General features: G+C 41.5%; 38 protein-coding genes and 1 pseudogene (1 of these 39 running past the window's edge). 23 read left to right on the forward strand and 16 right to left on the reverse strand.

Annotation, left to right across the window (positions count from 1 at the left end):
* Positions 1 to 21: 21 nt before the first annotated feature.
* Positions 22 to 282, reverse strand: a pseudogene (locus tag G458_RS0116255) (transposase); the annotation flags it as partial.
* Positions 283 to 396: 114 nt separating this feature from the next.
* Between G458_RS0116255 and G458_RS0116260 the strand changes: the two are divergent.
* A complete protein-coding gene (locus tag G458_RS0116260; RefSeq protein WP_051287384.1) occupies positions 397 to 594 on the forward strand; it encodes a hypothetical protein in 198 nt (65 codons plus the stop codon).
* Positions 595 to 681: 87 nt separating this feature from the next.
* Positions 682 to 936: a hypothetical protein gene (locus G458_RS21040; protein ID WP_035468390.1), complete on the forward strand. Its 255-nt coding sequence runs from the start codon at positions 682 to 684 to the stop codon at positions 934 to 936.
* A 647-nt stretch (positions 937 to 1,583) separates the two neighbouring features.
* Here G458_RS21040 and G458_RS0116270 read toward each other — a convergent pair.
* Entirely contained in the window at positions 1,584 to 1,997 is a 414-nt protein-coding gene (locus G458_RS0116270) for a response regulator (protein ID WP_026952832.1), read from the reverse strand.
* Positions 1,987 to 4,341, reverse strand: a complete 2,355-nt coding sequence (locus G458_RS21550; protein WP_026952833.1) for a GAF domain-containing sensor histidine kinase — start codon at positions 4,339 to 4,341, stop codon at positions 1,987 to 1,989. The genes G458_RS0116270 and G458_RS21550 overlap by 11 nt, the downstream gene beginning before the upstream one ends.
* A gap of 1,012 nt (positions 4,342 to 5,353) precedes the next feature.
* Between G458_RS21550 and G458_RS0116285 the strand changes: the two genes are divergently transcribed.
* The 12 genes from G458_RS0116285 to G458_RS21055 all read left to right on the forward strand — a co-directional run bounded on the left by G458_RS0116285 (position 5,354) and on the right by G458_RS21055 (position 25,795).
* Positions 5,354 to 5,968, forward strand: coding sequence for an RNA polymerase sigma factor (locus tag G458_RS0116285; protein ID WP_026952835.1), 615 nt, complete (start codon positions 5,354 to 5,356; stop codon positions 5,966 to 5,968).
* A gap of 107 nt (positions 5,969 to 6,075) precedes the next feature.
* Positions 6,076 to 7,098, forward strand: a complete 1,023-nt coding sequence (locus G458_RS0116290; RefSeq protein WP_026952836.1) for a FecR family protein — start codon at positions 6,076 to 6,078, stop codon at positions 7,096 to 7,098.
* 181 nt (positions 7,099 to 7,279) lie between these two features.
* Positions 7,280 to 10,741 carry a SusC/RagA family TonB-linked outer membrane protein gene (locus G458_RS0116295; RefSeq protein ID WP_245579283.1) on the forward strand — a complete coding sequence of 1,154 codons (3,462 nt, stop codon included), beginning with the start codon at positions 7,280 to 7,282 and terminating at the stop codon, positions 10,739 to 10,741.
* A 13-nt stretch (positions 10,742 to 10,754) separates the two neighbouring features.
* The gene (locus G458_RS0116300) at positions 10,755 to 12,218 is read left to right on the forward strand and encodes a RagB/SusD family nutrient uptake outer membrane protein (RefSeq protein WP_026952838.1); all 1,464 of its coding nucleotides are present in this window, start codon (positions 10,755 to 10,757) and stop codon (positions 12,216 to 12,218) included.
* Positions 12,219 to 12,624: 406 nt separating this feature from the next.
* The gene (locus tag G458_RS0116305) at positions 12,625 to 14,085 is read left to right on the forward strand and encodes a BNR-4 repeat-containing protein (RefSeq protein WP_026952839.1); all 1,461 of its coding nucleotides are present in this window, start codon (positions 12,625 to 12,627) and stop codon (positions 14,083 to 14,085) included.
* Positions 14,082 to 15,575: a PQQ-dependent sugar dehydrogenase gene (locus tag G458_RS21050; RefSeq protein WP_035468391.1), complete on the forward strand. Its 1,494-nt coding sequence runs from the start codon at positions 14,082 to 14,084 to the stop codon at positions 15,573 to 15,575. Before G458_RS0116305 ends, G458_RS21050 begins: the two co-directional genes overlap by 4 nt.
* Complete coding sequence (locus G458_RS0116315) at positions 15,572 to 16,780, forward strand: Nramp family divalent metal transporter (RefSeq protein WP_035468392.1); 1,209 nt, start codon at positions 15,572 to 15,574, stop codon at positions 16,778 to 16,780. Before G458_RS21050 ends, G458_RS0116315 begins: the two co-directional genes overlap by 4 nt.
* A gap of 177 nt (positions 16,781 to 16,957) precedes the next feature.
* The gene (locus G458_RS0116320; RefSeq protein WP_026952841.1) at positions 16,958 to 17,974 is read left to right on the forward strand and encodes an NAD-dependent epimerase/dehydratase family protein; all 1,017 of its coding nucleotides are present in this window, start codon (positions 16,958 to 16,960) and stop codon (positions 17,972 to 17,974) included.
* Positions 17,974 to 19,038: a dihydrodipicolinate synthase family protein gene (locus tag G458_RS0116325; RefSeq protein WP_026952842.1), complete on the forward strand. Its 1,065-nt coding sequence runs from the start codon at positions 17,974 to 17,976 to the stop codon at positions 19,036 to 19,038. The genes G458_RS0116320 and G458_RS0116325 overlap by 1 nt, the downstream gene beginning before the upstream one ends.
* A gap of 2 nt (positions 19,039 to 19,040) precedes the next feature.
* Entirely contained in the window at positions 19,041 to 21,011 is a 1,971-nt protein-coding gene (locus G458_RS0116330; protein WP_026952843.1) for an NHL repeat-containing protein, read from the forward strand.
* A gap of 75 nt (positions 21,012 to 21,086) precedes the next feature.
* Positions 21,087 to 21,260, forward strand: coding sequence for a hypothetical protein (locus G458_RS21820; protein ID WP_157359839.1), 174 nt, complete (start codon positions 21,087 to 21,089; stop codon positions 21,258 to 21,260).
* A 581-nt stretch (positions 21,261 to 21,841) separates the two neighbouring features.
* On the forward strand, positions 21,842 to 25,795 hold the full coding sequence (locus tag G458_RS21055) for a PAS domain-containing hybrid sensor histidine kinase/response regulator (protein ID WP_051287388.1): 3,954 nt from the start codon (positions 21,842 to 21,844) through the stop codon (positions 25,793 to 25,795).
* Here the strand turns inward: G458_RS21055 and G458_RS0116340 are convergent.
* From G458_RS0116340 to G458_RS0116350, 3 genes are read right to left on the reverse strand one after another with little or no spacing between them, the layout of a single operon-like run.
* A complete protein-coding gene (locus G458_RS0116340; protein WP_026952844.1) occupies positions 25,792 to 26,499 on the reverse strand; it encodes a LytR/AlgR family response regulator transcription factor in 708 nt (235 codons plus the stop codon). The two genes, G458_RS21055 and G458_RS0116340, sit on opposite strands and share 4 nt — an antisense overlap.
* A gap of 3 nt (positions 26,500 to 26,502) precedes the next feature.
* A complete protein-coding gene (locus G458_RS0116345) occupies positions 26,503 to 26,823 on the reverse strand; it encodes a hypothetical protein (protein WP_051287390.1) in 321 nt (106 codons plus the stop codon).
* A gap of 15 nt (positions 26,824 to 26,838) precedes the next feature.
* Positions 26,839 to 27,282, reverse strand: a complete 444-nt coding sequence (locus G458_RS0116350) for a hypothetical protein (protein WP_026952846.1) — start codon at positions 27,280 to 27,282, stop codon at positions 26,839 to 26,841.
* A gap of 870 nt (positions 27,283 to 28,152) precedes the next feature.
* Between G458_RS0116350 and G458_RS0116365 the strand changes: the two genes are divergently transcribed.
* A complete protein-coding gene (locus G458_RS0116365; RefSeq protein WP_051287392.1) occupies positions 28,153 to 29,298 on the forward strand; it encodes a glycosyltransferase in 1,146 nt (381 codons plus the stop codon).
* Positions 29,299 to 29,353: 55 nt separating this feature from the next.
* Here G458_RS0116365 and G458_RS0116370 read toward each other — a convergent pair whose 3' ends face one another.
* Positions 29,354 to 30,466 (reverse strand): polysaccharide deacetylase family protein, encoded by a 1,113-nt coding sequence (locus G458_RS0116370; protein ID WP_245579284.1) that lies wholly within the window; start codon positions 30,464 to 30,466, stop codon positions 29,354 to 29,356.
* A 101-nt stretch (positions 30,467 to 30,567) separates the two neighbouring features.
* Here G458_RS0116370 and G458_RS0116375 point away from each other — a divergent pair, with 101 nt between their 5' ends.
* Positions 30,568 to 30,819 carry a hypothetical protein gene (locus G458_RS0116375; RefSeq protein ID WP_026952849.1) on the forward strand — a complete coding sequence of 84 codons (252 nt, stop codon included), beginning with the start codon at positions 30,568 to 30,570 and terminating at the stop codon, positions 30,817 to 30,819.
* 75 nt (positions 30,820 to 30,894) lie between these two features.
* Here G458_RS0116375 and G458_RS21065 read toward each other — a convergent pair whose 3' ends face one another.
* The 8 genes from G458_RS21065 to G458_RS0116415 all read right to left on the reverse strand — a co-directional run bounded on the left by G458_RS21065 (position 30,895) and on the right by G458_RS0116415 (position 45,309).
* Positions 30,895 to 33,030, reverse strand: coding sequence for a family 20 glycosylhydrolase (locus G458_RS21065; RefSeq protein ID WP_169719279.1), 2,136 nt, complete (start codon positions 33,028 to 33,030; stop codon positions 30,895 to 30,897).
* Complete coding sequence (locus G458_RS0116385) at positions 32,993 to 34,096, reverse strand: SGNH/GDSL hydrolase family protein (RefSeq protein ID WP_026952850.1); 1,104 nt, start codon at positions 34,094 to 34,096, stop codon at positions 32,993 to 32,995. Before G458_RS0116385 ends, G458_RS21065 begins: the two co-directional genes overlap by 38 nt.
* On the reverse strand, positions 34,093 to 35,289 hold the full coding sequence (locus G458_RS21070) for an AGE family epimerase/isomerase (RefSeq protein ID WP_035468394.1): 1,197 nt from the start codon (positions 35,287 to 35,289) through the stop codon (positions 34,093 to 34,095). The genes G458_RS0116385 and G458_RS21070 overlap by 4 nt, the downstream gene beginning before the upstream one ends.
* The gene (locus tag G458_RS0116395) at positions 35,286 to 36,842 is read right to left on the reverse strand and encodes a sialidase family protein (protein ID WP_245579285.1); all 1,557 of its coding nucleotides are present in this window, start codon (positions 36,840 to 36,842) and stop codon (positions 35,286 to 35,288) included. The genes G458_RS21070 and G458_RS0116395 overlap by 4 nt, the downstream gene beginning before the upstream one ends.
* 1 nt (position 36,843) lies before the next feature.
* Positions 36,844 to 39,558, reverse strand: coding sequence for a sodium:solute symporter family transporter (locus G458_RS21075; protein WP_051287394.1), 2,715 nt, complete (start codon positions 39,556 to 39,558; stop codon positions 36,844 to 36,846).
* A 27-nt stretch (positions 39,559 to 39,585) separates the two neighbouring features.
* Entirely contained in the window at positions 39,586 to 40,515 is a 930-nt protein-coding gene (locus tag G458_RS0116405; protein ID WP_026952852.1) for a dihydrodipicolinate synthase family protein, read from the reverse strand.
* A gap of 105 nt (positions 40,516 to 40,620) precedes the next feature.
* Entirely contained in the window at positions 40,621 to 42,117 is a 1,497-nt protein-coding gene (locus G458_RS0116410) for a RagB/SusD family nutrient uptake outer membrane protein (RefSeq protein WP_026952853.1), read from the reverse strand.
* Positions 42,118 to 42,132: 15 nt separating this feature from the next.
* Positions 42,133 to 45,309, reverse strand: a complete 3,177-nt coding sequence (locus G458_RS0116415) for a SusC/RagA family TonB-linked outer membrane protein (RefSeq protein WP_026952854.1) — start codon at positions 45,307 to 45,309, stop codon at positions 42,133 to 42,135.
* A gap of 243 nt (positions 45,310 to 45,552) precedes the next feature.
* On the opposite strand from G458_RS0116415, the gene G458_RS21080 reads away from it, so the two are divergent.
* The gene (locus tag G458_RS21080; protein WP_051287396.1) at positions 45,553 to 49,863 is read left to right on the forward strand and encodes a hybrid sensor histidine kinase/response regulator transcription factor; all 4,311 of its coding nucleotides are present in this window, start codon (positions 45,553 to 45,555) and stop codon (positions 49,861 to 49,863) included.
* Positions 49,864 to 49,924: 61 nt separating this feature from the next.
* On the opposite strand, the gene G458_RS21555 is transcribed toward G458_RS21080, so the two are convergent.
* Positions 49,925 to 50,854 carry a GNAT family N-acetyltransferase gene (locus G458_RS21555; RefSeq protein WP_026952855.1) on the reverse strand — a complete coding sequence of 310 codons (930 nt, stop codon included), beginning with the start codon at positions 50,852 to 50,854 and terminating at the stop codon, positions 49,925 to 49,927.
* Positions 50,855 to 51,073: 219 nt separating this feature from the next.
* On the opposite strand from G458_RS21555, the gene G458_RS0116430 reads away from it, so the two are divergent.
* The 6 genes from G458_RS0116430 to G458_RS0116465 all read left to right on the forward strand — a co-directional run.
* Entirely contained in the window at positions 51,074 to 51,892 is an 819-nt protein-coding gene (locus G458_RS0116430) for a polysaccharide biosynthesis/export family protein (RefSeq protein WP_035468395.1), read from the forward strand.
* A 3-nt stretch (positions 51,893 to 51,895) separates the two neighbouring features.
* Positions 51,896 to 54,358 carry a GumC family protein gene (locus G458_RS0116435; protein WP_026952857.1) on the forward strand — a complete coding sequence of 821 codons (2,463 nt, stop codon included), beginning with the start codon at positions 51,896 to 51,898 and terminating at the stop codon, positions 54,356 to 54,358.
* Positions 54,359 to 54,440: 82 nt separating this feature from the next.
* Entirely contained in the window at positions 54,441 to 55,166 is a 726-nt protein-coding gene (kdsB, locus tag G458_RS0116440; protein WP_026952858.1) for a 3-deoxy-manno-octulosonate cytidylyltransferase, read from the forward strand.
* A 325-nt stretch (positions 55,167 to 55,491) separates the two neighbouring features.
* Positions 55,492 to 55,911: a VOC family protein gene (locus tag G458_RS0116450; protein WP_026952859.1), complete on the forward strand. Its 420-nt coding sequence runs from the start codon at positions 55,492 to 55,494 to the stop codon at positions 55,909 to 55,911.
* Positions 55,912 to 56,376: 465 nt separating this feature from the next.
* On the forward strand, positions 56,377 to 56,775 hold the full coding sequence (locus tag G458_RS0116460) for a GNAT family N-acetyltransferase (protein WP_026952861.1): 399 nt from the start codon (positions 56,377 to 56,379) through the stop codon (positions 56,773 to 56,775).
* Positions 56,776 to 56,934: 159 nt separating this feature from the next.
* Positions 56,935 to 57,671 carry the beginning of a S10 family peptidase gene (locus G458_RS0116465; protein WP_026952862.1) on the forward strand. It continues 763 nt past the right edge of the window, so 737 of the gene's 1,500 nt are visible here — the first part of the coding sequence; it begins with the start codon at positions 56,935 to 56,937; its stop codon lies off the right edge, out of view.

Here is a 57,671-nt window from a genome sequence, read left to right on the forward strand (position 1 = left end):
TCCTGTCAGCAGGGCTCAGAACTTTTTTCCCAGAACATCCTTGAGAATCTTGTTATCTAGGGCCAGCTCCGCGTACATCTGCTTGAGCTTCCGGTTTTCTTCCTCCAGCTCCTTGAGCCGCTTGAGCTCCTGAACTTCAATGCCTCCATACTTCTTTTTCCAGAGATAAAATGTGCCTCGATGGATACCCAATTCCCGGCAGAGTTCATTTACATCCCTGCCCGATTCATGATCCTTGACTGCCTTGATGATCTGGCTTTCGGTAAATCTTGACTTCTTCATACAGTTTAAAGTTAGTGACTTTGTCGTCTTTTAAACTGTCCAGTTTTTGGGGAAGCTTACAGAGATCGTAGAGCTTCAGGTGATCGGAAAGGGAGTTCATTACCGGAGGGAATCATGTTGGATGCAGCAATGGTCCTGAGTCTGTTAGGGGGAGTGATTTCGATCCTCCTGGGGATCATTGCCTTTTTCCTGAAGCTCTTGATTCAGGATTTGAGGCAAATGAGAGAGCAGTTTCAGGTATTGAAAGAATCGGTGATCCGGCTAGAGTCCGAACAGGTCAGATTGAAGGTTCTTTTTGAAAAGAGAAGATAGAGAATTGGGTCACCTAAGGAACTCACAAATTATGTTTCAAGATGGTTTCTAAATTCTCTAATAACCAGTAACTTAATAACTAATCAAATGAACACGATTGAGGAAATCAAGATCAGGGCATCCCTGCCCACCCCTCCATTCTTCCAGAAGTTGAAGAAGATTGGACTGATCCTGGCCGCCATCGGCCTGGCTGTTCTCTCGGCACCGGGTTTTGTACCCGAATTGCTGACCGAAATTGCCGGCTATGCGATTACCGCCGGAACCATCCTGGTCAGCATCTGTCAGCTGACCGTGGATGAGCTTAGGCTGGAGGATAAATTGATGTCCCAAGTGGACCTTTAGTAGTCGATTGGTTACCCAAACTAAACCCGGTCAGGTCTCTTGGCCGGGTTTTTTCATACCTGTCTTATATTCTCTTCGCTCAAGTGAGTGTCCTCACTCACTTTCAATTCCTTAGCGAAAGTCTTCAGACTTGTGCTTACCCTCCTGCAGTCTTCAGACTGCTCATTTCTTTGAATTGCTATTGTCTGTTGACTGTGGCTTGACTTCTGTGGATAAATGTGGGTCCAAGTCTGAAGACTTGAACCATACCTGAGGTCAGGTAGAAAATATCCTGCCTTTTACGTTCTGTCGTCTGTCGTCCGTGGACCGTGGACCGTTGACAACCCACAACCGTACAACTCACATCCCCAACTTTAAACTTTTCACTTTAAACTTATAACTCCACCCTGTCGTCCGTGGTCCGTTTACAACCCACAACCGACACTTGTAGTGAGCCTGTCGAACTAACCGACAACTCACAACCTCTCCTGATTTCGGATTTGGGATTTCGGATTTCGAGACAACTGTCGTCTGTCGACCGTGGTCCGTTGACCAACCTACAACCTACATTGGACATCCGACAACTCACAAACGACACCTGTACTGAGCTTATTGAAGTAACTCACAACTCATGTCGAACCTTTAAGAATTCAATTAAATAATGGGATTCAAGATTTTAATTCATTTATATATCCTTTTATTTCCTTGATATTTTCATAAGTTAATGGCTTCACAAAGAAATTCTTTACCAAAGAATAAGAATTAGCCTTCTTTCTATGTTCTGGGCTAATTGAGGACGTTAACATAAAAACATGTAATCTGATCTCCTTAAATCTTTCATTGCATATTTCCAGAAACTGAAATCCATCTACTTTTGGCATGTTTATGTCCAACAGCATGATTAGGTCAATACTTTTGTAAGTCTCTGAATATTTTTCAAGGTGTTCAATGGCTTTTTCTGGAAAATTATAGGTGTGTATTATTAATTCATTGTTATTAAAAACTCCAGAGCTAAGAACTATTTTTCTTGAAATTAATGTCGATACCAGATCGTCATCAACCAGCATTATTTCAAATTTCATGATTTGGGAATTTTAAAGTCACAGTAGTCCCCTCATCTATTTTACTTTCAATCTCAATAGTTCCTTCTAGTATATCGACTAATTTTTTTACGAAAAATAACCCAAAACCCTTTTTCCCTGATATTTTGTGAATGGTATGGTTGATGTGGAATAGCTTTTCGTACCCAGTTGTTAAATCCATTCCAATTCCATTGTCTATTATAGTGATTTCTAAAAATTCAGAATTAATTTGATTTGACTTGATCTCCACTCTTAAGGGTCTTTTGTCGGATCTAAAATGAATACAATTTGATATCAAGGAAGTAAATATTCTTTCTAAGTATTCATTTGAACTAAGCAAAATATGATTTTCTGAAATATCCAGGGTGTACTTCACATTGTATTCAAAATAAGCTCCAAACGTTTTTTCGCAAATCATTGAAAGAAGTTCTGCAAGTGGGACAGGTTCTATCAGAATTGGCTCACTTAAACTTAAAGAGGTGAATTTGTTAAGTTGGAACAATATTGAATCCAAGTTTTGAGTGCATTGTTTCATTAAATTGAAGTACAATTTCTTCTCCTCCTCCTCATTTACTAGGTCTATCAGGGTCAGAAGTCCGTGAAGATTTGAAACTTCCCCTCTAAGATTATGGGAGATGATATTATTGAACTCTAATAGAGCCTTGCTCTGATGAGAGGCTAAGTCTACCAGTTGGTTTATTTGATTCTTACTTTCTTCTGATTCGGTTATGTCAAAGCCGACAAATACGATTAACTCTTCAGATTTTAAAAGTTTGTCGATAGTTGATGCGTTCCATAATATGGAATAAGTTTTATAGTTAACTCCTTTTTCAAAGGATTTAAATTCGTAATTTTTAGAATTGTTAAAACCGGAGGAGTTTAGCAAAACTGAGGAAAATTTTTTTTCAATAATTGTATTTAAGTTGTATTCTTCAATTCCTATTATATCAATTAGGAATTTTTTGAAGTAAGAGTTACAATACTCTAATTTTAATTTACTGTTTAATATAAAAACAAATATTTGATTGTTCTCTACGATTGATTTGAAAAAAAATGCCGCTTGTTCTGCTTTTAATTTGCTTTTTCTAAGTTCTTCTTCTAAGAAATATTCTTCACTAATGTCTCTGATACTTCCGATAAAAGATGTTACTTTATTATTGTATATGATAGGGTTCGACGAAATTTTAATAATCTTTTCAATCCCAGACTCTAACCTAATTTTTCTAATATTATTGTAGGGTACTTTATTGTGAATTGCGTATTGTAGATCCCTATTGGCTTCTAGTTTACTTTGCTCATCAAAAAGTTTAAGTAATTCTTTAAATTTAATTTTTTGATCGCTGTTTAGTTCGAAAATTTTATAAGAATTTGTGGTGAATTTAACGCGGTCACTGTTTACATCATATTCAAAACCTCCGATTTTTGCAATCTTTTCCACTTGATTCATCATGATTTTGTATGAATGAAGTTTGTGTTTTAAATGCTGATTCTTTGTGATGTCAATTATGGCTGCTGTTAAAGTTTCAGTATCATATTCTACTTTTAAAGTAATTGATTTTCGAGAATTGTTAAGATAGATATCTTTATTGTACTTTATTGATTTATTCTCAATATATATTTTCCGTATAGTCCCTAATATTTGTTTTAATTCCTCATTGATTTCTGTGAAATTACCATTAATAAAATCATTGAAGGTGAGTTCAAAGTCTTCGTTTTGACCAAACATTACATTATTGCTTGGTCCCCATATCAGAAATTTTTCATACTTGTTTAGATACAAACCTCCAATTTCTGAGTTTTTAGCGACTTTAATGGCTGCATCCATTCTCCTGGATAGATTTTTTTGTTCTTCGTTTAGCCAATGGCTTTTCTTATGAAGGTAGATTAGTTTTTTTGCTTGATTGGCAAATATTTTTAATAGTTCCAACTGGAAAGAACTTAAATTTTTGGGTTCGTTATCGAATACGCACAAACTGCCTATAATAAAACCTGACTCCGTTTTTATTGGATAACCGGCATAAAATTTTGTGCCTGAATTTAATAGTGCAGGATGATTTTTAAATTTTTCGTTTTTTGTTAAATCAGGTATATATAATCCATTTTTATAATTATGGATTAAATTTTCGCAAATAGAATGATTTAAAGGAGTTTCTTTCAGTTCAAATCCATAAGTTGATTTGAACCACTGTCTATTATCATCAATAATAGTAATGGCAGAAAAATTTGTTTCACAAATAGAGGCGGCAATTTTTGTCAGATCGTCAAATACATCCTCTCTTTCTGTATCTAAAATGTGAAAATTTTCTAAAACCTTTTTTCTTGATGTATTAGAAGTGTATTTCATTTCTAAAAATATGTTTTTTGTTTTTTTTTTGAACTGTAGTAATTTTTGCCTAAGCAAATTAATGTTTGAAATTTAAGAATTTTTCCCCTCTATTTTTCTGTGATTTTATTCTTTCTCGTCTTGAAATATTTTTTTTCTGGTTTCCATTGCTCGAAATCTTGAAAACCAATAAGTTTTGACTTTGTAATTCTAGATTGATAGTCCTTGGATAGGTAATATTTGTCCTTTTCATATGTACGATTTCAGCGGCGATTGACATGGTTACTGATTGTCGGTTAGGCAGAACTTGTGGGAATCCGGGCACCCAGATACTACTTTTCATTTTCTTTATTTTCTCTGCCCCCGTGAGTATCCTCATTCATGCGATATTGATTTTCTCTATGCCCCGGAGTGTTCCCACTCACTAAATGAATTATTACTGAATGGGATTTTTATCAAAAAAACCGTTTCCATTGCGCTGGTAATCGAATTACTTTTCTAATCCATGCTCCCGGATCAGCGCTGAAGATTCCGATGACCTTTGATCCCCGGGTTTCGTCCCAGATAAGTATCGGGGCAGGCAGTTCCTCCTCACCTGGGCCTGCCTGACGACTAAGACAGGGTTACCAAAAGTTAGACCCCTACGGGGCCAAGTAGAAAATAACTCACCTCATCCGTTCTGTGGTCTGCCGACCAAGTTCCGTTGCTAACTAACATCCGACATCCGACATCCGACAACCGACAACCCACAACCTCTCCTGATTTCGGATTTGGGATTTGGGATTTCGAGACAACTGTGGTCTGTCGTCAGTGGACCGTTGACAACCCACAACCGACAACTCACATCCGACTCCGTACAACTCACATCCGACACCGTACAACTCACATCCCCAACTTTAAACTTTTCACTTTAAACTTATAACTCCACCCTGTCGTCCGTGGACCGTTGACAACCCACAACCCACACCCCACAAAATTTAATTCAAAAGTTATTTTTTTTGGTTTACTTAACGGCACAATATGGGTGTCGAAGATGCTATCCGAAAATGATCCTTTAAAAGAACTGGTCGTACAATTGTCAAATGGCGATGAAAAGGCATTTGAACGATTGTATTTCTTGTTTTCGGAAAAAATCTATCACATTTCCAGAAAAATGAACCTTTGCCATGAGGATGCAGAGGGAGTGGTTCAGGAAGTATTTTTGAAAATCTGGAAAAACCGATCCAAACTCGACCCTGAACTTTCCATCAATGCCTATCTGATTGCAATTGTGCGTTCCTTGATAATCAAAAAGGCCAAGAAAGACGCCCGTTTCTACGCTTTTCAGCAATATAAAATCCCCTTGCTGCAGCAAATCACTTCAGCCAGCGCTGATGATGAAATCATTTTTTCAGAGTTTAGCATGCTTACCCAAGAAATTATCGAGCAGCTGCCGCCTGCCCAGAAGAAAATTTTTCAACTCCGGTATCTTGAAAACCTATCAGTAGCAGAAATCGCCGAACAGCTCAATATCTCCAAAAGGACTGTTGAAAACCAGATTTTCAGAGCTACTTCCCTGGTCAAGGAGAAATTATCCAAACTCAAGATTATCTCTTCAGGGCTTTTGTTTTTTATTGTTGATTCAGTGCTTTTGGCATTGATGGACTGATAAATCCATAGATTTTTTGGGTTTAAATAAAAAAAACCACATTTCTTTCATTTGGCAGTGAGTAGTTTGCCGGACTTGAGGGTATAGGTATCAATATCAGACCTCTCATGGATCACAAAAAGCGAATCGATGATTTTTATTCCGGAAAACTGAGCCCCCAACAGGCCCAGGAGTTTTTGGATTGGCTCGAAAGCCCGGAGGCAGAAGAGTTCCTTTCTGCCGAAATCATCCAACTTTGGAGCGAAAAACTAAAATCCCAAAGCATTTCTTGGGACAATAATCCCCTGTGGCTAAAAATAAAAGCTGAAAAATCAGGGTTTGCTAAGCCATTTATTCACAAAAGTCTTTCCCAACAGCCTGTAAGATCAATCTGGTCTTGGGCAAAATATGCTGCTGCGGTCATTCTGATCGGGGTTTCGGCCTATGCCTATTTCTCCTCTCAGCAGCCTCAGGGCGTAGAGCCTCAAACCGAGCTTGCCGAAGCATCCAAGTGGATTACACGCACCAATCCTTCCGGACAGAAAACAAGGATTCTTCTTTCTGACGGTTCTACGATCTACCTCAACTCCGCCAGTTCGGTTTCTTATCCGGAAGATTTTCAGACCAACAGACGGGTTTCTCTGGAAGGTGAAGCCTTTTTTGAAGTGGCAAAAGATCCGGAACATCCTTTTTCTGTAGAAGCAAAAGGAATAACCACCACTGCCTTAGGAACCTCCTTCAATATTTCCACTTTCAATCGCCAGGATAAAGTAGCGGTTACCCTGGTGACCGGAAAAGTAAAGCTTCAGCAATTGGGAGCAAGTCAAGAACTACTGCTCAACCCCGGGGAAGAGTCCCTTTTGGCAGTGGATGAAAGTAATCCTCAGAAATACAAAGTAGATACCCGTGACCGGATCCTCTGGAAAGACGGAGTGCTGAAGTTTCAAAATACCAACTTCCCGGATATGATCGATATCCTGCAGCGCTGGTATGGAGTGAATGTAAAAGTAACCGGAAAACCCTCTCAGGATTCTGCTACAGGTACTTTCGGAAATAATGAGTCCCTGCGCAATGTCCTCCATGTCCTGAGCGAATCTATGGGTTTCAGCTACCAGCTTAATGAAAAAGAAGTCATCATCCACTTTAACTGATCAGATCCTATGAAAAATTGAAAGCAGATGAAAAAAGAACAGGAGCGTACGGCAATACACTCCTGTGAAAATCAAAACACGGCACCCAAGGATTGAAGATTAGCGGTCTGGCATCCAAAGGGTATTTCTATGTTCCAACTTATCATTCCAAATTATGAAAAAAATCCTACCGTTAATAGTCATGTCTATTAAGATACTAGTTCGGGGAGTCGCCATCCTCCTCCTGACCTTGAGTCCTCTCATGGCTAGCACCTCTGAGGCTCAGGTAAAGAGCATCGACGAAGTTCACCTGAAATTGGAGAAGACCTCTTATTCTCTTCTTCAACTTTTTCAGGAAATCGAGCGAAAAACTGATTTCAGATTTTTTTACACCCAGCAAGCTGTAAAAAATACTCCAACCCTCACGCAAATCAATCCTTCGGGAAGTGTGGAAGAACACCTGGTTCAGGTAGCCAAACAAACCAACCTTCGGTTTAAACAGGTCAACAACACGATTTCTGTAATCCCGAATAGCAATGAAACCCAAGAATTAATAACCAAAGAAATTCAGTTGGCTACCATTTCCGGAACAGTCTATGACGATTCTGGATCTCCTATGCCGGGCGTGACCGTTTTGGTGCAGGGAACTACTGTGGGAACAGTTACTGATATAGATGGAAAATACTCCATTGAAGCCTCTGAAGGGCAGGTATTGCTATTTTCCTTTATCGGCTACCAAACCCTGCTAAGAGTGGTGGGTACTGCCTCGACTCTGGATGTACGCATGTCTGTAGAAGAAAACAACCTTCAGGAATTCGTGGTGATTGGCTATGGTACCATCCAAAAAAAGGATATCACTGGCTCCGTCAGTGCGATCAATTCTGATAAAATAAAAGACCAACAAGTACCTAGCCTTGACTTGGCGCTGGCTGGACAAATGGCTGGGGTAGTAGTCACTCAAGCTACCGGTGCTCCGGGTGGGGGGGCAAGCGTACGTATCCGTGGCGCAGGTTCTCTAAGTGCCGGCAACGAACCCCTGTATGTGGTGGACGGGTTTCCGGTAACCAATGACTTTGACCAAAGAAACAATCCTCTTAATACCATCAACCCAGCGGATATCGATAATATTCAGGTATTGAAAGATGCTTCTGCCACGGCTATTTATGGTTCAAGAGGCTCTAATGGGGTGATTTTGATCACGACCAAATCCGGTAAAACCGGTACTTCACGCGTTGATTTTAACGTCAGCACGGGTGTACAGCAAGTAGAAAAACTCGTGGACGTCCTGAATGCAAGGGAGTTTGCGACCTATATCAATGAGTCAAGAAACAACGCTTGGGTCAACTCTGGACCCAATAGATCTGCCTCAGATCCGAATTCGGCGAGAGGAAACAACGTGATGTATGTCCTTCCGGAAATTTTGCAAAATCCAGATGCCCTCGGCGAGGGGACTAACTGGCAAAAGGAAATCTTCCGTACCGCCAGCATGAGCAACTATCAGTTGAACTTTTCAGGTGGAAATGACAAGACTAAGTATTTTGTATCTGCCGGCTACTTAGATCAGCAGGGTGTGATTATCAATTCTGACCTGAAACGCTATTCTTTCCGCGTAAATGTGGAATCCCAAATGAACAAGCGGGTGAAAGTTGGCGCCAATGTCACGCCGACCTATACCTTTTCCAATCAGTCTTTAGCTGAAGGAAACTGGCAGGGGGGAGGGATTATCCAGTCTGCCATCACTGCAGCCCCTCACTTGACTCCTTATGATGCGGACGGCAATTATACCAAAGTGACTGGCCAGGGTATCGGACTTTCTGAGGTGGATAATCCAGTGAAAATCGCAAAGGAATATTTTCATCAGCAGGGGACTCTTCGGCTTTTGGGAACTGCCTTCGCAGAATTTTCCCTGGTTGACAATCTGAAGTTCAAGACTTTGGTGGGTGGAGATGTACGGAATTTCAGGGAGGATATTTTCTCCAATTCTCTGATTAACCCGAATAGTGTCAACCTGACCAAACCTGCCGTAGGCACCAATACTACCAGCCAAACCAGAAACTGGCTTGCTGAATTTACTCTGAGCTATGCCAAATCCTTCGGGAAACATAATCTGGATGCGGTCTTGGGATACACTGCACAAAATGAGCTTTTGGATTTCAACCGTATCACGGGCACCAACTTTCCAAATGACAATATCAAAACGCTCAATGCTGCAGGTCTAATTACCAGTGCTTTCAATACCAAAGAAGAGTGGTCACTGCTTTCTTATTTGGCTCGTGTCAACTACAACTTTGACGATCGTTATCTTCTGACTGCAACCTTCCGTCAGGACGGTTCCTCTCGCTTTGGTGCAGAAAACCGTTGGGGCTTTTTCCCATCCATTTCCTTGGGTTGGAGACTTTCTGAGGAAAACTTCATGAGTGAAATTGACTGGATTTCTGAGTTAAGACTTCGGGCGAGTACAGGTCTTACCGGGAATAATTTCATCGCCAACTATGGCGCTATCGGTTTGACAAGCCCTGAAAACTATATTTTCGGAACCAATGGAGGTGTCGTGAATAACGGGATAAGACTTTCTAATATTCCAAACAGCAGGCTAGGTTGGGAAACCAACCGTCAGACGGATATCGGGATCGAGTTGGGGATTATGCAAAACAGATTCTACCTCTCTGCGGATTATTACCAAAAACGCACTTCAGACTTATTGTTGAATGTGCCAGTGCCAACTTTGACCGGTTATAACACAGCCCTTCAGAATATCGGAGAGATCTTGAATAAAGGTTTGGAGTTTACGGTTACCAGCCGAAACACGGTAGGAGCCTTCAAGTGGACCACGGATTTCAATATTTCTACCAACAAAATCCAAGTAGAAGCCTTAGGTCCTGATGGATCACCAATTATCTCCAGACAAGCTACATCAGCTTCTGCACCTACTCATATTACTCAGATTGGTTCCCAGCCGGGAAGCTTTTATGGATACCAAGTTGTGGGAGTATATCAAAATCAGCAGGATATTGATAGCAGCCCTGTGATCCGAAATGGAAATGGAACGGTACAATCTAAGCCGGGTCAGTTGAAATTCGCAGACATCAATGGTGATGGAGTTATTACCACTGCCGACCGGACAATTCTTGGAAGTCCATTCCCGGATTACACTTACGGGATGACCAATACCTTTGCTTATAAGGGGTTTGACTTTTCCTTTACCCTTCAGGGTGTAGAGGGTTTTGAGGTACTTAACCTTGCCAGAAGATATTATGGCAATTACTCCGGTACCTATAATGTCTTGAGAAGTACCGCCAATGGATGGAAATCTGAATCCGATCCCGGAGACGGTGTTTCCCCAATGATTGACCGAAACTTCAATGCCTTGGCAGGAAGTAACGTGGTAAATAATGTGACCTCTCTTTTTGTAGAAGATGGATCTTTCCTGAGAATTCGGAATATCACTTTGGGGTACAATTTACCTCAAGCCTCCCTTCAAAAGCTGAAGCTTTCCAGTGCTCGATTGAGCTTTACGGTACAAAATGCCTACACTTTTACCAAGTACGAAGGATACAATCCTGAAGTAAGTGCCCAAGGTGGAAGCACTTTGGTGCCTGGGGTGGATGCCGGCGGATACCCATTGGCCCGCTCCTTTATGTTTGGTTTAAATGTTGGCTTCTAACTTGATCTTCACGATGAAAAATATCAAAATTCTTTTCGCAGCAGGAGCTTTGGCCCTTATGACCGCAACCGGATGCAGTAGTGATTTTCTGGATTTGGCTCCTATTTCCCAGCAAAACAGCAATAATTTCTATAAGACTCCGGAGGACATGAAAAATGCCCTTACAGCAGTCTATGGGTCTTTGCAATACGGAGGTCAATATTATTCCTCCATGCACATCATCGGTGAACTCAGATCCGATAACACTGAAATCACCAACCCCGCGGCTGGTGCAGATCAGCAGGCAGTGGATGATTTCACCAATGTGCCGGTCACTTCTATCAGTTCCAATACCTGGAATGCCCATTATCAGGGAATTCAGGCAGCCAATATCCTGATTGAAAAAATCAACGGAGTCAACATGGACGCCAGCCTTAAAGCCAGATACATCGGAGAGGCGAAGTTTCTCAGAGCTTTGATGTATTTCAATCTAGTAAGGATCTATGGGGATGTTCCTTTGGTACTGACTGTGATCAATAATCCTCAGGAAGGATATGCATATGGCAGAGAGACCACTCAAAAGGTTTACCAGCAGATCATCGCTGACTTGACAGAAGCAGAAGGAGCGCTTCCATTCACCTACACCGGTGCTGACCTAGGCCGTGCCACCAAAGGTGCTGCTATGGCTTTGTTGGGAAAAGTTTACCTTACCCAGCGTCAGTGGACACTTGCGGCTGATAAACTCAAGCAATTGATTGATGCCTCAGCTCAGACAAAATATCAGTTGCGACCAACTTATGCGGGGATTTTTGGCCCGACAAATGAAAACAATTCTGAGTCAATTTTCGAGGTTCAGTTTAAAGGAGGAGTAAGTGGAGAAGGAAGTCCTTTTTCAAATCAATTTGCCCCGATTGGATCCGGTACTGCAGTGGTATCAATAGGAAACCCTCTAGGCCAGAACATTCCTACGGATGAGTTTTTCAAGGCTTATGAGCAGGGAGATTTGAGAAGGGATGTTTCTATGGCCACTAGCTATGTGCTCAATGGTAAGGAAACCAAGCACAACTACATCAAGAAATACCTGAGTACTCCTGCTTCCAATTTGGATTCGGATGTGAACTGGATCGTTTTGCGTTATGCAGATGTACTGCTGATGTATGCCGAGGCGCTTAATGAGCAAGGTTTTGTGGCAGATGGTCCGGCGTTTACTTATCTGAATCAAATCAGAAAAAGAGCTGGATTGCCGGATCTTTCTGCAGTCAATACTAACCCCGCCTTGCAGATTGACTCTCAGGCTAAATTCAGAGCGGCTGTGGAAAAGGAGAGAAGAATGGAGTTGGCTTTTGAAGGCCACCGCTGGTTTGACTTGGTTCGTACAGGACGGGCGACTGAAGTGATGGCATCCAAAGGCATGCAAGCTCACCAGGCACTCTTCCCGATCCCACAAAGCCAGATTGATATCAATCCGGGTTTGATGACCCAAAATCCGGGCTACTAGTCAGTTTCAACTTAATTCAACAATGCTTTCCAGCCTGTTCAATCCCAATTGGACGGGCAGGCTGGAAGTGTTTTGAGTTATAAATGTTATGTCAACAGTCCACGGTCCACAGTCCACAGACAATGGAGAACAGTAAGCGGGAAATAGTTAATGGTTAAAAGTTAATAGTTACTAGTAACAGACAACCGACAACCAACTTCCGTCTTCCGTCTTCCGTCTCCCGTCTTCGGTCATCGGTCATCGGACATCAGACAACCGACAACCCACAACCGACAACCAACTTCCGTCTCCCGTCTCCCGTCTTCGGTCATCGGACATCGAACAACCGACAACCGACAACCGACAACCAAAAACCGCCAACCTCCAACAAACTTCCGTCTCCCGTCTTACAACTTCAAACCAACCCATGAAACCCCTAATTCTATTTTTCCTGCTGGCACTTTCCCAAAGCATTTATGCCCAAAATCCCAAGCTGCTCAATCAGTCGGACACTGGCTATCGTGGCATTTGGTACAGCAATGAACCTTCCAAAGACGAATATGTCTATAAGTATAGTGGAGGACTGGGCACTTATCCCGCTAATCATTATCCATTTTCCATCTATGTGGAAAAAGTGGGAAAAACATTTTTCTGCTATGGGGGAGCAGATCCATCTGGAAATACGCTGCTTCACATGGTTTCCTACTTCGACCATCAAACTGGGATGGTTCCCCGACCTACCATTGTTCTTGACAAGGAAACGGACAATGCCCATGACAATCCGGTCATGAATATCGATTCGGAAGGTTACATCTGGATTTTTTCCACAGCCCACGGCACCAGCAGTCCCGCCTATATCAGCAAAAGCAAGAGGCCTTTTGACATTTCTGAATTTGAATCTATTCAGCCTACCAAAATTGTTGATGGCCGCATAGTTCCCATGGATAATTTCTCTTACCTGCAAACTTGGTATCAACCGGGCAAAGGCTTTTTGAATCTATTTACGCATTACGAAACACAGAAAATTCCCGGACAACCCTCCAAACCTCGGCGCACCATCGGTTTTATGCGAAGCGAGGATGGGATCAGCTATTCAGCCTGGAAGGATTTGGCGGCTATTTCTGAAGGCCACTACCAAACCAGCGGAATGCAGGGGAATATCCTTGGAACAGCATTTAACTTTCATCCCATCAAAGAAGGTGTAAATGGCCTGAACTTCCGGACCAATCTCTATTATCTGGAAACCAGGGATTTTGGAGAAACTTGGCAAACTGCTTCTGGGGAGAAAATCCAAATTCCGGTCACAGACATTCAGACTCCGGCCTTGGCTGCGGAGTACGAGTCCAAAGGACTTTTGGTCTATATCAACGATCTGGTCTATGATGAAAATGGACGTCCGGTAATTCTTTTTGTGACAAGCAAAGGCTTTGAGGCCGGACCTGAAAGAGGACCAAGAACCTGGAATACCGCCCGATTTACGGGTTCGACTTGGGAAATCCTCCCTGTCACCACCTCGGACAACAACTACGACATGGGCTCTCTTTATATTGATCCTAAAGGTGAATGGCGTATTATCGGCCCAACAGCCACGGGACCCCAGCCTTTCAATACCGGAGGTGAGATGGTTTTATGGATCAGTAAGGATCAAGGGAAATCCTGGAAAAGCAAAATAATGACTTCAGGCTCGGAGCGAAATCACTCTTATGCCCGCAGACCAGTTAATGTTCATCCGGATTTTTATGCCTTCTGGGCCGATGGACATGGTCGTGAAAAATCGGTTTCCCAACTCTACTTCTCTGACAAAAAGGGGAATGTCTTTCTCCTTCCCACTGAGATGAAAGCAGATTTTGCAAAGCCTATTCTTATAAAATCCAGCTCAAAAAAATGAAGAAAAAGTGGTTTTTGGCTTTGGCACTAGGTGGCTTGATGGCCTGTCAGCCTCAGCAAGCTGAGTTACAATTGATTCAACTCGATACCATTCAGCTGGATAAAACTGCCTTGAAAGTGGAGGTATTGGCCGATTCCCTCAACGTGCCTTGGGATTTGGATGTGGATTCAGAAGGGTTTCTATGGATCGCTGAGCAAGAGGGGAAGGTCTCCCGGATTAACCTTCAAACAGGTGAGAAGAAGCTACTTCTCCAAATTGAGGAGGTGTGGAAAGTTCGAACCTCGGGTCTTTTGGGAATGGTGGCACATCCCGACTTCCACCGTAATCCCTTTCTCTACCTCAACTACACTTTCAAAAAGGACTCTCTGATCCGGAGTAAATTGGTGAGGTACACCTTTAAGGACTATAGCCTTCGAGATCCTAAAGTTTTGATGGAAATCGAAGGAGGTACTTCTCATAACGGTTCACGTTTGGCTTTTGGACCGGACGGAAAGCTCTATTGGGCGACAGGGGATAAGCATGATTTCACTTATGCTCAAAACCCTGAAAAACCCAACGGAAAAATCCTTCGGCTAAATCCGGACGGAAGTATTCCTTCTGACAATCCGGATCCTAAAAGTCCGGTTTGGGCTTTGGGATTCCGAAATATGCAAGGCTTGGCCTTTTCTTCCTCGGGATTGCTTTATACCTCTGAGCATGGAGACGCCATCGAAGACGAGGTCAATCTGATCCAGAAATCCGGGAATTATGGTTGGCCGGCTATTGAAGGAAAACATGATTTGCAGGCTGAGTTGGAATTTGCAGATCAATATAAAACCCTGGAACCCATCAATTCCTGGACTCCGGTTATTGCACCTGCAGGAATGACCTTTTATGGTTCGGATGCCATTCCGGATTGGAAAAACACCCTTTTATTGACTACTCTGAAAGGGAAAAGTCTTAGAATTCTTTTCTTGAGCTCTGATGGGTTGAGGATTGATTCGGAGGAAATATTATTTGAAAATCTATACGGACGACTTCGGGATGTGGCCATTGGTCCTGATGGGGCAGTTTACCTCAGTACCAGCAATCAGGATTGGAATCCCCAGCCGGGCTTTCCCCTTCCTGGAGACGATAAAATTCTAAAAATCAGTCCAGCGAAGACAATTTCTTCCAATCCAATTATTCCGGTGAAAGCCTCACAAGTGTTGGCATTAGACGGAAAGCAACTCTATCAAAATTACTGTGCTTCCTGCCATAAAGAAGATGGAAAAGGAGTGGAGGGCATTTTTCCTTCTTTGGTTAAAAGCCCTCTGGTTCAAGGAGAGCCTCGGGTCTTGATTGAAATTTTGCTTCAGGGTAAATCCAGCGCTACCGGCGCCCAAGCCATGCCTGCATTCTCCTTTTTGGATAATCGGGAGGCGGCAGAGATATTGACCTATATCCGAGCGAGTTGGGGCAATGCTGCCAGCTCCATTTCTTCCACCCAAATCGAATCCACTCGAGAATGAAATCCAAATCCAAGCTACTTTCTTTTCTGCAAACTCTCGGGCCGGGGATCATTACCGCAGCCTTGGTTTTTGGTCCCAGCAAGATGACTCTGACTTCCAAGCTGGGAGCTAGTTATGGCTATGAGACACTTTGGCTGGTGGTGGTTGCGATTTTCTTCATGCTGATTTTTACTCAAATGGGAGCCAGAATAGGCCTTAGCTCAGATCAAAGCCTTTTGTCGCTTATCCGCCATAAATGGGGAAAAGCAGCAGGGGTTATCATCGGTTTTGGAGTATTTCTAGTGACCACTTCCTTTCAGGCTGGGAACTCGATCGGTGTTGGAATAGCGGTGGCTGAGGCTACCGAAACCCCAACTTGGCTTTGGGTACTGGTATTCAATCTTCTGGGAATGGCTTTGCTCTTTTTCAGAAGCTTCTATAAGACTTTGGAAAAGCTGATGATAGCCTTGGTCGGTCTGATGTTATTTTCCTTCTTGACCACCTTATTTCTCAGCAAACCTTCTATATCTGGGATTTTTCAGGGCTTTGTGCCGTCCATTCCAATGGGTTCAGCCGGATTGCTGATTGCCTTTGTAGCTTCCTGTTTTTCTATTGTGGGAGCTTTCTATCAGGCTTATCTGGTTCAGGAAAGCAGGAAATCAGGTTCCGGCCAAACCAGCGCCAAGCGAAGTGCGACAGGAATTTATATTCTCGGCCTAATGAGTGCAGTGGTCATCATCTGTGCAGCGGCTGTTCTCCAACCTCAGGGGATCTCAGTCAATTCTGCTTCCGAAATGTCCAAGGCCCTTGAACCTCTCTTTGGAAGCTATGCTGCGCACCTGTTTTTAGCTGGACTCTTTGGGGCTTCCTTCTCTTCCCTGGTGGGGAATGCCACTGTGGGAGGGAGTCTTTTGGGAGATGCTCTGGGTTTTGGAAATCAATTGAGCTCCAAGGCTGTCCGGGGCTTGATTGCTTTGGTGATGATTTGTGGAGCCAGTATTTCACTGATTTTCGGAAAACTGCCTCTCGAGCTGATCATTTTCGCCCAAAGTGTGACCATATTCTTGGTGCCATTTATTGGCTTGGCCATGTATGCAGTGGCAAATGACCCAAGCATTATGGGTGAAAAAGCCAATACTCCATTTTCCAAAATAGCAGGTGCCATCGGCCTACTCTTATTGAGTGGTCTAGCCATCTGGAATTTCAATGAATTGTTTCTGAAATAAATCAAATGATCCAATATGGCCCTAGTCAAATCATTCATTAAGCAAGGCTTCGATTTCGAGACTCTCGTCTCTCAAGTGCTCAGCCTGACAACAGACAACCGAAAACCAATAACCAATAACCAATAACCAACAACTGACAACCGACATCCAACAACAGACAACCCACAACCCAAACAGATGAAAGACTTAATCCAACTCGAAAACGAACTACTAGCCCCATCTCCAGCCCTGATAGAGGACATAGCAAACCTCAAAGGTGACATTATCCTCTTGGGAATTGGAGGTAAAATGGGCCCTAGCATGGGGAAATTAGCCGTGCAGGCAGCACAGGCAGCGGGGGTTAAGAAGCGAATTATCGGAGTTTCCCGATTTTCCGACCCGAAAGCAAAAGCCCAACTCGAAGCTACAGGAGTAGAGACCATTTCCTGTGATCTTCTCAATGATGCCGAACTTCAGGCACTGCCAGAGGTAGCCAATGTGATATATCTGGCTGGCAATAAATTCGGGACTACGGGCAACGAATCATTCACCTGGGCCATGAATGCCTACCTTCCCGGCAGAGTGGCTGAAAAGTATAAAAACTCCAATATAGTTGCCTTTTCATCTGGAAACGTTCTGCCATTTGTGCCGGTGACTTCCGGTGGAGCCTCAGAGGAAACAGCACCAGACCCTTTGGGAGAATATGCTCAGTCATGCCTTGGGAGAGAGCGAATTTTTGAATATTTCTCCAAAAAGAATCATACCCCAACCTTGATCTATAGGCTGAACTATGCGGTGGATTTTCGCTACGGGGTAGTGATGGAAATCGCCAAATCAGTTCGAGATGGAAAGGCAATAGACCTGAGAACGGAAAATGTCAATGTGATCTGGCAGGGAGATGCCAATGAAATCGCAATCCGTTCCCTTTTGCATTGCGAGTCACCGGCCAAAATCCTGAATGTAACAGGTCCGGAAATTCTTTCCACCCGCTGGATTGCCCAGCAATTTGGGCTTCGGTTTGGAAAGGAACCGGTTTTTATCAACGAACCAAGCGGTACAGCTTTACTTAATAATGCCTCGGAATGCCATCGAATCTTTGGCTACCCCCGAGTCACCATCCGGGAAATTATCGATATCACGGCTACCTGGATCAGCCAGGGAGGAGAGGAGTTTGGAAAAGCTACACATTTTCAAGAAAGAGGAGGAAAATTCTAATGAAGACATTGAATCAAACTTTAAAACAACACCTTCATCAGGGCACGGTTATTCCTGCCCATCCTTTGGCTTTGGACGCCAATCGTCAGTTGGACGAAGCGATGCAGCGCCAACTCACCCGCTACTACATTTCTTCTGGAGCTGGAGGCGTAGCCGTCGGGGTGCATTCCACCCAATTTGAAATCCGGGATCCTCAGCACATGCTTTTTGAAAAAGTGCTGTCTCTTGCTGCAGAAGAAGTTGAAAAAGCCCAACTCGACCGTCCTTTTGTGAAAGTAGCTGGCATTTGTGGGCCTACACTTCAGGCGATTTCTGAGGCAGAAACTGCCCTGAAATATGGCTATGACATGGGACTTTTGAGTATGGGAGGCTTGCAGGCTTGGACTGAAGCAGAAATTCTCAATCGGGTTAAGGAAGTGGCTTCCATAATTCCAGTTTTTGGATTTTACCTTCAGCCCTCTGTAGGAGGAAGAATCTTCAGCTATGGTTTTTGGGAGCAATTTGCGGAAATCGAAAACGTAGAAGCAATCAAATGTGCATCTTTTAACCGTTACCAAACGCTCGACGTGATGCGTGCTGTCGCCCAAAGCAGCCGAAGAGATCAAATTGCCATGTACACCGGAAATGATGACAATATTGTTGCCGATCTGCTGACCAAATACCGTTTTGAAGTGGGAGGAAAAGTCTTCGAAAAAGAATTCGTGGGAGGCTTATTAGGTCATTGGGCGGTTTGGACTGAAAAAGCCGTGGAACTTTTAGAGGAAATTAAATCCTGTAAGGCCACAGGTACTGGGGAAGATTGGGCGAGGTTACTTACCAAGGGAATTGCAGTCACTGATGTCAATGCCGTGATGTTTGATCCAGCGAATCATTTCCATGGCTGCATTCCGGGAATGCATGAATTTCTCAGAAGACAGGGACTACTGAAAGGAATATGGTGTCTTAATCCCCAAGAGGTAATGTCGCCTGGACAATCGGAAGAAATCGATCGGGTTTACCGGGATTATCCCCAGCTCCATGACAATGCATTTGTGCAGCAGTTTTTATCCCAATCCATCCAATAACCATGAAGAAATTGATCCAATGGGCATTTTTTGCCTTCATTCTTTTGTCCCAGTTGTCCAATGCAATAGCTCAGGTAGATACTACCCGTTTCACCAATCATGGGGCTCAGCTTTTTGCGTCCATGATTCAGGGAAGTGTATTTGCAAAAGGACCTCAGGACCGTCAGTTGATCTATACAGTGGTTCGGGGTGAGCCTGCGCATTTGCTAGGCTATGATGTGGAAACCAGGGAACTGATCCTCGACCAGGCCTTGCCTGAGGCAGATGGGGCCTGGGACTTGGCTCAATCCACAGATGGAACTATCTATGCTCCGGGAGCTAATGGAAGTCTTTTCGCGCATATTCCGGGAACCCAGGAGGTCAAAGATTTGGGGGTAGTGCTTGAAGGGGAAAACTACCTTTGGAATCTTACGGCAGGGGCTGATGGAGAGGTTTTTGGAGCCACTTATCCGGGTTGCCGGGTATTTCGATACCATCCCAAAGATGGATTTTCGGATGTGGGAAAAGGTCCTTTGGTCGAGAATCAAAACTATGTCCGAAGCTTGGCCTTTTATCCCAAAACCGGAATGCTCTATGCAGGAGTTGGCTCAAAAGCCCACTTGATCGAGCTCAATCCAATAACCGGCGAAAAGAAGGAGCTTCTGCCTGAAAAATTCAGAAACTATGAATTTGTTTATGGATTGGAGATTGTTCCCGGACTTGATGGAAATGACCGTCTTTTTGCCCTGATTACCAATGGAAGCATTACTCTGGTATATAACCTCCAAACTCGGGAATTCGAACAGGAAATTGAGGGCATGGACATGCGGGCCATTACAGGGGAGCCATCTGGGAAGACAGTCTATCTCACTTCCAAATCTCAGTTAAAGCGCTTTGATCCATCCAAAAATTACCAGACTGCAGAGGTTTTGGGGGAAGAGATCGGAACCGCATTAGCTTTCCATTATGGGGAGGACGGAAAAGTTTATTTTCTGACTTCGGGAGCAAATCTTTTTGTTTTCAACCCTAAGGATAATTCTCTGTCAAAAAATAAGCTTCAAATTCCCGGTCAGCCTATTCCCATCCATTCCTTGGTGACCGGCCCCGATGGGAAAATCTGGTCTGGAGGTTATCTGGCTGGAGGGAACGCCGCTTACGATCCCAAAACGGGTCAATCCACTTTTCTTCCGGGATTAGATCAGACTGAAGGCATGTCTGTATTCGGAGATCAGATTTTCTTTGGAATTTATCCCAAAGGGAAATTTTATGTCTATGATACCAAGTCCGCTTGGAAGCCTAAAGAAGGGAATCCCAAGTTTTTGGGACAGATTGAAAACCAAAGCAGGGCATTTACTCAGGTGGTGTTGAAGGATAAAAAGCAGCTGGTTTTTGGGATGATTCCTGAGTATGGCAAATTGGGTGGAGCTTTGGTGGTATATGATGCCCAAACAGAGGAGCTGAAGCATTTTCCAAGTCCAGTGGAAAAACAGGCTATTGCAGGTTTGGCCTATACGGGGGACTATGTGTTGGTAGGTACTACCATCTCCGGTGGTTTGGGGATAGCTCCAGAAACCAAAGAAGCGCATCTGGTGGGTTGGAATCCGGAGACAGGAGAGAAGCTATTTGACATTATTCCTGTGCCGGGAGCTTCGGCGCTGACAGGCTTTTTGAACATGCCGGATGGCTCCATTTGGGGGATGGGAGATGGACAATTGTTTATTTTCGACCCAAAAGCCCGAAAAGTAAAATCAGTTACCAAGCTGTTTGATTATCCTCCTTTCAAAAGCCATATCTGGAGAAGTGCATTTATGGTTTTGCATCCGGACGGAAATATTTACGGGACAGATTGGGAAAAACTCTTCAAACTAAATCCGAAAACCCTGGAATATACCCAGCTGGCCAAAGAAGCTGCTTTGTTGGTAATGGGTGAGGATGGAACGCTTTATTTTAAGAGAAAAACAGATTTGTGGTCATACAGACCCTCAGTCCAATAATAAATGCAGGGAGTTGAATAAAAGGGTTTTTTGTGAAATCATAGGCAACATTGGTACGGCACCCATAAAGTAGAAATGAGGAAGGCGATCATGGGTGCCGGCCACGTGTCTGTACGGTTTAATACTGTATCAATTAATGAAACTCTGGAGAGAAATGCCATTTTGGAGTCAGTAAGTGAACTATGGTCTGTCGTCCGTGGACCGTTGACAACCCACAACCGACAACTCACAATCGACAACCTCTCCTGATTTCGGATTTTAGATTTCGGATTTCGTGACAACTGTGGTCCGTCGTCCGTAGTCCGTTGACCAACCGACAACCGACAACTCACATCCGACATCGGACAACTCACATCCCCAACTTTAAACTTTACCCTTTAAACTTATAACTCCACCCTGTTGACCTATTCACAACCGACAACCCACAACCTCTCCTGATTTCGGATTTCGGATTTCGAGACAACTGTGGTCCGTCGTCCGAGGACTGTTGACAACCCACAACCCACAACCTCCAACCGTTTCCGAAAGACTTTGATTCCTATTCATATCACTCTATAAAATTGCCTTTCACAGCACAATTCCTGTACTATTTCCCAATGGAATATTAAATTATTAATAGATCATTTATTTCATCAAAATATAATTCCCCAGATATTTGGAATAGTAAATTTTCTGGAGAATAATTGGTATTCAATAAGTTTTAACTGTTTTGTAATTAAGCCTGTTGAGAACCAATTTGACCCTTTCCTTTGGATATTTTCTAAGTCTCTTACTAGCTCTTTAGAGCTCAGGATTGACAGGCTTTTGTTCTCTAAACCAACAATGATTCAATGATTTCTCCACTAGGTTCGGATATTCCATTTTCTGAAAAGCAGAATGCTCTCTTTGCCGCTGCTGCCAATTCCGATTTTGAAAAATATTGCCAACTGGCGAGTATCGTAGCGGACGATGCCAAAGTTGTTTTTTTCATTCTAGAAGGAAAAAACATACATCTTTTTGGAAAGGATAGTGAAGTATCCCCCGAATTTTGGAAGACATTTTTGAATACCATTTCAACAGAGGAAAGTGAAGAAAATTTCATTCAGGCACCTCAGTCATCCGAGAAGCTGTTGGAAGGTTTGGTCCCTTTGGGAGTATTAATTCTAAGAGATTACAGCAAAATGAGATTGGGAGGATTTGCCATTGCAGATACTGCCTATCGAACCCTTAGTCCAAGTAAAATAAAGGGGTTGAAGTTGATTGGAGAGGAGGTTTGTGAAATGCTGCAGCAAAACAGACTTCGGGAGAGCAATCTCCTTTTAGGGGAGTTTTTTGAAAATTCCCAAGGCCTCATGTGTACTCATGATCTGGAAGGGAACTTTCTGACAGTCAATTTCGCCGGAGCCAAGATGATCGGCTTTACCCAAGAGGAAATTTTGAAAAAGTCCCTTTACGACTTGGTTCCCAAATCCTTTCACCCAAGAATATCAGGTTATCTGGAGGAAATAAAAACCAAAGGTAAAGCGGAAGGACAAATGCAGGTCATCACGAAAAATGGAACTCAAAAAGTTTGGCTTTTCAATAATATTCTTCAATACCCCGATAATGGCCAAAAGCCCTATATCATTGGGAATGCGGTGGATATCACCTCCCGGGTAAGACTTGAAAAAGACATAAAAGAAACCAAAGAACTGCTAGAAGAGACTGGTCGTGTGGCTAGAGTGGGAGGTTGGGAACTGGACCTCCTTACCAATAAACTTTCCTGGACACCTGTTACTGCCATGATCCATGAAGTGGAAGAGGGGTATGTGCCGAAATTGGAAGAAGGGATTCATTTTTATAAGGAAGGAGAGAGCCGCGAGATAATATCCAAAGCGGTGGATCGTGCCATCAGATATGGGGAACCCTGGAATCTGGATTTGCAGATTGTAACTGCCAAAGGCAGAAATGTTTGGGTAAGGGCTGTCGGAAAGGCGATTCAGGAGAAGGGGAAAACCATCCGGTTGGTTGGTACTTTTCAGGATATAGATCTAGCAAAAAAGGCAGAATTAGAAGCTGCCAATGCCAAAAAACTTCTGGATGATGTGTTTAATGCTTCTTCGGAGGTCAGTGTTATTGCTACGGATACCCAGGGTTTGATTACAGTTTTTAACCGTGGAGCTGAGAAACTTTTGGGGTATAAAGCCAAAGAATTAGTCGGAAAACATACTCCCGAAATCATTCATTGCAAGGAAGAGATTATTCAACATTCACAAGAGGTCTCCGAGGAATTTGGTGAACCCGTGGAAGGATTTCAGGTATTTGTAGCTCGTGCAGAAAAGTATGGTTCTGAGAAAAAAAACTGGACCTATATCTGCAAAGATGGTACCCGCCGACAAGTGGATTTGGTAGTGACACCGATTCGAGATACGAATCAAACCGTCATTGGATTTTTGGGAATTGCAGTGGACATCACCGAAAAACGTAAGGTTGAAATCGAGCTGATCAATGAAAAGAGTAGGCTTTCAGCTTTCGTAAAGCATACTCCTGCTGCAGTGGCTATGTTAGATCGGGACTTGAATTATTTGGCAGTCAGTAACCGCTGGGTAAATGAATTTAAACTCCAAGAGTCAGAAGTTATTGGCCGATCACACTATGACTTGTTTGCAGATATCATCACCGATGAGTCCTATGTATGGCATCAACAGGTACTTCAGGGGGAGGTTGTTGGAAGGCAAGAGGAACAGGTGTTTCTTCCCGGAATTGAAGAACCCCAATACCTCTCTTGGGAAATGAGGCCCTGGTATCTCTATGACGGGACTATAGGAGGAATGATGGTTCTTTCACAAAATGTGACCGAGATGGTAGTCCGACGGCAGGAACTTCAGGAGGCAAAAACCCAAGCCGAGGAGGCTAGCAAAGCTAAATCTGAATTTCTGGCCAATATGAGCCATGAAATCCGTACTCCGCTAAATGGGGTTATCGGATTTACTGATTTGGTCTTGAAGACCAAACTCAACGAAACCCAAGCTCAATACCTGAATATTGTTCACCAGTCAGCAAACTCCCTTCTTGGGATCATCAGCGACATTTTGGACTTCTCAAAAATCGAGGCTGGTAAATTGGAATTGGATATCGACAAAAATGATCTTTATTCCATAGCCTCACAAGCTACTGATATCATCACGTATCAGATTCAAAAGAAAGGCTTGGAGATGCTTCTTAACGTGGACACCAACTTGCCTAGATTTATCTATGCAGACGCAGTTCGCCTAAAGCAAGTGATGGTAAACCTCTTAGGGAATGCAGCCAAATTCACCGAAAAAGGAGAAATAGAATTAAAAATAGAACAGTTGCAGCAAGATGGGGATCGCTCCATGCTGCGCTTTTCTGTCAGAGATACCGGAATAGGAATTGCTCCACAAAAACAGGCAAAGATTTTTGAAGCTTTCTCCCAAGAAGACAGCTCCACCACCAAAAAGTATGGTGGAACTGGACTAGGCTTGACCATTTCCAACAAACTTCTGGGCTTAATGGAAAGTAAACTCCAACTCAAATCCAAGCAGGGCGAGGGGAGTTTATTCTATTTTGATATTTGGTTCAAATCGGAAGAGGGCGATGCCATCGATTGGGATGGTTTGGAAGAAATCAAGGACGTTTTGGTGGTGGATGATAATGAAAACAATCGCCTGATTGTGTCTCAAATGCTTCGGCTCAAAAACATCAAAACTCATGAAGCTACCAATGGATTTGAGGCACTCCAATTTTTGGCTACCGGAAATTCCTGCGATGTGGTATTGATGGATTATCACATGCCTTTCATGGATGGATTGGAGACAATCAAGAAAATACGGGAAAGTTTTCAAGACCATTTGGATGAAATGCCAATTTTACTTTTGCATAGCTCCTCCGATGATAGTAAACTCATTCAGGAATGTAAAAACCTGAATGTCAAATTCCGTCTCATCAAGCCACTGAAGATTCAGGAATTGTACCATGTCCTTTCTCATCTTTCGGAAAAACAAGACCTAAATCAAATCAAGGAGGAAGAGGAAGTGCAGCTCACTCAGGCCTATCGGATTCTAGTGGCGGAAGACAATCAAGTCAATATGCTTTTGGCAGAGTCACTGCTTAAGAAGATTTTTCCCAATTGCATTCTCCAGAAAGCTTTGAACGGGCAGGAGGCTATAGAACTTTGTCAAAAACAAGCTCCTGATTTGATTCTGATGGATGTGCAAATGCCCGTTATGAATGGATATGAAGCTACCAAGGAAATCCGCTCTCTGGATACCTGTAAGGATATTCCCATCATTGCACTTACTGCTGGCAATGTCAAGGGAGAAAGAGAAAAATGTATCAGTATTGGTATGGATGACTTTGTCGTAAAGCCTGTCGTAGAAAAAACTATGAAGGAGGTTCTTTACAGGTGGTTGAGTCAATCCGAACCGGAGAAGGATCCCAATCTTGAAGATGAAAAGATCCAGCTTCTCCATTTTGACCAAGAAAAGCTGATCAAATACACGGATGGAAATAAGGAGTTTCTGGCGAATATTTTAAAACTAGTTCAGGCGGAGTTGGGAGCACTTCCGGATACTTTAGCACTTGCAGTGGACTCTGCTTCTTTAGAGACTGTAAAAGAGTTCGGTCACAAGCTCTATGGTACTGCCATCAGTTCTGGAATGGATTTGCTAGCTGTTTTATCTAAAGAATTGGAGCTACAGGAAACTTGGGAGGAACCCAAAATCCGGGATCTAGCAGACAAAATTTTGAAAGAAAGCCGATTGGTCTTGAGCCTGATGGCGGAAAAGGCCATAAAAAGTGACTAAATAAGATTTAACCTTCTGATAAACTCAGCCCTTCTAGTTCGACTGATCGGAACTACAGTCTTATCAATTAGAATAGTGTTATCCTGTATGTCAACGATTTTGTGGAGGTTTATCAGGTACGATCTATGAATTTTCATGAATGTATCGGCCGGTAGCTTTTGCTGCATATTGGAAAGAGTGGTGTGCACCCGGTATTCATTGCCGGTGGTCAGAATTTTCACATAATCTCCATCAGCTATCAACAAATTGATTTCAGCTATATCCAGCTTGATTAATTTTTTATCAATGTTAATATAAACATGTTCCTGGCTAGACAAAGAAGGTTCCTTTGACATACTTCCCAGATCTTTTTTCTTGATTTTTAGCGCCTTATCAATCGCTTTTTTAAACCTATCCGGGTCGATGGGTTTTTTGAGAAAATCAATGATGCTATCATAGGAAAAAGCCTCTGAGGCCTGCTCAGTATCCGAGCTGGTAATGATAATCAGAGGGGGGGATTTTAGGGTTTGAATAAATTCAAAACCGGTAAAACCAGGCATGTGAATATCCAGAAATATCAGATCTACTTCTCTCAGATTCAAAAATTTAAATGCTTCCATGGCCGAGGAAAAACTACCAACCAGGTTGGTATTGGGCTCTTGATCGCATAAAAAATTTATTATTTCCCTGGAGACACTTTCATCATCCAAAACAATACAATCCATACATTACTCATGAGTTCTTGCAAGAAAATTAAGTATTTTATGGATGATTTCTTCAAATTTTTGAAGATTTTTTAGTTCTCCTTCTCGAATTTCATTTTCAAATTGGTCCACAACTTTATAGGCATCTTCCATTGCAAGAAAGGAAACCTTTTGTTTGATTCTATGAACGATCTCAGCAGCCCAAAAAAAGTTGTCTGATTGGATGGCGAGTTTAAGTAAATCATGCTCCTTGGGTAATTCTGAGATTAAGATTTTGATGATCTTTTCTTTAAACTTATCATTTCCACCAGAGAGACTATCGAGGTAACCAAAGGATGGTGTCATGCTCATAGGATTAGTTTAAAGGTTGGTGATATTAGAATTACTGAAGGTGTCTCGGATTGAACTTTTGGGAATCAGAAGAGAAAATGGTGCAAGAGTAGGGTTGGTGGTTTCTAATGCGGTTTTATTCCAATAATCTGATTCCTCTAAAGTGTCCAAAGGATGGAAATTGAATATCCAACAATTTTTTTCCTGAGAATGTGAGACAAACATGTAATTGCTTTTCCAGTCTGTGCCATGGGACTGAACCAGATCAGAAATAAAGAGGTAAAGTATTTTTCTGACCAAGTCAGTTCTTCCGGAAATGAAAGGAAGTGTTCGGTCTAGTTTGGGTGTAAAGTTGTTTTGCCCCCCCAATTCCTTGAAAACTCCTGCAATCAACTCATAAGTGTCAATTAGATTTTCAAGAAACTCGTTTCCTGAATTGGAAATTTGACTGGCGTGTGAATTTTCTGCTTTCATAGTCTTAGAATTTGAGGGGACAAAAAGGTGATTAAACAACTTTTTCCTTTTTAAAGGATACTCAAAACTAGTCTTCAGAAAATAAAAATTAGGTCACCTGAGGGTGGTCGCCGTTTATCTATCGGTGAAAGGTAATTTTCTGAGGTTTAGTTATATCCAGTTTTTGAGGTATTTGGGATAAAAGGGCCTTCAAAGGGCAAGAGGCAAGAAGCAAGAAGCAAGAGGCAAGAAGCAAGAGGCAAGAGGCAAGAGGCAAGAGGCAAGAAGCAAGAAGCAAGAAGCAAGAGGCAAGAAGCAAGAGGCAAGAATAAAATCTATGTCTATCCGCTATTCTACCAGTACAAAAGTGAAAGCAGAATAAGATTTTTGATGCTGAAATTTTCACAGAATTTTTAAGTGGCTCCGAAGGAGCCAAACCATTCATGACCCTGTACGAAGTGCAGGGCAGCCATTGAAAATTTCCCTTTATTGAACCCTGAAGGGGTGAAACTTCAACTATTCACCCCTCCAGGGTTCCTTTTCTACTATTTTGACTTTGCCCCCGGCTACACCGGAGGTTATGAATAGTTACGATCCTATGGATCTTAGGCTACCAGGCATTGACCTTCATATCTACTCATTAAATTTCCAAGTGGTATCATTGCGGATAATCATAATAAAATCTTTTGAGATTTTGTGATCTTATTACTCAGCTCGAAAATTTTCTGGCTAAAGTTATTGCCTGATTGTGGGGTAGATTGGTTGGTCGAAGTGGCTGTGGTCTGTCGTCCGTGGACTGTTGACCAACCCACCACCCGATTACTAACCCCACCAACTTCTAAACTTTTTCCCCTACTTTCCTTAGGTTTGCAGACTAGTCAAAATTCTTCAGTGAAAGAGAAAATCAAAGTTTTGCACCTGATCAAATCCCTGGGCCGAGGTGGAGCAGAGAAGCTAATTCCTGAAACTGCCCAAGTGCATGATCAAAGCAGGTTTGAGTTTCATTGCCTCTATTTTTATTATCAGGAGCAGAATATCGTGGATGAACTAGAAGAAGCTGGAATCCAGGTTCATCTCATACCCTCAGGGAATTTGGGTCTGTTTTTTCAGGTTCAGAAAGTCCGTGACTTTGTTCGGGAAAATAACTTTGACATTCTCCATGCCCACCTGCCTTGGGCCGGTATTTTGGCCAGATTTGTAGGTCAAAAGCTGGATATTCCTATTGTATATACCGAACACAATACCTGGGAGCGGTATAATAGGGTGTCTTATTGGGGGAATCGTCTGACTTTCAAAAATCAGGATGTGGCCATTGCCGTATCCAATGAAGTAGCCCTTTCCATGCAGCTCAACTCAATCTGGGATCCTTACAAAAGAGGAGGAAGGCTGAGAGTAAAAGTGGTTCAAAATGGGGTAAATACAGATGTTTTTAAAAAGTTGGATGTTGAAATAGCGGAATTCAAAAAGCGGCTGGGGATACCTGAAGATTCTCCGGTGATTGGTAAAGTAGCAGTGTTCCGTTCCCAAAAAAGACTTTGGCTTTGGGTAGCAATCGCAATCAGAATCCTGAAAAAACATCCTAATGTGCATTTTTTACTGGTTGGAGACGGAGAATGGAAGGCCAGGATTGTTCGGCAGATTGAGGAGTCCGGCTTTGCGGTAAATTTCCATTTGGTAGGCGTTCAAAAGGAAGTTATTCCATACCTGAACCTGATGGATATTTATCTCAGCAGCTCGGAATTTGAAGGGCTGCCCATTGCGATGCTGGAGGCAATGGCCTGCGAGGTGCCTGTGGTAGCTACTCGAGCTGGAGGAATTGGAGAGGTTATCCAGCACGGAAAACAGGGCTTTTTGACTGAAATCGATGCCTGGGAGGAATTGGAAGAGCATTGTGAAAAATTGCTGTTAGACCAAGAACTACGAAAGAAAATGGGGAAGGCTTCCAGAGTTCAGGTAATCGAAAACTTCAGCATGAAGAAAATGGTCGATGCCTTGGAAAAAATTTACCTTGAGGTTTTAGCAAAAACCAAAAGTTGATTTAACCAACCCGACAAACTCTTCACTATACTGAGCTTGTCGAAGGAAGGCTCTGTCAAGCCGGTTGGAGTCTGGCTTTGACTTTTTGCCCCAAGCTTTCCATGGAATGAGATTCAAAACCATGGGTTTCCCTAAGTTTTCTAAAATGCTGAATCAAAATTTCAAGCTCTTTCATACTGCCCTTGGGATCATTTCCAAAATTGTGTGGATGCCACCACAGGTGATAAATCTGTTTATTTTTGGCAGCATGACTCATTTCACTAAGAATCCTTTGAAAGCGAATGGAATTAAAAAGTGGGTTTTGTGGAATTATTGGACGTAATATCCTGGAAGCAGGGATAATCACCGGTTCCTTGTCATAAACCTTGATTTCTGAAAGATGGAAAGAAGGCTTGGTTCCTACAGGGAAAAAACAATCTGCTGACCTAAACAGCTTTTTACCAAAGCTTTCGTGCTGGGTTTCCTGCCAAAACCAGTTCTTGGGATTTCCTCGGACATATTCATAGCCTTCTTCCAGACAATGTCCCAGATAAAGTTCATTGATATGATTTCTAGGAAAAACCAAAGATTTCAGCCGAACGCCAAACTTTTCATGAGCGATTTTTTGGGTGGATTTCAGGTCTTGGACAAACTGCTCCGGGCTTTGGCCACGCATAAGCGTATAATAATGGGCATAAGAATGTGAGCCTAGTTCCTGAAAAGGAGTATCTAAAATCTGACGGATTAATTCTGGAGCAAAATGAACTTCCGGCCTCAAGCCATGGGTCTTTGCCCATTCATAAGCGGAAAGTTTTTTGTCCCGATAAGAGGGTAAAAACTCGGGCGAATAATATTTCCACTCCTCCTCATTTTCTGCAAAAAGCATCCCTACGGTAGCCCAAGTCACTGAAATTTCATTTTTACCAAAAAGCTCAAGCATTTGGGGAATTACTCTGCGGGTATTGGCAAAATATTCGGGGCGGTAATTGTTACCCACCTTGTCGAAAATACCCCATAGAAGTTCGAAATCAAGACTTATCGTAAATGAACCGGTTTGCATGCCGTCAGAAGGGTTGGAAAAAAAACAAAACAAGTAAAAGGGTGAAGATTTACTTATTGTTCTATTCGAATATGGGTAAATCTCTGCCAAAATCAAAAACATGAAGTAGGCAAATTTGGACTGTCCCATTCGAAAATGTTTCCTACTCCACATTGAGCCAGGATTCGACAAATCACCCAAAACTGATCCCGAGGTTATGCTCATTCCCGAGATTGCTTTTATTTTGTGGCATGTTCAACAGCCCTGATTATCCTCAATCCCTGGAGGAGTCCCAATTTGAAATCTGGATGGAAAATGGGAGATCCAGCAAAATACAATACGCCTATTTGGCTATCATTTGGGATGAATTGGAAAGGAGATATTTCCCAGCCTACTTAGAACAAAGGGCGGATTTGGACTCCTATGAGCGGTTTGGAACATCCTATTCCAAAGAATCTTTGGTTGCAGCTTATGACTTGTATTCAGAATCGAGGGTGAGGTAGATTGGATTAGGGAAAGGCAGAAAGTGAAGTCAAGAGATAATGGTCAGAGAGCTGAAAATAGTGCTTCTCTGATATTTATTTTTTCCTTTCATTATTTAGGCTCCATTCTAAATTCTCTCCATGGATTAGAACAAAACTGAACATCCATTTATTTAACCTGATTTCAGGTGTGCTAAATTTTCCTATAGGAAGCTTTAATACTACTTTATTCCAACCTTCCTGCAATTGGATTTCAGTGGGATTTCTGCTTTGAAAATTTTCATTGGTTAAAGGGATTTCTGGATCAAGAATAGTATGATAATTTTGCCAATTGGGTGGAAGAACCTCTTGACCATTAACCCAAATTCTGCTATCATTCCAATCCCATTTACCTTTTGATGGAGGAAGGTCTTTTTCGGATCTACTGTAATCATGAAATGAAATCCAGGCATCTACTTGTTGGTGAATCGGGGAATAAATCCAGGCATATGCATAGACCGTGGAATTGGGTTTGGGGTCTGTGATATAGCCCGGTACTAAATCACCCCAGACATGTCTCAAATACACTGTCCCTCCTTGTGCATGAAAATGGGGTATCGTCTCCAAATTGTCCGATTCCAGGAGAATTTTCTCGATTTGAAAGACGCTGTCCAATTTTCCCAGGTTATCAAAGGGAAATGTGATATTCCACTTCTGATGGCTTTGTTTGAAATAGGGGAATGGGTATTGAGAAAAATAGGATGTTTTGTGAAAAAGAAGTTTGTTTTCGAATATTTCCCAGGCTTCCTGTTCCTTTTTTTCCTGAGGATACTTTACTCCAAGGTCATTGAAATAGCCATATCCTCCACCTTTCCAAAGTCTTTCTGCAAAGGTTAGCATCAAAGGATAGAAATTATTCTCTCTAAGAATAGATTCAGAAGTTGGTAAGGAGCGGTCATTCCAGGTGGCAAGAATTGATCCAGCTACCACTGAATCCCCTTGGTTTTGACCCAATACATTACTTCTAAACAAGGAAATTAAATCTGCAAATGGGTCGAAATGGTTGATGTAATGAAATCTGGAGTCAACAACGGGTACGGTCCCCAAACGTTTACCCCTATAACTCCATAGATGAAGGAGGTCAATTTCACCTTCTTTATATTCCCATCCCGGATTCCAGGAAATTACCTTAAATCCCAAATCCCTTGCAAAAGCAACCATTTCCGGCACAAAATCAAGATTGGTGAATTTGACTTCATCAGTCCCCAAATGGATATAATCGGAATTTCTAAAGAGTTCCCGGACTTCTTCCAAGATTATTTTCAGCGCTGATATTCCTTCTTCAGTCTGCATATCCACCCCCAATGCCCGCTCAAAAGCCGCACTATGCCCGGGCATGTCTATTTCAGGAATTACCTGAACGCCATGCATTTCTGCAAAATCCAAAAAGTCACGAACCTCAGCTTGGCTATAATACAATCCGGGGAAGCGAGTCATATTGGAAGGATGAGTTAATTCAGGAAAGGCCTTAATCTCCAGCCTCCAGGCAATGTCCTCTGTCAAATGCCAATGAAAAAAATTGATTTTGTATGCGGAAAGGATTTGAACTTGCTCTTTTAATTCTTTGATTGGAATAAAACTGCGACCTAAGTCGTGCATAAAACCCCGGATTCTAAAAGCTGGCCAGTCTTGAATTTTTACGAATGGGAAACTTATCGTCCCATCCTTTTGGACTTTTTGGAGTTGCTTCAAAGTCTGCCAACCATAAAAAATACCCTTGAGACTTTGGGCTTGAATGTAAATCCCTGAATCATTGATTTCTAAGGAATAGGCCTCCTCTGAATTGACTGGGGTAAACTTCAAATTAGGTATTATACTAAGATTTAGCCAGGAGGGACGGGATTCATTTATTTCCCTGAAGGACTTTTTCTTTAGAATGGATTTACCCCAGAGGTCTAGGTGATCGCAATTGACCGCTGGGAAAAATTCTCCCTCCAGAAGTTCGATCTTTTGTGGCTGGGGAATAAGGTTTTCCGTTGCGGTCGTACAATGAATAGAATTTGGTGGAAAGGGAGAAGGGTTGATACTGACAATACTGGAATTTGTAGGGGTTTCACTTAAAACAGATTTTTCAAAAATTCCAGAATCCTTTTCTTGTGAGAATGAATTAAACAGAAGAAACCCAAGAAGAATACCCAAGTGATGCATTCTATATTTAATCAGAGGAATTGATTTCAAGAATCTTTTGAACATAGGCTTGGGCATATTTTAACATACCCGCGTCTGTTGGATGAGTTCCGTCTACAAAATCTGCTTCAGTCAGTCCGATTTCTTCTTTTTCCAACAGAAATATCTTTTCCATCCCCTCTGACAACAACGAATTAAATTCCTTTTCGAGGAGTTTGTTGATATGGAGGTACATACCTTTTCTAAGAGGATCCACTTCACCATCAGAGTATCCCGCATGAGCAGTAAGTAAAATTGGGGTTTTAGGATGCTTTTGACGTAAATATTGAACTGCATATAGAATTCGACCGCTGATTTCCTGATCACTTAACCCTTTAGAGGAAACCAGGTTAGGAAGGCAATCCAAGACAAATAGACTTGCTTTTTCATTACCTATAAAGTGGATGATTTCTTTTTCCAGCATTCCATTTCCTGAAAAACCAAGATTGACAATTGGCTGATTCAATACTCTTTGTAGGATGTTAGTCCATGCCATTCCAGGTCTTGAAGCACAAGCGCCTTGAGCTATGGAAGTTCCGTAAATTACAATGGGATTTTGGGATGGACGTGGTAAAAATTCAAAAGTTGAATTTGAGTCTATACCGATCCGGAGTTGTTTCACTTGATTGTATAGGGGTAAAAACAATGTGAATTTTCCCTCTTTTGCAGATTCTTGATCCCAGGAAAAATCATAACGAATGGTGTCTCCAAAACTGAAATTTCCCCTAATCCATTTCCATTGTTGTGCCTGGTCCAACACATAGAGATCCACACCGCTGGCTCCCGTGGCAGGCATATGGGCTAGTTGTATTGGTTTTATTACCAGATATTCTACCTGAATTTTAGAGGAGTTTGTGGTAAAACTAAAAGATAATCCAGCAGACTGTTGTGAAAGATCCCAGACTACTTTCCTAACAGAATCTTTGAGATTAAAGGGCATTCTTGAATAATCAGTATGATCGTTTAATCTCCCCTCAATGACAGGGAATCCTTCTGCTAATGGGTCCTTCCAGACCTTTTGGGCATAGCAGAGGGGAATTCCTGTGAAGAGAAGATAAAAGAAGAATAGGATCGTGGAAAAGATTCTTTTCATGGGTAGGCAGTGGTTTGAGTTTCAGCTTGTTCTTTTTCAATATGCTCAAAAGTTTGCCAAACCTGAAACAAAGCTCTTGGCAAATGAAAACATCCTTTCCATTTCCCTCCTTTAAGTGGCAGAAGTACTTCACCTTGACGATTGAGGTATCCATACCATTCTTTGTATTCTGGGTCAGGAAAGTGATTCCAAGTATATTGATGGACTTTTTCAAACCAGGCCCAGATTGTGGGGCGTTTGGTAAATCGGTAAGCTTTGGCGAGGGCAACTAAAGTTTCTAGATGCACCCACCAGAGTTTTTGATCCCATTCCAATTGCTGTGGGGGATGACCTTTCACATCCAGAAAATAGAATATTCCTCCGTATTTCTTGTCCCAGCCGTATTCCAAAATTCTCTCTACAGTGTCTACCGCTTTGTTCATGAGCGTGGTGTCTTTGCGTCGACTTGCGATATCCATCATAAACCACATTGCCTCGATTCCGTGACCGGGATTGATCAGTCTCCCCTCAAAGGAATTCGAGAGGCTTCCATCCTCAAGAAGATTTTCATAAATCAGGTTGGTGTCTGGCTTTAGAAAAACCTCCATTACTTCATGGATGCAATCATCCAGTGTTTTTTCGACCAAGTTGGGATCAAGGAGGTGTTCCAGTTCCAGGCATAAATTGCTGAGAATCATAGGTAGGGAAAAGTTTCTCAGGGGTCTGGTTTTAGGAAATGCCTTGGTGTAAATTCCTTTTGGTTTGGTTTTTCGTGAAAGGATATTTTGGAATGTAAATTTTGCTAAATCCAAACTTTCTTGATCTTTGGTGGCATGTCCATACTGGGCAAAGGCCATAGTTGCAAAACAGTCTGAAAAGATATTATAAGGCTGAATTAGTGGCTTTCCCTCTCTGGTAAGCGAAAAGTAAAATCTTCCTTTACTATCTCTCCCGTATTTTTTTAGAAAATCAATCCCGTCTTTGGATATTTCCAACCACTCGGTTTTTTGTTCTGCTTGATTGTAAAGCATGGAAAAAGTCCAAGCCTGCCTTCCTTGCAACCAAACGAATTTATCAGTGTCATACACTTTTCCTTCACGGTCTAGGCAGGTGAAATATCCACCATAAACAGGATCTGGAGAGTTTATTTCCCAAAAAGGGATAACATCATCCAAAAGAGCATTTTTGTATTGTTCTGAATATTTGGTTTTCATTGTTTACCCAAAATTTCTTTTAAAGGGATTATCTGAAATGTGATATTGGCGACACTGCTTTCGTAAAGGATGCCCACTTCTTCCTCATTGATCATGGTCAGGCATGAATAGCCCCATCCCGTGCCCTCATCCAGTAACACATGCATGTCAGAAGGCCAAGAACTCCCATCATTTAAGCTTGCTTTTATCGTAATATTATGGCGTCCTTTTTCAGTAGCTGGATTGGAAAATAAAAGCATTCCAGACGAATATGGATTGTCAATTAGACTGGCCATACATACCGGCTCTTGTAGTGCGGTTCGGGAAGTAGGATGCTCAGTCCAGGTTTTTCCCAAGTCAGAGGTTACAGCAATGGAACGGCTTCCTCCTCGGTTATCTCGCATATTCAGCATCAATTTGCCATCATTAAGTTCTACGATTTGTGCTTCAGTAGTATTGGATCTGGCTCCCGTGCCTACGTGCCATGTTTGTCCTTTGTCTTTACTGTAAATTAGGGTGCTAAAGGGCATTTGGTTTTTGTCTTTGTATTGTGCTGGGAAAACCAAAGTCCCGTCCTTGAGAGTGATTCCTTTACCCGGTCCGTTGAAGAATAAATTCCATTCAGGATTTTTGAGCTGGTCTGTGAGAATTATAGGTTGAGACCAGGTGATCCCATCATCTTCAGATTTGACTACTACAAACTGCCCTGTTTCTTGGGGACTCAACCCTGGTTTAGAGGAATTCCAAGCCATTTCTCCGGGTTTTCCATGCATCCAAAGTGCCGCCACCCAAATATGACCAGTCTCATGATCCACCAAAATTGCGGGATCACCAATTCCATTTTGATCTTCTGGGAGGCCTCCCCAGGTTCCCATATCCATTATGATTTTCATAGGCTCCCAAGTTTGACCACCATCTGTACTTCTGCTCATTCCCACATCTATATCTCCCTGTAGATCTCGGCTAGAATTTCTCCGAATATCATAGACGGCTAATAGGGTCCCTTTTGTGCTAGTGACTAAACCGGGAATTCTGTACGAGTTGACCCCGTCGTCTCCAAAATCCCGAAGAGGCATGGCGACACGATAAGATTGAATTTCTCGATTTTGAGTAAGCGTAATGAGCTCCTTATTATCCAGAAATCCCTTGGGCTTTATCGTTAGCCGATCTTTTAGATTGTGATTTGGATCCAATTTGACGGATATATGGACTCGTGACCAATCCTGTGAATGTCCTTTGGGGAATTCTAAGGAAAACTCCCCTTGCACAGAACTCTTTTGAGCCAATACCACTGACTCATCTTTGGAGATTTTGGCGGAAAGCTGGATTTCCGCAATAGGCTCCCCGCTTTTGACTTCTAAAATAAGTTTTTGACCTTCCAAATTTTGGGGAGTTTCGAATACTATAGTTCCTATTTGAACCCACTGATTTTGAGGCAATGGGACAAAAACAGGCTCATATTTCCCAATGCGATTGGGTCGGATCTCCTCTTGGCAATTACCTAATAAAATCGTGGAAAATCCGGTAAATAGAAGAATGAATAGGTTTTTGATCATGATGAATTGAAGTTTCATGTTATACTGGGAGAGATTTCTTCTTAATGACTTTGGGAGATTTGGATGAAGAAATCAAGGAATGTATGGTTAGATTTTTTATTTGTGAAGGGGCTGGTGGAAGGAAGAAAGCACTAAACAGCCAAGTGATTGCCATAGCGCTGGCTAATCCCGTTAAGGCATACAAATGAATGCTTAGACTTGTATGGTATTTTATTAAAATCTGTACTAATGCACTCCCTACAAAGCCAATTAAGGCGCCTTGAGAATTGACCTTTCTGGAAATAATTCCGATCAAAAATATTCCTCCCAATCCTCCTGCAAACAAGCCTATCAGCATGTTGAACTGATCCCATAAAGATGGGATTCCGAGATTGGCCATCCATAGAGCTAGCCCGGTTCCCAGAGTTCCAATTAAAATGGTGACAGCTCGGGCAAAATTTAATGGACGAATTGATTTCTGGGTAATTCTCTCCATGGACTTGTGAAAATCAATAGTGATTACCGTAGCCACAGAATTCATACTGCTATCCAGGCTGGACATTGCAGCCGCAAATACCGCCGCAATCAATAATCCTGAAACTCCATTGGGTAATTGAGTGACTATATACCAGGGGAAAATACTGTCTGTATTGGGGATTATAGGAGATAATTGCTCAGGTTGATTTTTGTAAAAGACATACAAAGCAGTTCCGATAGAAAAGAAAATCAGGGCAGAAGGAAGGGCCATCCATGCACCCGTTCGAATTCCTTTTGCTGCAGTCATTTCATCTTTTGTAGTAAGATATCGCTGGATGACTGTTTGGTCACTTCCATACTGGACAAGATTGGAGGCTAATCCTCCAAATAATACTACCCAAATGGCTGTTCCAGTAAAATCTAGGTTCCAGTCGAAAATTGTCATTTTCCCGGATTCTAAGACTACACTTTGGAATAGATTCCAGTCCATATTCATGGATAAGCCAAGATATAGTAGGCAGATAAAAGCTCCTCCCAATAGGATCACTACTTGGACCACGTCTGTCCAAATTACTGCCTCTATACCGCCCAATACTGTATAAAAAATACTTAATACTCCCATTAGGAGAATACAAACTTCTACTTCAATTCCTGTGACTACCGCAAGTGCTAAAGAGGGAAGGAGTAAGACAATTCCAAGTCGACCGAGCTGAAGAGCTACATAAACCAAGCTTCCCAAAAGTCTGATTTTAGAATCAAATCTCATTTCCAGGTATTCATAGGCCGTGGTTAGATTAAGTCTTCTGAAAAAAGGAAGGAACCAAGCTATAATGACCGGGGAAATCATGATAATAGTTAACAGCAGGAAAAACAAAGTCCAATCAGTTGAAAACGTTTTTGCGGGAATAGCCATAAACGTAATCGCACTAAGTTGTGTGCCAAATACACTGATTCCAGCTGCCCACCAAGGCACCCTCCCACCTGCTTTGAAATAATCACTTGCGTCGTGCTGCTTACGGGAAACCCAAATACCTATCAAAACTAAAATGCCCAAGTACCCAATCAGGATTGTGTAATTAAGCGCACCAAATGCTTGATGACTGATTAATTTAAGTTCATATATATCGGGGCTGCGGTGCCCCGGTGCAATTTCTCCCGAAATCAACAATGCGGAATTGTCCAGAGTCACTAAGGTTGAATTAACAGGACCTGTAAATGGGAGGTCTTCTAGTTTTGTCCAAGTATCCGTAACCGTATGATAGGCAAGGACGCTCCTACTAAATCCTTGATGATGGGATAGAATGCTGTCTCTTTTTTGCGATAAAGACTCCCATTGAGTGGAAAATTTGGGAGTAGAAACAAGTTGATTCTCCAATTTTTCAAGGGAATTGAAAGGTTCCGGTTCCACCCCCCCAATCAGCAGTATATGTCCAGAGCCCAAAGGATCAGCAGTAAAGGCCGATAGGTGATACTCAGTGCCATCTCCAGTTTGAATAGGAGATTTTTTGGTCCAGGTTCTATGGATGGGGTTATAGCTAAAATTGTCCGAAAAAACCTGACTGCTGCTGGAATCTCCCTTAAATCTTCCCCCAAAAAGAAATATTTTATCAGACTCTCCATCGGATTGAACGACTAGTCCAAAATGATTTCGGGGAGGACCTGGCCAAGAAGGGAGAGATTGCCATTTAGAATTCGTGGATTTTAGGTCATAACTAAGGAAAATTCCTTCACGATTTGAACTCAAGCTTCCTGCTAGGTAAATCACCTCATTGATAATTACCGCTGAGGTATTGGCCATAGGCAAGGGTAGGGGTGGAAGTGAAGTTATTTCAAGCTGCTTCGTGTCGGGCCGGATACTGATTTTTAAGACATCCGAATGGTCTCCATTTTCATTTTCCCCACCAATAAGAATTAATCCTTCCTTACTACTAACTGCCGCTCCATAGGCAAGTGGTTTGGGTAATTTATGCTCTCCCAAACTTTCCCATTGAAATTTTCCTCCCACTTTCTTTATCAGAGAAATATGGTCCCAGTATTTTTTAATGCCACCCTTTGAGGGAGGATTATCTGGAAAATTTGCACCTCCGGCAAGGATGATTATCCCATTGTGTTTTCCGGCATACATTCCCGCAAAGCCTTTTTCAAATCCGTCTCCTTTGGCAATTGGGAAACTTGTGACTTTTTCCCAAACCAATGATTCGGTAGAAAAGCCCTCCTGCGCCTTAACTTGCCCCCCAAATAGAATCCATAAGGCAAAAATTGAAAAGAATTTATTCACTTATTGTCTGGTTATTTTGGGTGAAACTTATTGCTTATGATAAGGCTGCATGCAGAATTCAAAAAAATTGCACCTTTCTAACTCTTGCAGAAGTTCTGCTTTCTTTTTCTGGGAAATTGAATTTCCGGGAGATCTGAAGTTACCACATTCAATGCCCAATTGGCTTAGAATTGCCTTTCCAGTGACCGCCCCTCCGAATTTGGGATAAAGAGAAATAACGTCGATAGATTTTTCCTGTAGTGCCAATGCTTTGTCCAAATTTCCTTGCTGAAATTCATGGATAAGTTGATAATACAATGGGGCGGCATAGTTGTAGGTACTGCCAACACCACCTACGGCTCCCATAGCCAGTCCAGCCAGTAGCATTTCATCCCAACCCCATAAAATGTCAAATTTTCCATTTTTATACCTCAGGCATTGATTGAATTCCATTAAATCCGTGTGGGTGTATTTGATTCCGGCAAAGTTGGAAATAGATTCACCGGCAGATTCCAACAAGGGGAGCATCGGCAGATCCACTTGAGAAAGCAAAGGGATATGGTAATAATAGAATGCTAATTCAGGGGCAGCTTCAGCAATCGGTTTGAAAAATTCTGTAAGGGACTCCACCGAATTAGGCTTGATATAATAGGGAGCATTGACAGATATTCCGTACAACCCTTTTTCCTGGCAATAACTAGCCAGCTCTTTCCCTTCTTTTTGGGAGGTTCCGGCGACCATGGCTATGATCTTGAATTCCTCAGAATTGAAAGGAGCCCAGGCATCGATTAACTCCTTTTTTTCAGCGAATGTAAGGGAGGCTCCTTCACCTGTTGTCCCATTAATAAATGCGCCTTTTATATGATTAGCTTTTAATAGCCAAGCATAATCCTGAATTTGGGAAAGATCTAAGTTTCCTTGACTATTTATAGGAGTGAAAGTGGCTGCTATTAGGCCGTTTATTTTTTGAAATTTCATGGTTTGAGAGTAGTTGAGAATCAAGGAAAAAGGAACCGGCGAAAACACCGGCTCATTTTCAATCTTGAAACCCAATCAATTAAACTATTTACCTTTAACTTTACCTTAATTACCGTACCCGGGGTTTTGGGTGATTTTAGAATTTAGACTGATTGTTCCTAAGGAAATCGGCCATAGTTCAAGATGTTTTTGGCTGACTCGATTCTGGAGAGATGGCACTTTCTCAAAAGCTTTTTCAAATCGAACTAAATCCCACCATCTTTTTCCTTCAAAGCACAATTCCAGCAACCGTTCCTGTAGGATGGCTTCGTCATTTTGTGCTTTTGTTCCCGATACAAACCGGAATTCGTTGAAATCGGCCCCGTAAGCCCTTTGCCGAACTTGGTTGATTTCAGTACTTGGGTCTTGCCCTAATGCATTTTTCGCTTCAGCAATCAACAGTAGCAGATCTGCATATCTGTAGATTATCACATCATCGATAAATCTCCTTCCGGAAGGATCTACAAATCCGCGATATTTCATTACGACCGATCCATAATAAGAGGGATTCCCTTGAGAATCCGGGATATTAATCTCGACGAATGAGGCATTCTTTCTTTTGTCTTTTTCATGAAATGCTGAGCGGACAATCTTGGACGGAGCCATTCGGTTTAGTCCCCCTCCCTGTCCAATGAGCGCTTTTGCTAGAGTACTGATCTTGGAAGGGATCTCATCATCCCGGATGTACAGTGTGCTGTTGTAATTGGCTCCTGATTCTAGGTCCAGAAATCTGACCGCAAATAGGATTTCAGAGTTGCCTTTGTTGTTGTATCGGAAGATTTTGTCAAAGTCACTCTGCAAAGCCAAACCCGGAGCAGAAGCAGCCTCTGTTAAGGCTTTTAAAGCTGCCGTCAAATCCGCCTGTCCGCCGTTAAGTTTTTTTCCTGTCCATAGATAAACTTCTCCTTTAAGCATTTGGGCTGCAGGTTTGGACCAAAAGGCCTTTCCCTGTGCTAAATTGTTATTTGGATACAACTCCAATGCTTGGTCTAAATCTGATTTGATCAGAGAAAAAACCTCTTCAACCGAAGATCTTGGTTTAAATGTAGTCTTTGCATCATATCCTTCGGTCGGATCCGTGACGATTGGCACTCCCCCCCAAGTTTTTGCCATAAGGAAATAGATATAGGCCCTCATGGTATAGGCTTGAGCAAGCATTTTATTTTTATTGGATGGGTTGCTAAAAGAGATACCCGGTACATACTTGATGATCAAATTGGCATCGTGCACTACGGTGTACAATCTGAGCCAGTTTGGTCCTGCAAAATTGGGGTCAAGGGTATTTTCAAAATATCGCTCTCGGCCTTCTGATGCCTGTAGCCCGTAGGTTAAGGTTTCACTTCTGCTTTCTCCCCAAAAAAACAGATTGTTGGAAGCCTCGTCACGGAATCTGACATACATTCCACTCAAGGCCCCGTTGGCATTGTCTTCGCTAACCCAAAATCCGGCAGTGGTAATACTGCTCACTGGAGTGAGTTCTAATTGATCTGTACAGCTGTTGGAAAAGGAAAGTGCTCCTAATAGGACGCTGTAAAGCCCTAATTTTTTTATTGCTAGTTTCATGGCTTTCGGTTTGGTTTAGAAATTGACATTAATACCCAAAAGGAAACTTCTTGGTATTGGATACCTACCAGAATCGGTTCCTCCTTCTTCTGGATTCAACCCTGTATATTGGGTGAAATAGTGGAGATTGCTTCCCGTGAAGTATGCCCGCACAGAGGGGATTTTTAGAGGGCGGAGAATACTTTGGGGAAGATTGTAGGCCAAAGTCACTTCTCTTAAGGCTAAATAGTCTCCTTTTTCGTAAAAAAATGTACTTCCCCGGAAGGAGTTATTCTGGGCTAGCTGGTCTGCCCACATGTAACGGGGATATGCCGTTTGGTCGCCCTGGTTTTGCCAGGATAGGGTAGTTTCCTTTAATATTCCGATATCCCCCTGAAATTGACCGTTAAATCTGGCTCTGGTTTCATGGTAAATTGTATGTCCTAATGCAAAATCAGTACGGACTGTCAGGCTTAGACGTTTATAAGTAAAGGTGTTGTGGAATCCACCTGTGAACTTGGGGAAAACATTTCCTGCGTACACTCGATCTCTGCTATCGATAGTGTCGTTTTTATCCAAATCAGCCCAATTGACATCTCCACCAAACTTCTTTTTGTTATTTCCCGGAACCAACAAGTCCAATGGAGCTTTGCTGGCTTCTTCGTCAGTTGCAAAGACATTCAAATATTGATAAGCGAACATTTCACCTAATCTTCCGCCCTCTTGTAGCCCCCCTTTCCAAACATACTGTCCAATTCTAGGATCGAAGACCAATACACCTCCGATTCTGTTATTTTCGTTGGCGTTTTCTGGAAGTTCCAAAATGGTGTTTAGGTTTTTAGCAGCCACAACAGAAGTGTTCCAGGCAAAATCATTCTTTTGAATAATTGTGGCATTTACTTCCAACTCTAATCCCCTGTTTCTCAAGGATCCCAAATTGGTCAGGATAGAAGAAAATCCAGTGGACTGGGGTAGTTCTAAATTTGTTAAGAGATCATCAGTGATTCTGTCGTAATAATCAAAAACAAGGGTGACTCTGTTGTCGAATAGCCCCATATCTATTCCCAAATCAAATGTTTTTGATCTTTCCCACCGTAGATTCTGGTTAGCCATTCGGTTATTCATAATGGCGGCTCCATCATTATATCTTGAGCCAACCGAATACAACCCTTGTGCATGAAAATCTGAAAGGTTGCCTATATTTCCATTGACTCCGTAGCTTGCTCTGAGCTTCAAGGAAGAAATTTGTTTAGGAGATGCAGACCAGAAATCTTCTTTGTGGAGATTCCACCCAGCCGATACTCCCGGGAAAAATCCCCATTTATTATTTGCCCCAAGATTAGAAGCTCCATCTTGCCTTGCAGATGCAGAGAAAAGATACTTCTTGTCAAAATCATAGTTTATTCTCCCAAAGAATCCTATTATCCTTTGTTGAGAATGGGATGAGGATACTGCCGTAGGCTCTGCTGAAGCATTTAGGGTTGGGATAAGATCTGAGGCTGCGCCTCTACCAGAGGCTGAGGCTGAATAATTTTGACGATCATAATAAGATCCGCCGACTTTTCCCTGAATGTTGTGGAGACCAATGGATTTGGTATAAGTAAATACTCCGTCAAATTGTCTCTGCCAATAAAGAGAATTGCTGAAAGAAGCTGCTCTGGAATCAATAAATTGGGTAGGGGTATTATAAAATGACTTTTGGAAATCATTCACTGTCCCCTGTACAAAGTACAAAGAGGCTATGGGTTCGAAGGTCAAATTTGGAAGCAATTCCCAATTCCCTCCTGCAGATAGAGTAACTCGATTTGTGGCATTGAAAGCGGTGGATCTATTCAAATGGTATAGTGGATTTCCCATACTTCTGTTTTGCCCGGTTGCAAGGGATCCGTCCTCATACCTAAACTTTGCCGTTGGCGGCAATCCCAGAGCTCTTTGAAAAAGTTCATTTTCACTAAAAACCTGAGTGTTGGAAGAATTGGTAAAGTTTAATCTCCCATACACTGAGAGTTTGTTGTTTACCTCAATATCCCCATTCATCCTGACCGTAAATCGTTTAAAGTCGGTGTTGATGGCAACTCCTTCACTGTTTAGGTAACCAATCCCCATGTCAAATCTTGCTTTTTCAGAACCACCACTTACTTGGATATAGTGGTTTTGTGAATTAGCCTGGCGGAATAGGATATCTTGCCAGTTTACTTCATCAAAAATGATTGTTTTGGAAGGATCCACAGGATCTGGCATAGATTGCCATCCTTCATTGAGTTTATACTCGTTTTGTGGTGTTAAATATTGCGGGGTAAATGCAGTATTGTTTGTCAGATTGTTTCCTATTCCAAATCCGTTTGCCTGATTCAATCGGAACAACTGTCCGGGGTTTTTTTCGGCCAAACGCATAATTCCGGTTCGGTTGAAATAGATATAATCCCGGGCTGAAGCCATGTCGTATTGGTTCCACATTTCAGAGATTCCAAAGTTGTACCTGTAGGAAACAGATGTTTTCCCAGCTTTTCCGGTTTTAGTGGTGATGATGACAACTCCGTTAGAACCTCTCGCTCCGTAAATAGCCGTAGCTGCCGCATCTTTTAATACTTGAAATGTTTCGATATCATCTGGATTGATGTCGTTCATTTGGGTTCTGATAACCCCATCGATAATATAAAGAGGTTCAGCGCCATTGGGATTGTTAATGGAAGTCCCCCCTCTGACAATTACTCTTGGAGCGGACCCCGGCTGACCACTGGTGGTCTGAACCCGAACTCCTGATACTGTACCCTGCAATGCAGAAGCAGCATTGGCAAAAGGTATATTTTCCAATACCCTTTGATCCACTTTGGATACTGAGGAAGTGAGAGTTTCCCTTGATTGTTCCCCATATCCAATGACCAAAACCTCATTTAGGTTTTGGGAATCCATTTGAAGAGCAATATCAAGTTTTGATTGTGCCGTGACTTGAATTTCTTTGGAGGTATATCCTATATAACTGAATCTAAGTCTGGCACCCGGAGCTATCCGGATAGAATAGGCTCCATCCAAATCCGTTACCGTCCCGGTTGTGGTCCCTATTATCAATACGTTTACACCTGGGAGACCTTCTCCCGTGCTTGAATCTGTTACCTTACCGCTTACTTCTAGATCTCCTTGAGCATATCCTATTTGGAAGATCAAAGAGAACAGAAGAAGCAGTAAGACGCGTTGAAAGTCAATGTACTTCATGCTGTGTTTGTTTGAGTTTATTGTAATTGATGATTTCATCTTGGTTTTGACCTTACCTTTGTAAAGGCAAAAAACCTGTTCAAACCTACCGGGTTGGACAAAAAATCATGGTAGTAAATCGTCCCGAAAAAGTAGTGTTACCGTCTGGGAAGGAGGAAAATCGTCCTTTTTTAAGGGGGTATTAGTCCGTAGGTGGTGAGGTAGGTGGGTAATAATGATGAAATGCCTTTTACCTTTGAGTAAATGATTTTTGGAAAAAGGAGAAGATATCGATTAAAAACAGGGAGGACTCAATTGAATGGATTGAGGTTGTTTTTCTATTTATTTCTTATTGGGGCAAAGGTTTTTGGTCAAGGCCTTATAGTAAAAGAAGGCAATTCACCTCTTCCACTAAAATTCGCTCACTTTTCAAGCAAGGACGGGCTTCCACAAAATTCAGTGTTGGCCATATATCAAGATAAGACAGGATTTATCTGGATGGGAACAGATGATGGGTTAGCTAGATTCGATGGATACCAGTTTCAGGTTTACAGACAAATTCCTAATCAGCCTGGTGCTTTACACAATAATGTAATCCGAGCAATAATCGCCGATCCTTTAGGGTATTTATGGATTGGGACTGAGGGAGGGGGGATTTCAATAATGGATCCCCAAAGGGAGAGATTTGTCAAATTTTCTGATTTGTCTCCTTCATTATATGAATTAGCCTCTGCCAAAATCACCAGTCTGATCAAGGATGAAAATCAGAATATATGGGTAGGTACAAATGGAAACGGTGTCTTTAAAATCAGTTTGGATTTTAGCCACTCTAAAGAAATAAATTCATATCAAAATAGTATAAAGCTTCAGCATTTCGGATCTAAAAACTCAAATCTCGGAGACGATAAAATTTGGAAACTATTTCAGGATAGACAAAGAAATATTTGGATAGGAACATTGGAGGGTGGGGTATACCAAATTCCAAACGGAAAGGGATCGCCAAAAAAGGTGAACCTTAATATACAAGGAGATCTAATCCAATCTGTTAAAAGCTTCTTTGAAGATGAAAAGGGAAATTTTTGGGTAGGTACGGAGAAATATGGGTTGTTTTACAGAAAAGCTGGAGAACTTGATTTTCGGCAATTACCATTGCCTGAAACACGGAAAGTTTTTCAACAAGAAGGGTTGAATATTACCAGTTTTGAGGAAGATCATTTAGGGCATCTTTGGATTGGAACTTTAGGGAGAGGCTTGTATATCCTAAATCAAGATTCAAGTGAGATTTTTCATTTTGAAGATGACCCTAGCGATCCATATAGCCTGAATGGAAATTCGGTTTATACTCTTTTTAAAGATAAGTCCAGAAATTTTTGGTTGGGCATGTATTCTGGGGAAGGATTGAACAAAGTTTCACCTACTCAACAACAATTTGAACATTACCGGTATGATCCAGATTTGCAAAAGGGGCTTTCTGGGAAAATGGTAAAATCTATTCTTAAGGATGATGTTGATAATTTATGGGTGGGTCTTTTTAATGGGGGATTAAATTTACTTCCTGCAAGGAGCTCCCGGTTTTCTTATTTTACTGCAGGTAATAACGGAATGCTGTCCCATAATCATGTCCAATCTATTTTTCAGAGATCAAATGGTGAACTATGGATAGGCACTGATGGAGGAGGGATAACTATCTATTCCCCAAAAACTGGATTAGTTTCCTATTTAAAAAACAACTCAAAAGATAAAAATTCATTAAGTAAAAATGAGGTTTGGTCTATAGTTGAAGACCGAAAAGGGGGGATTTGGATTGGTACTGCAAATGGAGGGGGATTAAACCATTACAACCCTGAAAAAGGAACCTTCCGGCATTTTGTAAGCAAATCTGAGGATCCAAATAGTATTCTGTTTAATGATGTAAGATCATTATTAATAGATTCCAAAAATAACCTTTGGGTAGGTACTTATGGTGGAGGATTAAGTAAAATTGATTTAGATACTGAGGAATTTCAGCATTATGTTCACCAGACAAACGTCAAGACAGGAATAAGTCATAATATAATAACCTCCATCTTCGAAGACAAAAAAGGATTTATTTGGGTGGGAACTTTTGGAGGAGGACTGAATAGGATTAACCCCCTGAATGATAATGTTAGTGTATTTCGGGAAAAAGACGGACTTCCATCCGATATTGTCAAAGCGATATTGGAAGACAACCAAGGTCAGCTTTGGATTAGTACAGTTAAAGGTTTGTCTGCATTAAATCTTCAAAATTTTACTTTTAGAAATTATAAAGAGGAGGACGGGCTTCAGTCAGAGGAGTTTAACCTTGGTGCAGCTTTTAAAGATAAAGAGGGAAAGCTATATTTTGGAGGAATTAATGGGTTGAATGCTTTTTTCCCAGACAGAATTCAACCTTACCCAAGTCCTAGGACCCCAGTACTCACTTCATTGAAAGTATTAAGTAAAAAAGTAGGCCCATCTCAATCCAATGGTGAAGGAAATTTTCTGGAAAAAAGCATTACCTATTTAGATAATATAGTCTTACAAAGTGATCAGAACTCATTTGAGTTTGAGTTCAGTGCACTTGAATATATGTCTCAGGAAAAAATTAAATATGACTACCAGCTAACTGGATATGATCAGGATTGGATAGAAACAGATTCCCAAAGAAGATTTGCAAATTATGCCAACCTTTCCAATGGAACTTATCTATTCCGAGTCCGAGCCCATTACGAAGGAGAAGAGAATTACTCTCCCATCAAAGAATTAACAATTACAGTTTTACCTCCTTGGTACAAATCAGATTTTGCCTATTGTCTTTATTTCATTTTGTTTCTTGTGATAGGATATACAGTAAAATCTTTTGTTTCTTGGAGAATCAGGCTTAGAAATGACCTTAGGTATGAAAGGTTGGAAAAAGAAAAACAAGAGGAGGTTAATCAGTTGAAAATGAGATTTTTCACAAATATTTCCCATGAACTTCGAACCCCCTTAATGTTGATCAAATCCCCATTGGAGCAGTTAGTTCAGCGGTTTGATCTTCCAAAAGATGCGAAAAGACAATTGGACTCTATCCATGCCAACGCGGCACGTCTCCTTAGGCTAATAAATCAATTATTGGATTTTCGAAAACAAGAAACAGGACATCTTAAATTGTCTGTCAAACGAGTTGAAGTCGAGAAATTTTTACATGAAATTAAAAACTCATTTGATGTAATTGCAGAACAAAAAGGAATTAGCTTCTCCCTTCGGATCCAAGATGATGTTCCAAGTTTCCTTTGGTTTGATCCAGACCAAATGGAAAAAGTGTTTTTTAATCTCATTTACAATGCTTTTAAGTTTACGCCAGAATTTGGAGAAATTGTACTTGAGGTTGAATCAGGCGAATTCAATAACGGCGATTTAAGTAATACTATTAAAGGAGTTTATTTTCATGTTAGGGATAATGGTAGAGGAATTCCAGAAGATCAAATAGAATATATTTTTGACAGGTTTTTTCAAGTGAAAGAAAAAGGAAGAACTGAATCTACCGGTACCGGAATTGGTTTGGCACTTTCTAAAAATCTTGTTGACTTTCATAAGGGTAAAATTTCCGTAAAGAGTATTCCAAATGAGATTACCGTTTTTACTTTATTTCTCAGAGAAGGATATGAGCATTTTGAAAAGCATGAATTAGTTCACGAGGATGATTTATCCTTGGAACAAGAGTGGGTCAAAACCGAAGTTGCAAGACTTAGTCTTGCTAGCTCCCAATCTATCACCAGTTTTTTGAAATCAGAAAAGAAAGAAATAGGATCAGATAAAATTCTTGTGGTAGAAGACAATCCTGAGCTTTTGGAATTACTAGTGACAACTTTGAATAAGCATTTTAATGTTTATCCTGCAACACACGGTAAGGAGGCATTGGATTTTATTCAATCTCATGACATTGATTTCATTATTTCAGATGTCATGATGCCAGAAATGGATGGGGTTGAACTTTGTGCCAGAATTAAGGGTAATCTACAAACAAGTCATATTCCTTTTATACTATTAACAGCGAAAAGCTCATTTGAGCATCAATTGGAAGGGTATGAGGCTGGTGCAGATGACTATATTCCTAAGCCTTTTAATTTGGAATTGTTGGTATTAAAAGTGAAAAATCTATTAGATACGAGATCAAAAATTCATCAACAATTTAAAATTACCCCTGAATTAACTCCAGAAATCCTATTGAATAGTCCTCCAGATGAAAAATTTATCAAGGATGCTATTAGTATAGTGCAAATAAACCTTGAAAATGAAGGATTTGTTATCCAAGATTTAGTAAGAGAGCTGGGTGTAAGTCGAACTTTGCTTTTTGAAAAGTTTAAATCTTTACTGGGACAGACTCCGAATGAATTTATTCAAACCATCAGGCTGAAATATGCTGCGGAATTAATCAAATCAAATCACTATAAAATTAGTGAGGTGGCATATAAAGTGGGGTACTCTGACCCAAAATATTTCTCGAAATCGTTTCAAAAACAATTTGGAGTTACTCCTACAGAATTTAAAAAGCGAAAAAAAGAGGTATTTCAACAAAAATCAAAAAGCTGATGTATTTCAAAGTAAATCAGATCTCATGGGCTGAATTCTTGGATCTTTAACGATTGATTTCCTAAAAAACCTCCAAATCACCAATACTCCAAGCCCAATCATGTTCCTTAGGAACAAAACCATGTTGGATTTGCCTCAAGGTTACCAAAGGACCCAAGGACAATTTTGGCAGAAACTTCATTCCCAAGGAATGATTCGATTTAAGGCCAGAATAAGAAATCATCCTACAACCTGACGCTAGAATTGCCTCTTGGAGCATTTTTTGGAGTTCCTGCTCAGAAGAATGACCAAATTCTTCAAGCGTATAAAAGTCACAAATCCTAAACTCATTCCCCCATTTCCCTTCTTTTATCCTAAAAACCAAAAGAAAAGATCTGCCATCACTTAGAAAGTAATAGGGGAAAAGAGGACAGTTTTCGTATCTCCAGGATAAAAAGCCGGGTTTGAGTTGTGTGGAAAAATCAGTGCTTCTGTCTGTTGAAAATTCTAGTTTTTCTATCAAATTCCTGATTTGATTCCAATCCGAATCTGGGATCCTGGAGTTAGAGTTGGTAGCCAGTCGAAATCCAAGAAAGAGAGGGAGTTTTCCGGCTTTTTCCCATCCCAATTTGATATAACCCGGAGTACTCTTCTCATTTGGAGTATTAAAGATCGTATCTAAACCTTCATTTCTGATTTCATCGATTAAGCCCAAGGTGAGTTTCGTGAATACTCCTTTTCCCTGAAAATCAGGATGTACAGCAGTGTCAACTGCTCGACAGGCTTTGATCGTGGTTTCGAGATTGGCAAAATCCCAGCGTAAAAAGCTCCGAACTCCTATAATTTGCTCATTTTCTGTGGCTAATAGGACAGGAGAAGGGCCAAAAGGGTTTTCTATATGCTTCCAATTCCAAAGTTCTATGGATTTTGGCAACAGACTTTCTCCAAGTGAAAGCCGCAAAAGGTCTACAATGGCGGGGATATCTTCTGGATTGGATTTACGGATTTCCATGATTTGAAGATATAGGAATTCATAGTCCTCTCATAGTGATTTGGTCTGAATCAGATTGTGGGCATTGGTTTTTAAGGTGATTTTGGCGTTTTCCATGAGCATCCGACAATCCATTTGCAGCCTAGGAATCGTTTATTACCTTACTGAATTATTGCCTGATAAAAACTCGGGGATAATCAGATTTCTTTATATTTGATTTGTTGTTTCAACTCACCCTACATGATTCATCGAATATTTTTGATAGGTCTGATTGCATTGGCCAGTTCTTGTATTAGTAACAAAAGAATTACTTATCTCCAGAATATCACAGATAGTACTTCTTACGGTCTGAACGAGTTCATACCTTTTGCAGAAGTAGATTACAAATACATTCTTCAGCCATTTGACATCGTCCAGATTGATTTTGCGAGTTCGGATCCAATACTGGTAGAAGGATTTGCATTCCAGCGATCTCAGCAGCAGGTTGGAGGTATAGGAGGAGGAGCTGGGGGATCGGGTAGTGATCCGCTCTACATGAACGGATATTCTATTGATGCAATGGGGATGGTTGAAATTCCTCGGATCGGAAAAGTGAAAATAGCCGGTTTGACAGAGGAAGAAGCGAAAGATTTGGTACAGGAGAAGATTAATTCCTTCTTCAAAGACGATGTCTTTGTGAGATTGAGAATTGCAGGGATTCGATATACTACCTTGGGAGAGTTTAACCGAGTGGGAGTTCAGATAATATATAAAAACAGAGCAACGCTTTTCGATGCACTTGCTAATTCAGGAGAAACCACTTTGTTGGGCAAAAAGAATCAATTGTTTTTGATTCGACAGTATGGAGATGGAGTAAAAATTCACCAAATTAACTTGAATGACAGGGCCTTGCTGGCAAGCCCTTTTTTCTTCATTCAGCCTAATGATATTTTGTACATGGAACCGATGAAAATCAGGCAATTTGGAACCGCCGATAACTTAACTGCCTCTTTGGCATTATTTGGCGGGATTTTAGCTTCAATACTTTTAATCGTAAATTTGGTTACGGGGGAGATATAAACGATGGAAAAGCTAGATCTCAGTCAGTTAGACAATGAAGAAAAAGCATTAGAGATTCGGTATGTGGTGGCCAAATACATTCGATATTGGCCATGGTATGCGTTATTTATCTTTCTTTTTGTTACCGCAACGTATATTTTTCACCGATACACGGTAGATGAATTTGAGGTTTCAGGCTCCATTGTAATCAAAAACAACAATACCCCAGAGGCAAGGATCCTGGACCGTTCCAATATTTTTAATCAGGGAATTAACCTTGAAAATGACATTCTCCGCTTAAGATCAAAGAATTTGGCTCATTTGGCCCTTCAGAAAGTTCACTTTGATGTGGAGTATTACGCTAAAACCAATATCAAAGACATTGAGCTTTATGATAGATCTCCGATCCGGATCCAAGTCGATTGGGATCATTTGCAGGTGACAGAGACAATTGTGGAGCTGGAGATTCTCTCAGAAAATAATTTCAGACTTTCCCAGGCTCAAGGTGGCTTGATGGATTTTAATTCTGTCCAAGCAGCAGGAGATGAATCCATTTATGACAAGACTTACACTTTTGGGGAGGTAGTGGAGACGCCTCGGTCTAAGTTTACTGTCTTTCTCATAAACCCGGGAAGAGTTGGTGAGGTCATTCTCTTTAAATTGGTGAATCCTTCCGCACTAGAGGACCGATGGGCTCGAGCTATTCAGGTCAATACAGTCAATGATTATTCCTCAGTACTGAATATCACGACCACTACCAAAGTGGTAGAAAAAGGACGGGATTACATCAATGCCCTGATGCAGTCCTACATTGACTATGACCTCAATGAAAAAAATAAAATCCAGGAAAACTCCATAGACTTTATCGAAGAGCAATTGGGGTATTTGGAAGATTCCATGAAAGCAAAACAGCGGGAATTGCTGAGCTTCAAGGTTTCCAACAAGTTATTGGACGTGTCAGCAGAATTTTCCAATATCTTGGGTAAAATGAATGACCTGGATGAGCGAAAAGCTCAATTGGATTATCAGCTTCAGTATTTTGAAGAGATCCGTGAGTATATGGCTCAGAAGAGCAAAGACTTTTCAGACGTAATCGCTCCTTCTGTCATTGGTGTTCCAGATCCCTTGTTGAATGGTTTGATCCAAACCTTGGTCACACTTTCTCAAGATAGAAGAAAGCTATTGGCGACCGTCAATGAAAACCATCCCGAAGTCATCAAGATAGACGTACAGATGCAAAAAGTGCAGGATGCCCTTTTTGAAAACGTGGTCAATCTTATTGAAAATACTAAAAAGCAAAAAGCGGGGATACAGCGGGAAATCCTAACCTATGACTCTGAATTTTCCAGACTTCCTGAGTCAGAATCGAAATACACTGATATCTACCGGGAATTTGAATTAAGAGAAAATATCTACACCTACCTTCTGGAAAAAAAGGTGGAGGCTGGAATAGCCCGAGCCGCAAACGTTTCAGATAATGCCATTTTGGACGTTGCCAAAAGAGGAACTTTGGTTTTCCCTAAAAAGACCCAAAACTACGGTTTGGCGATCGCTTTGGGTTTCCTGCTTCCTTTTGGTTTTGTCGTTATCAGGGACATGTTTGATGATTCGATCAAGGATCAGCGAGACCTGAAAAAGCACTTTATGATTCCTCAGTTGGGGGTAATTGGTTATAGTACCAAAGGAACCAATCTGGTAGTCTTGGATCACCCCAAATCAGCTGTTGCAGAATCTTTTAGATCCTTGCGTTCGGCAATTACCTATTTGGCTTCTGGGAAGAACACAAAAAAGATTCTGGTGACCTCTTCTGTTTCCGGTGAAGGAAAAACCTTTACCTCGCTGAACCTGGCCTCAGCAATGGCCTTAGGATCCAAAAAAACAGTAGTGGTTGGAGCCGATTTGAGAAGACCCAAATTGGCATCTTACTTTGGACACTCCGAAAAAGTAGGTTTATCTACTTATTTGATCGGTAAGGTGGAGGCAGAAAGCATTGTTCTTCCAACCTCCCATCAAAATCTCTATTTTGTTCCAAGTGGGGTAATTCCTCCAAATCCTGCCGAACTTCTTCAAACCAATCGTCTTAAGGAGTTTTTGGATTATTTAGAATCCAAGTTTGACATTGTGGTTTTTGATACCCCCCCAATGGGCTTGGTTTCTGAAACCATAGACCTGATGCGCCTCTTTGACATTAACCTCTACGTAGTTCGTCAAAACTACACCAACAAGGATCACTTGGTCATGATCAATGACTTGTTTAACAATAAGCAGGTTAAAAATGTATATGGCGTATTTAATGGCATTATCAACTCTGGATACCATTACGAAGGCTATAACTATGGCTATGGTAACACCTATCTCTATTCCCAAAACAACAAGTATATGTACAATTACTATGGGGAAGATTTGGAGACCAAGCGTAAGAAAATCAAGACCTCAAAGAAGTTTGATCCTGTTCAGACGATCAAGAAATTCTTCAGGATTAGATAAGAATTAGGAATTAAGGCATAAGTTTTTTGGAGGCTTGTTGATTGTTTATATTTTGTTTTGTGTTTGAGTTATTAAAAATCAATTGAAGACAGCAGCACTTATTCCGGCCCGTTATGCTTCCACCCGCCTTCCTGCAAAATTGATTCAGGACTTAGGCGGGATATCTGTAATCCAAAGGACTTATGTCAGTACTTTAGCCACAGAGGTTTTTGATGAAGTGTGGGTAGTGACTGATCATGAGTTGATCCGAGAGCAGATTTTGGATCTTGGCGGAAAGGTTTACTACAGCCGAAAACCTCATGAAAGTGGTTCAGACCGCATTGCAGAGGCTTTGGAAGTTGTGGACGCTGATTTGATTGTGAATGTGCAAGGGGATGAACCTTTCCAAGATGCCAAGTCCTTGAGAGATCTCGTTCAGGCTTTTGAGAGACCCAAAGTGAAAATGGCTTCTTTGATGTGCCGGATTTCTGAGGATGAGTCTTACAATCCCAATTCGGTGAAGGTTGTCTTGGATGCACAAAGCAATGCGATTTATTTTTCCCGATCTCCCATTCCGTTCAACCGTGAAAAAATGGAAGATTTGGTGTACTGGAAGCATATTGGAGTGTATGCCTACACCCGTGAACTACTGCAAGAATTCACCTCTTGGCCAAAAGGTCATTTGGAGCAAATAGAAATGCTTGAGCAGCTTAGACTTGTGGAGAGAGGAGTTAAAATTAAAATGGTGGAAACTAATCACCAAGCAATCTCCATTGATACCAAAGAAGACCTGGAAAGGGCGCGAAATTTCTTGAAGAGTATTTTATAATCAAGACCTAAACCTCCAAATATTTTTTCATAAGTGTTTTCAGGTAAAGGATTTAGGATTAAAAAGTTGTTTTGAACAATATGAATATCCGCAATTTCACCACAATCCAAAATTCCTTTGGTTTGGCGGTCGGAAGAATGAAGCTATCTAAAACTGAACTTCAAATGGGATTTTATTACTAGTGTTAGGCTTACTGGGAAGAAATTGGATATACATTGAATTTTTAGAATTCCCTATTTTAACGCTTGCACTTATTTCCTTTAATTTACTTTTCTAGCCTTAAAGGACTACCTTAAAAGGAATTCATTATTGAACCCAGACCGCTATGAAAAAACGAGCAACAGGAATAGGAGGTATTTTTTTTAAGGTAAAAGACCCAAATAAAACCAAGGAATGGTATCAAAAACATTTGGGACTTAACACAGACCAATATGGTACTACCTTCGAATGGAGAAGCAGTGAAAGGCCTGAAGAAAAAGGTTTTACGCAATGGTCTCCCATGAAGGAGGACACGGATTATTTCAAGCCTTCTGAAAAGGACTTTATGATCAATTATCGGGTCGAAAATCTGGAGGAGCTGGTGCCAATTCTAAAGGAAGAGGGAGTTCAGATTCTAGACGAAATTCAAACCTTTGAATACGGCAAGTTTGTCCATATTCTAGATCCAGACGGCCATTCGATTGAGCTTTGGGAGCCGGTGGACCAGATTTATGATGATTTGACCGAGGGTAGGACGAAGAGCTGAAAATTAGAATCAAGAATCAAGAGTCAATGGGCAATTGGCAAAAGGCAAGAAGCAATCCTGATTGCTAGCTGGGTTTCGATTTTACTTCAAATTCAATTTATTTTTGATCTGGCAGACCTTAGGAAGCCATCGGAACCAATAACCGACAACTGACATCCGACAACTGACATCCGACAACCTACAACCTAGAACTGACTGATTATCCATCCTAATACCAATAGGAATAGTAACAATCCCAATACCAATTTCCAGGATCCACCTTTGGCTTGAATTCTTTTAAGTGTTCGAAATTGGATAGATTCATTCAACTGGTCAGGATCTGATGTTTCTCCTGTTCTAGCCACTGTTGCGTCGAAGGAATTTTTTCGAATTTTTCCCAATTTGTGATTCTCTTCAAAAGATTGTTTGCCCTGTCTGCTGAAACCTATACCTCCTGTCATAACCTTAAAATTAAATTGTAAGTTAATGATTTCATATCAATTGGAAATGGATATTTCTCTACAAGACTACATGGATATCCTAAAGGATTCCGGATTGGGTGCGAGAAGACCGATGAATGATCTGGAATTTCTCAATAAGGTAATTCAAGGATCAAATCTGGTGGTGACGGCTCGGGAAAAAGGAAAACTTATTGGACTGCTTAGAGGATTGACAGATCACTGCTATAGAACCTTTGTGGCAGATTTGGCGGTAGTAAAAAATTATCAGCGAAAAGGAATCGGCAAAAACCTCTTGGAGTTTACCCAAAATTTAGCTCCTGAGGCTAGATTATTCCTTTTTTCAGCAGAAGAATCAGAGCCGTTTTATCAAAAGTTGGGTTTTGAGTTGCATCCCCGATGCTATCAATTGAAAAAGGAGCGCTGAGCTAGCCCCGTTTTCAATTCCTTAATTAATGCTTTATCTTTCTTAAGCTTCTGTTTTGGAAACCATATAGTGATTTTCCATTATAGATAAATTGAATAAAGCGAGTCAAGCCCTGGTCTCGTGTTTTAAACCCAAATTCAAAAAAATAATCTAAGACCCATGAAATTCAAGGTATTATTCATCTTCCTGTTGATTTCCAGTTTTTCTATTGCTCAAGAAAACAAAGAAAAAGAAATCCCAAAGGCTCAAGTTTTTGAATCTAAGCAATCGGTCAGCATTGATGGAAAAGTAATCAATCTAAACGCCAAGGCGGGAACGCTTCAGTTGAAGGATGAAAACAATAAGCCGATTGCGCTTTTTGGATTTACGGCCTATTTCAAGGAAGGGGCAGGGAAAGAAAGACCCATTGTCTTCGCTTACAATGGCGGGCCAGGCTCATCTTCTTATTGGTTGCATATGGGAATCATTGGTCCAAAAAGGATCGCTGTAGATGATCCCAACTACAATCAGGCTGCTCCATATCAATTGGTGAATAATGAATTTTCGATCCTGGATGTGGCCGATGTGGTCATGATGGATCCGGTAGGTACGGGCTTGAGTATCCCGATAGGGGAGGCCAGTGGAAAGGATTTTTGGGGTGTAGATCAAGACATCCGAACGGTAAGCTTGTTTATCATGCAGTTTCTTAAAGAACATGGTCGCCTAAATTCCCCCAAATATATTCTTGGAGAAAGCTATGGTACCTTTCGAAATGCAGGGGTGATGAACTACTTGTTGGATAAAGGATATGCTTTGAATGGAGTGATCATGGTCTCTGCAGTTTTTGATTTAAGAACCCTATTTTTTGCCCCAAATGAGGACCTTCCCTACATTGTTTATTTGCCTACCATCGCGGC

This window comes from Algoriphagus mannitolivorans DSM 15301 (assembly GCF_000429425.1).
Taxonomy (GTDB): Bacteria; Bacteroidota; Bacteroidia; order Cytophagales; family Cyclobacteriaceae; genus Algoriphagus; species Algoriphagus mannitolivorans.

What these genes read in the sequence shown, in the direction of transcription:
- G458_RS0116315 (WP_035468392.1), top strand. Translation starts at nt 15,572, where the DNA reads ATGAAATCCAAATCCAAGCTACTTTCTTTTCTGCAAACTCTCGGGCCG.
- G458_RS0116340 (WP_026952844.1), bottom strand. Translation starts at nt 26,499, where the DNA reads ATGGATTGTATTGTTTTGGATGATGAAAGTGTCTCCAGGGAAATAATA.
- G458_RS0116375 (WP_026952849.1), top strand. Translation starts at nt 30,568, where the DNA reads ATGTTCAACAGCCCTGATTATCCTCAATCCCTGGAGGAGTCCCAATTT.
- G458_RS0116405 (WP_026952852.1), bottom strand. Translation starts at nt 40,515, where the DNA reads ATGAAATTTCAAAAAATAAACGGCCTAATAGCAGCCACTTTCACTCCT.
- G458_RS0116410 (WP_026952853.1), bottom strand. Translation starts at nt 42,117, where the DNA reads ATGAAACTAGCAATAAAAAAATTAGGGCTTTACAGCGTCCTATTAGGA.
- G458_RS0116450 (WP_026952859.1), top strand. Translation starts at nt 55,492, where the DNA reads ATGAAAAAACGAGCAACAGGAATAGGAGGTATTTTTTTTAAGGTAAAA.
- G458_RS0116330 (WP_026952843.1), top strand. Translation starts at nt 19,041, where the DNA reads ATGAAGAAATTGATCCAATGGGCATTTTTTGCCTTCATTCTTTTGTCC.
- G458_RS0116345 (WP_051287390.1), bottom strand. Translation starts at nt 26,823, where the DNA reads ATGACACCATCCTTTGGTTACCTCGATAGTCTCTCTGGTGGAAATGAT.
- G458_RS21040 (WP_035468390.1), top strand. Translation starts at nt 682, where the DNA reads ATGAACACGATTGAGGAAATCAAGATCAGGGCATCCCTGCCCACCCCT.
- G458_RS0116295 (WP_245579283.1), top strand. Translation starts at nt 7,280, where the DNA reads ATGTCTATTAAGATACTAGTTCGGGGAGTCGCCATCCTCCTCCTGACC.
- G458_RS0116290 (WP_026952836.1), top strand. Translation starts at nt 6,076, where the DNA reads ATGGATCACAAAAAGCGAATCGATGATTTTTATTCCGGAAAACTGAGC.
- G458_RS0116300 (WP_026952838.1), top strand. Translation starts at nt 10,755, where the DNA reads ATGAAAAATATCAAAATTCTTTTCGCAGCAGGAGCTTTGGCCCTTATG.
- G458_RS0116260 (WP_051287384.1), top strand. Translation starts at nt 397, where the DNA reads ATGTTGGATGCAGCAATGGTCCTGAGTCTGTTAGGGGGAGTGATTTCG.
- G458_RS0116395 (WP_245579285.1), bottom strand. Translation starts at nt 36,842, where the DNA reads ATGAAACTTCAATTCATCATGATCAAAAACCTATTCATTCTTCTATTT.
- G458_RS21555 (WP_026952855.1), bottom strand. Translation starts at nt 50,854, where the DNA reads ATGGAAATCCGTAAATCCAATCCAGAAGATATCCCCGCCATTGTAGAC.
- G458_RS21070 (WP_035468394.1), bottom strand. Translation starts at nt 35,289, where the DNA reads ATGAAAACCAAATATTCAGAACAATACAAAAATGCTCTTTTGGATGAT.
- G458_RS0116385 (WP_026952850.1), bottom strand. Translation starts at nt 34,096, where the DNA reads ATGAAAAGAATCTTTTCCACGATCCTATTCTTCTTTTATCTTCTCTTC.
- G458_RS21550 (WP_026952833.1), bottom strand. Translation starts at nt 4,341, where the DNA reads ATGAAATACACTTCTAATACATCAAGAAAAAAGGTTTTAGAAAATTTT.
- G458_RS21055 (WP_051287388.1), top strand. Translation starts at nt 21,842, where the DNA reads ATGATTTCTCCACTAGGTTCGGATATTCCATTTTCTGAAAAGCAGAAT.
- G458_RS0116430 (WP_035468395.1), top strand. Translation starts at nt 51,074, where the DNA reads ATGATTCATCGAATATTTTTGATAGGTCTGATTGCATTGGCCAGTTCT.
- G458_RS21065 (WP_169719279.1), bottom strand. Translation starts at nt 33,030, where the DNA reads ATGTTCAAAAGATTCTTGAAATCAATTCCTCTGATTAAATATAGAATG.
- G458_RS0116325 (WP_026952842.1), top strand. Translation starts at nt 17,974, where the DNA reads ATGAAGACATTGAATCAAACTTTAAAACAACACCTTCATCAGGGCACG.
- G458_RS0116320 (WP_026952841.1), top strand. Translation starts at nt 16,958, where the DNA reads ATGAAAGACTTAATCCAACTCGAAAACGAACTACTAGCCCCATCTCCA.
- G458_RS21820 (WP_157359839.1), top strand. Translation starts at nt 21,087, where the DNA reads ATGAGGAAGGCGATCATGGGTGCCGGCCACGTGTCTGTACGGTTTAAT.
- G458_RS0116350 (WP_026952846.1), bottom strand. Translation starts at nt 27,282, where the DNA reads ATGAAAGCAGAAAATTCACACGCCAGTCAAATTTCCAATTCAGGAAAC.
- G458_RS0116435 (WP_026952857.1), top strand. Translation starts at nt 51,896, where the DNA reads ATGGAAAAGCTAGATCTCAGTCAGTTAGACAATGAAGAAAAAGCATTA.
- G458_RS0116370 (WP_245579284.1), bottom strand. Translation starts at nt 30,466, where the DNA reads ATGGGACAGTCCAAATTTGCCTACTTCATGTTTTTGATTTTGGCAGAG.
- G458_RS0116415 (WP_026952854.1), bottom strand. Translation starts at nt 45,309, where the DNA reads ATGAAGTACATTGACTTTCAACGCGTCTTACTGCTTCTTCTGTTCTCT.
- G458_RS0116305 (WP_026952839.1), top strand. Translation starts at nt 12,625, where the DNA reads ATGAAACCCCTAATTCTATTTTTCCTGCTGGCACTTTCCCAAAGCATT.
- G458_RS0116270 (WP_026952832.1), bottom strand. Translation starts at nt 1,997, where the DNA reads ATGAAATTTGAAATAATGCTGGTTGATGACGATCTGGTATCGACATTA.
- G458_RS21080 (WP_051287396.1), top strand. Translation starts at nt 45,553, where the DNA reads ATGATTTTTGGAAAAAGGAGAAGATATCGATTAAAAACAGGGAGGACT.
- G458_RS0116460 (WP_026952861.1), top strand. Translation starts at nt 56,377, where the DNA reads ATGATTTCATATCAATTGGAAATGGATATTTCTCTACAAGACTACATG.
- G458_RS21050 (WP_035468391.1), top strand. Translation starts at nt 14,082, where the DNA reads ATGAAGAAAAAGTGGTTTTTGGCTTTGGCACTAGGTGGCTTGATGGCC.
- G458_RS0116285 (WP_026952835.1), top strand. Translation starts at nt 5,354, where the DNA reads ATGCTATCCGAAAATGATCCTTTAAAAGAACTGGTCGTACAATTGTCA.